Source organism: Ruegeria sp. N4 (genome assembly GCF_056531425.1).
This window is the reverse complement of sequence record NZ_JBQFLT010000005.1, coordinates 225,163-275,842: the sequence shown is the minus strand read 5'-3', so window position 1 is coordinate 275,842 and position 50,680 is coordinate 225,163. Positions and strand designations below refer to the sequence as shown.

General features: G+C 58.3%; 55 protein-coding genes and 2 tRNA genes (1 of these 57 cut by a window edge). 26 read left to right on the top strand and 31 right to left on the bottom strand.

Annotation, left to right across the window (positions count from 1 at the left end; genetic code table 11):
* Positions 1-238: 238 nt before the first annotated feature.
* The gene (locus ACR0LW_RS10775; RefSeq protein ID WP_170454046.1) at positions 239-613 is read right to left on the bottom strand and encodes a hypothetical protein; all 375 of its coding nucleotides are present in this window, start codon (positions 611-613) and stop codon (positions 239-241) included.
* Positions 614-659: 46 nt separating this feature from the next.
* Between ACR0LW_RS10775 and ACR0LW_RS10770 the strand changes: the two genes are divergently transcribed.
* On the top strand, positions 660-1,460 hold the full coding sequence (locus tag ACR0LW_RS10770; protein WP_480882638.1) for an alpha/beta fold hydrolase: 801 nt from the start codon (positions 660-662) through the stop codon (positions 1,458-1,460).
* 35 nt (positions 1,461-1,495) lie between these two features.
* On the opposite strand, the gene ACR0LW_RS10765 is transcribed toward ACR0LW_RS10770, so the two are convergent.
* The 3 genes from ACR0LW_RS10765 to ACR0LW_RS10755 all read right to left on the bottom strand — a co-directional run bounded on the left by ACR0LW_RS10765 (position 1,496) and on the right by ACR0LW_RS10755 (position 4,874).
* On the bottom strand, positions 1,496-1,873 hold the full coding sequence (locus ACR0LW_RS10765; protein ID WP_170737011.1) for a rhodanese-like domain-containing protein: 378 nt from the start codon (positions 1,871-1,873) through the stop codon (positions 1,496-1,498).
* 133 nt (positions 1,874-2,006) lie between these two features.
* A tRNA-Leu gene (locus ACR0LW_RS10760) sits at positions 2,007-2,092 on the bottom strand.
* Between the two features lie 139 nt (positions 2,093-2,231).
* Positions 2,232-4,874 carry an AsmA family protein gene (locus tag ACR0LW_RS10755; RefSeq protein ID WP_480882631.1) on the bottom strand — a complete coding sequence of 881 codons (2,643 nt, stop codon included), beginning with the start codon at positions 4,872-4,874 and terminating at the stop codon, positions 2,232-2,234.
* 350 nt (positions 4,875-5,224) lie between these two features.
* Between ACR0LW_RS10755 and ACR0LW_RS10750 the strand changes: the two genes are divergently transcribed.
* The 4 genes from ACR0LW_RS10750 to ACR0LW_RS10735 all read left to right on the top strand — a co-directional run bounded on the left by ACR0LW_RS10750 (position 5,225) and on the right by ACR0LW_RS10735 (position 8,872).
* The gene (locus ACR0LW_RS10750; RefSeq protein WP_170454052.1) at positions 5,225-5,539 is read left to right on the top strand and encodes a potassium channel family protein; all 315 of its coding nucleotides are present in this window, start codon (positions 5,225-5,227) and stop codon (positions 5,537-5,539) included.
* A 186-nt stretch (positions 5,540-5,725) separates the two neighbouring features.
* The gene (locus tag ACR0LW_RS10745; protein ID WP_480882630.1) at positions 5,726-6,805 is read left to right on the top strand and encodes an AI-2E family transporter; all 1,080 of its coding nucleotides are present in this window, start codon (positions 5,726-5,728) and stop codon (positions 6,803-6,805) included.
* Positions 6,802-7,866, top strand: a complete 1,065-nt coding sequence (locus ACR0LW_RS10740; RefSeq protein WP_480882629.1) for an HlyD family secretion protein — start codon at positions 6,802-6,804, stop codon at positions 7,864-7,866. The genes ACR0LW_RS10745 and ACR0LW_RS10740 overlap by 4 nt, the downstream gene beginning before the upstream one ends.
* Positions 7,856-8,872, top strand: a complete 1,017-nt coding sequence (locus ACR0LW_RS10735; RefSeq protein WP_480882628.1) for a DUF2955 domain-containing protein — start codon at positions 7,856-7,858, stop codon at positions 8,870-8,872. Before ACR0LW_RS10740 ends, ACR0LW_RS10735 begins: the two co-directional genes overlap by 11 nt.
* 110 nt (positions 8,873-8,982) lie before the next feature.
* On the opposite strand, the gene ACR0LW_RS10730 is transcribed toward ACR0LW_RS10735, so the two are convergent.
* Both ACR0LW_RS10730 and ACR0LW_RS10725 read right to left on the bottom strand, forming a co-directional pair.
* Positions 8,983-10,467 carry a BCCT family transporter gene (locus ACR0LW_RS10730; RefSeq protein WP_480882627.1) on the bottom strand — a complete coding sequence of 495 codons (1,485 nt, stop codon included), beginning with the start codon at positions 10,465-10,467 and terminating at the stop codon, positions 8,983-8,985.
* Between the two features lie 295 nt (positions 10,468-10,762).
* Positions 10,763-10,838, bottom strand: a tRNA-Thr gene (locus tag ACR0LW_RS10725).
* A gap of 176 nt (positions 10,839-11,014) precedes the next feature.
* Between ACR0LW_RS10725 and ACR0LW_RS10720 the strand changes: the two genes are divergently transcribed.
* Positions 11,015-11,890: a hypothetical protein gene (locus ACR0LW_RS10720; RefSeq protein ID WP_480882626.1), complete on the top strand. Its 876-nt coding sequence runs from the start codon at positions 11,015-11,017 to the stop codon at positions 11,888-11,890.
* Positions 11,891-11,896: 6 nt separating this feature from the next.
* Here ACR0LW_RS10720 and ACR0LW_RS10715 read toward each other — a convergent pair whose 3' ends face one another.
* Positions 11,897-12,163 carry a DUF2312 domain-containing protein gene (locus tag ACR0LW_RS10715; protein ID WP_170454064.1) on the bottom strand — a complete coding sequence of 89 codons (267 nt, stop codon included), beginning with the start codon at positions 12,161-12,163 and terminating at the stop codon, positions 11,897-11,899.
* A gap of 154 nt (positions 12,164-12,317) precedes the next feature.
* Between ACR0LW_RS10715 and ACR0LW_RS10710 the strand changes: the two genes are divergently transcribed.
* Positions 12,318-12,536, top strand: a complete 219-nt coding sequence (locus ACR0LW_RS10710; RefSeq protein WP_170454066.1) for a hypothetical protein — start codon at positions 12,318-12,320, stop codon at positions 12,534-12,536.
* A gap of 10 nt (positions 12,537-12,546) precedes the next feature.
* On the opposite strand, the gene ACR0LW_RS10705 is transcribed toward ACR0LW_RS10710, so the two are convergent.
* The gene (locus tag ACR0LW_RS10705; protein ID WP_170454068.1) at positions 12,547-12,762 is read right to left on the bottom strand and encodes a hypothetical protein; all 216 of its coding nucleotides are present in this window, start codon (positions 12,760-12,762) and stop codon (positions 12,547-12,549) included.
* A 244-nt stretch (positions 12,763-13,006) separates the two neighbouring features.
* Here ACR0LW_RS10705 and ACR0LW_RS10700 point away from each other — a divergent pair, with 244 nt between their 5' ends.
* From ACR0LW_RS10700 to ACR0LW_RS10685, 4 genes are read left to right on the top strand one after another with little or no spacing between them, the layout of a single operon-like run.
* Complete coding sequence (locus ACR0LW_RS10700) at positions 13,007-13,870, top strand: MBL fold metallo-hydrolase (protein WP_480882624.1); 864 nt, start codon at positions 13,007-13,009, stop codon at positions 13,868-13,870.
* An 18-nt stretch (positions 13,871-13,888) separates the two neighbouring features.
* Positions 13,889-14,317 (top strand): YeeE/YedE thiosulfate transporter family protein, encoded by a 429-nt coding sequence (locus ACR0LW_RS10695; RefSeq protein ID WP_170633019.1) that lies wholly within the window; start codon positions 13,889-13,891, stop codon positions 14,315-14,317.
* Positions 14,317-14,748, top strand: a complete 432-nt coding sequence (locus ACR0LW_RS10690; protein WP_480582186.1) for a DUF6691 family protein — start codon at positions 14,317-14,319, stop codon at positions 14,746-14,748. The genes ACR0LW_RS10695 and ACR0LW_RS10690 overlap by 1 nt, the downstream gene beginning before the upstream one ends.
* Before the next feature lie 9 nt (positions 14,749-14,757).
* A complete protein-coding gene (locus tag ACR0LW_RS10685) occupies positions 14,758-15,189 on the top strand; it encodes a protein tyrosine phosphatase family protein (protein ID WP_480580410.1) in 432 nt (143 codons plus the stop codon).
* A 16-nt stretch (positions 15,190-15,205) separates the two neighbouring features.
* On the opposite strand, the gene ACR0LW_RS10680 is transcribed toward ACR0LW_RS10685, so the two are convergent.
* The 5 genes from ACR0LW_RS10680 to ACR0LW_RS10660 all read right to left on the bottom strand — a co-directional run bounded on the left by ACR0LW_RS10680 (position 15,206) and on the right by ACR0LW_RS10660 (position 21,101).
* Complete coding sequence (locus ACR0LW_RS10680) at positions 15,206-16,291, bottom strand: FliM/FliN family flagellar motor C-terminal domain-containing protein (RefSeq protein ID WP_480882623.1); 1,086 nt, start codon at positions 16,289-16,291, stop codon at positions 15,206-15,208.
* Positions 16,292-16,369: 78 nt separating this feature from the next.
* Positions 16,370-19,048, bottom strand: a complete 2,679-nt coding sequence (locus ACR0LW_RS10675; RefSeq protein WP_170520704.1) for a sensor histidine kinase — start codon at positions 19,046-19,048, stop codon at positions 16,370-16,372.
* Positions 19,048-19,356: a hypothetical protein gene (locus tag ACR0LW_RS10670; RefSeq protein ID WP_480882622.1), complete on the bottom strand. Its 309-nt coding sequence runs from the start codon at positions 19,354-19,356 to the stop codon at positions 19,048-19,050. The genes ACR0LW_RS10675 and ACR0LW_RS10670 overlap by 1 nt, the downstream gene beginning before the upstream one ends.
* Complete coding sequence (locus tag ACR0LW_RS10665) at positions 19,353-19,733, bottom strand: response regulator (RefSeq protein WP_170454082.1); 381 nt, start codon at positions 19,731-19,733, stop codon at positions 19,353-19,355. Before ACR0LW_RS10665 ends, ACR0LW_RS10670 begins: the two co-directional genes overlap by 4 nt.
* Positions 19,734-19,811: 78 nt before the next feature.
* Positions 19,812-21,101, bottom strand: a complete 1,290-nt coding sequence (locus ACR0LW_RS10660) for a helix-turn-helix domain-containing protein (protein ID WP_480580400.1) — start codon at positions 21,099-21,101, stop codon at positions 19,812-19,814.
* A gap of 193 nt (positions 21,102-21,294) precedes the next feature.
* Here ACR0LW_RS10660 and ACR0LW_RS10655 point away from each other — a divergent pair, with 193 nt between their 5' ends.
* The 4 genes from ACR0LW_RS10655 to aat all read left to right on the top strand — a co-directional run bounded on the left by ACR0LW_RS10655 (position 21,295) and on the right by aat (position 24,519).
* On the top strand, positions 21,295-21,831 hold the full coding sequence (locus ACR0LW_RS10655; RefSeq protein WP_170454086.1) for a LuxR C-terminal-related transcriptional regulator: 537 nt from the start codon (positions 21,295-21,297) through the stop codon (positions 21,829-21,831).
* A 150-nt stretch (positions 21,832-21,981) separates the two neighbouring features.
* Complete coding sequence (gene accB, locus ACR0LW_RS10650; RefSeq protein ID WP_480882621.1) at positions 21,982-22,479, top strand: acetyl-CoA carboxylase biotin carboxyl carrier protein; 498 nt, start codon at positions 21,982-21,984, stop codon at positions 22,477-22,479.
* 9 nt (positions 22,480-22,488) lie between these two features.
* Positions 22,489-23,838: an acetyl-CoA carboxylase biotin carboxylase subunit gene (accC, locus tag ACR0LW_RS10645; RefSeq protein ID WP_480882620.1), complete on the top strand. Its 1,350-nt coding sequence runs from the start codon at positions 22,489-22,491 to the stop codon at positions 23,836-23,838.
* Between the two features lie 48 nt (positions 23,839-23,886).
* Positions 23,887-24,519 (top strand): leucyl/phenylalanyl-tRNA--protein transferase, encoded by a 633-nt coding sequence (gene aat, locus ACR0LW_RS10640; RefSeq protein WP_480882619.1) that lies wholly within the window; start codon positions 23,887-23,889, stop codon positions 24,517-24,519.
* Here the strand turns inward: aat and ACR0LW_RS10635 are convergent.
* From ACR0LW_RS10635 to ACR0LW_RS10610, 6 genes are all read right to left on the bottom strand, one after another.
* Positions 24,474-24,842, bottom strand: coding sequence for a DUF2155 domain-containing protein (locus ACR0LW_RS10635; protein WP_480882618.1), 369 nt, complete (start codon positions 24,840-24,842; stop codon positions 24,474-24,476). The genes aat and ACR0LW_RS10635 overlap by 46 nt on opposite strands.
* Entirely contained in the window at positions 24,839-25,291 is a 453-nt protein-coding gene (mlaD, locus tag ACR0LW_RS10630) for an outer membrane lipid asymmetry maintenance protein MlaD (protein ID WP_170454095.1), read from the bottom strand. Before mlaD ends, ACR0LW_RS10635 begins: the two co-directional genes overlap by 4 nt.
* 12 nt (positions 25,292-25,303) lie before the next feature.
* A complete protein-coding gene (locus ACR0LW_RS10625; protein ID WP_170454097.1) occupies positions 25,304-25,687 on the bottom strand; it encodes an NADH:ubiquinone oxidoreductase subunit NDUFA12 in 384 nt (127 codons plus the stop codon).
* 78 nt (positions 25,688-25,765) lie between these two features.
* Positions 25,766-26,128, bottom strand: coding sequence for a RidA family protein (locus ACR0LW_RS10620; RefSeq protein WP_170454567.1), 363 nt, complete (start codon positions 26,126-26,128; stop codon positions 25,766-25,768).
* 186 nt (positions 26,129-26,314) lie between these two features.
* A complete protein-coding gene (gene clpX, locus ACR0LW_RS10615; RefSeq protein ID WP_170454099.1) occupies positions 26,315-27,583 on the bottom strand; it encodes an ATP-dependent Clp protease ATP-binding subunit ClpX in 1,269 nt (422 codons plus the stop codon).
* Positions 27,584-27,718: 135 nt separating this feature from the next.
* Positions 27,719-28,351 carry an ATP-dependent Clp protease proteolytic subunit gene (locus tag ACR0LW_RS10610; protein ID WP_170454101.1) on the bottom strand — a complete coding sequence of 211 codons (633 nt, stop codon included), beginning with the start codon at positions 28,349-28,351 and terminating at the stop codon, positions 27,719-27,721.
* Between the two features lie 348 nt (positions 28,352-28,699).
* Here ACR0LW_RS10610 and ACR0LW_RS10605 point away from each other — a divergent pair, with 348 nt between their 5' ends.
* Together ACR0LW_RS10605 and ACR0LW_RS10600 are read left to right on the top strand one after the other, a co-directional pair.
* Positions 28,700-29,041: a metalloregulator ArsR/SmtB family transcription factor gene (locus ACR0LW_RS10605; protein WP_170623662.1), complete on the top strand. Its 342-nt coding sequence runs from the start codon at positions 28,700-28,702 to the stop codon at positions 29,039-29,041.
* Between the two features lie 61 nt (positions 29,042-29,102).
* Positions 29,103-29,240 (top strand): entericidin A/B family lipoprotein, encoded by a 138-nt coding sequence (locus tag ACR0LW_RS10600; protein ID WP_170454105.1) that lies wholly within the window; start codon positions 29,103-29,105, stop codon positions 29,238-29,240.
* Between the two features lie 908 nt (positions 29,241-30,148).
* Here ACR0LW_RS10600 and ACR0LW_RS10595 read toward each other — a convergent pair.
* The 4 genes from ACR0LW_RS10595 to lepA form a co-directional block, all read right to left on the bottom strand.
* Positions 30,149-30,598, bottom strand: coding sequence for a hypothetical protein (locus tag ACR0LW_RS10595; RefSeq protein WP_480882617.1), 450 nt, complete (start codon positions 30,596-30,598; stop codon positions 30,149-30,151).
* A 129-nt stretch (positions 30,599-30,727) separates the two neighbouring features.
* Positions 30,728-31,048 carry a hypothetical protein gene (locus ACR0LW_RS10590; protein WP_480882616.1) on the bottom strand — a complete coding sequence of 107 codons (321 nt, stop codon included), beginning with the start codon at positions 31,046-31,048 and terminating at the stop codon, positions 30,728-30,730.
* A 463-nt stretch (positions 31,049-31,511) separates the two neighbouring features.
* Positions 31,512-32,771 carry a hypothetical protein gene (locus tag ACR0LW_RS10585; RefSeq protein ID WP_480882615.1) on the bottom strand — a complete coding sequence of 420 codons (1,260 nt, stop codon included), beginning with the start codon at positions 32,769-32,771 and terminating at the stop codon, positions 31,512-31,514.
* 3 nt (positions 32,772-32,774) lie between these two features.
* Entirely contained in the window at positions 32,775-34,574 is a 1,800-nt protein-coding gene (lepA, locus tag ACR0LW_RS10580) for a translation elongation factor 4 (RefSeq protein ID WP_480882614.1), read from the bottom strand.
* Between the two features lie 87 nt (positions 34,575-34,661).
* Here lepA and ACR0LW_RS10575 point away from each other — a divergent pair, with 87 nt between their 5' ends.
* The 3 genes from ACR0LW_RS10575 (at position 34,662) to ACR0LW_RS10565 (ending at position 37,282) form a co-directional block, all read left to right on the top strand.
* A complete protein-coding gene (locus tag ACR0LW_RS10575; RefSeq protein WP_480580378.1) occupies positions 34,662-35,792 on the top strand; it encodes a hypothetical protein in 1,131 nt (376 codons plus the stop codon).
* 163 nt (positions 35,793-35,955) lie between these two features.
* Positions 35,956-36,264, top strand: coding sequence for a hypothetical protein (locus tag ACR0LW_RS10570; RefSeq protein ID WP_170632997.1), 309 nt, complete (start codon positions 35,956-35,958; stop codon positions 36,262-36,264).
* Between the two features lie 64 nt (positions 36,265-36,328).
* Positions 36,329-37,282: a LysR family transcriptional regulator gene (locus ACR0LW_RS10565; protein WP_480882613.1), complete on the top strand. Its 954-nt coding sequence runs from the start codon at positions 36,329-36,331 to the stop codon at positions 37,280-37,282.
* Here ACR0LW_RS10565 and ACR0LW_RS10560 read toward each other — a convergent pair.
* Positions 37,279-37,722, bottom strand: coding sequence for a low molecular weight protein-tyrosine-phosphatase (locus tag ACR0LW_RS10560; protein ID WP_480882612.1), 444 nt, complete (start codon positions 37,720-37,722; stop codon positions 37,279-37,281). The two genes, ACR0LW_RS10565 and ACR0LW_RS10560, sit on opposite strands and share 4 nt — an antisense overlap.
* Positions 37,723-37,750: 28 nt before the next feature.
* Here ACR0LW_RS10560 and ACR0LW_RS10555 point away from each other — a divergent pair, with 28 nt between their 5' ends.
* Together ACR0LW_RS10555 and ACR0LW_RS10550 are read left to right on the top strand one after the other, a co-directional pair.
* On the top strand, positions 37,751-38,443 hold the full coding sequence (locus ACR0LW_RS10555; RefSeq protein ID WP_480626780.1) for an NAD-dependent deacylase: 693 nt from the start codon (positions 37,751-37,753) through the stop codon (positions 38,441-38,443).
* Between the two features lie 45 nt (positions 38,444-38,488).
* Positions 38,489-39,097, top strand: a complete 609-nt coding sequence (locus tag ACR0LW_RS10550) for a DUF308 domain-containing protein (protein WP_170454127.1) — start codon at positions 38,489-38,491, stop codon at positions 39,095-39,097.
* A gap of 102 nt (positions 39,098-39,199) precedes the next feature.
* Here ACR0LW_RS10550 and ACR0LW_RS10545 read toward each other — a convergent pair whose 3' ends face one another.
* From ACR0LW_RS10545 to meaB, 5 genes are all read right to left on the bottom strand, one after another.
* Positions 39,200-39,691 (bottom strand): copper chaperone PCu(A)C, encoded by a 492-nt coding sequence (locus tag ACR0LW_RS10545; protein ID WP_170454129.1) that lies wholly within the window; start codon positions 39,689-39,691, stop codon positions 39,200-39,202.
* Between the two features lie 43 nt (positions 39,692-39,734).
* Positions 39,735-40,085 (bottom strand): hypothetical protein, encoded by a 351-nt coding sequence (locus ACR0LW_RS10540; protein WP_480882611.1) that lies wholly within the window; start codon positions 40,083-40,085, stop codon positions 39,735-39,737.
* Positions 40,086-40,491: 406 nt separating this feature from the next.
* Positions 40,492-40,779 (bottom strand): 50S ribosomal protein L28, encoded by a 288-nt coding sequence (gene rpmB, locus ACR0LW_RS10535; RefSeq protein WP_170454133.1) that lies wholly within the window; start codon positions 40,777-40,779, stop codon positions 40,492-40,494.
* Positions 40,780-40,970: 191 nt separating this feature from the next.
* Positions 40,971-42,104, bottom strand: coding sequence for a Hint domain-containing protein (locus tag ACR0LW_RS10530; RefSeq protein WP_480882610.1), 1,134 nt, complete (start codon positions 42,102-42,104; stop codon positions 40,971-40,973).
* A 155-nt stretch (positions 42,105-42,259) separates the two neighbouring features.
* Positions 42,260-43,237, bottom strand: coding sequence for a methylmalonyl Co-A mutase-associated GTPase MeaB (gene meaB, locus ACR0LW_RS10525; RefSeq protein ID WP_170454137.1), 978 nt, complete (start codon positions 43,235-43,237; stop codon positions 42,260-42,262).
* A 123-nt stretch (positions 43,238-43,360) separates the two neighbouring features.
* Between meaB and hrpB the strand changes: the two genes are divergently transcribed.
* From hrpB to ACR0LW_RS10510, 3 genes are all read left to right on the top strand, one after another.
* Positions 43,361-45,823 carry an ATP-dependent helicase HrpB gene (gene hrpB, locus ACR0LW_RS10520; RefSeq protein ID WP_480882609.1) on the top strand — a complete coding sequence of 821 codons (2,463 nt, stop codon included), beginning with the start codon at positions 43,361-43,363 and terminating at the stop codon, positions 45,821-45,823.
* 155 nt (positions 45,824-45,978) lie between these two features.
* Complete coding sequence (locus ACR0LW_RS10515) at positions 45,979-46,455, top strand: NUDIX hydrolase (protein WP_170454141.1); 477 nt, start codon at positions 45,979-45,981, stop codon at positions 46,453-46,455.
* 72 nt (positions 46,456-46,527) lie between these two features.
* Positions 46,528-48,006 carry an inorganic phosphate transporter gene (locus ACR0LW_RS10510; protein WP_480580357.1) on the top strand — a complete coding sequence of 493 codons (1,479 nt, stop codon included), beginning with the start codon at positions 46,528-46,530 and terminating at the stop codon, positions 48,004-48,006.
* 11 nt (positions 48,007-48,017) lie between these two features.
* On the opposite strand, the gene ACR0LW_RS10505 is transcribed toward ACR0LW_RS10510, so the two are convergent.
* Together ACR0LW_RS10505 and ACR0LW_RS10500 are read right to left on the bottom strand one after the other, a co-directional pair.
* Entirely contained in the window at positions 48,018-48,992 is a 975-nt protein-coding gene (locus tag ACR0LW_RS10505) for a 2-dehydropantoate 2-reductase (protein ID WP_480882608.1), read from the bottom strand.
* 68 nt (positions 48,993-49,060) lie between these two features.
* On the bottom strand, positions 49,061-50,029 hold the full coding sequence (locus ACR0LW_RS10500; protein WP_170736953.1) for a pirin family protein: 969 nt from the start codon (positions 50,027-50,029) through the stop codon (positions 49,061-49,063).
* A gap of 285 nt (positions 50,030-50,314) precedes the next feature.
* Between ACR0LW_RS10500 and ACR0LW_RS10495 the strand changes: the two genes are divergently transcribed.
* On the top strand, positions 50,315-50,680 hold the 5' portion of the coding sequence (locus ACR0LW_RS10495) for a peptidase associated/transthyretin-like domain-containing protein (RefSeq protein WP_170623688.1). 123 nt of this gene lie beyond the right edge of the window; 366 of the gene's 489 nt are visible here — the first part of the coding sequence; it begins with the start codon at positions 50,315-50,317; its stop codon lies beyond the right edge, outside the window.

Below are 50,680 nucleotides of genomic sequence, written 5' to 3'. Positions count from 1 at the left end.
CCGCCAATGGCGAAGACGGCAACGGCGCCGTCGAGGCAAAGGTCAAGGCCGAGGTCGCTGACCTTTGTGCACGCTTCCCGATCTATCCGAATTTGTAATCGGATCGGCTTGGAAAAAGAAAACGGCGCCCAGAACGGGCGCCGTTTTTTTTCAGTAGACGTTCCCGCCCCTTTTGGCATGCATCAAACATGCGAAGAAAAGGCTAGGGCAAGCGCCGCGCAAAGGACAAAACCTGCGATCAGATCAAGCCGCGCCACAGAAGAAACACCAGAACCAACACGGTCAAAGCCAGCAAGTTGAAGGCCAGACCCCCCAACATGCCGAGGAACCAACCCCAGCGCCGATCCGCCAGATTGATCGCCGTCAGGTGCGACTGAACCTCGTCCGAGGCTTTCGTCAAGGCAGGCGTATCCAGAACGCGGCGCAGTTTGGGGTGCGCCGCCATCTGTTCGGCCCTGGCCAGAATCATCGCCTGTTTGAACACCCGGCGCGGCAAACGGTGTCGGGCGCGGCGGATCGAAGCCTCAAGCGTTTTGTCCCGCACACCCAGCTTGGCCCGCAGCAATGCGACGGTTTCCGTGATCCGGTCCTGAATGTCGGTGTCTTGCGCCATGGCCCCTCCTGACGCGCGACACTAGCCTTTGATGCTGTACGCGACAATGGGGCTGGCTGTTTTGGAGCAAGGGCGGTATCACGCGGCTATGCTGAACACGATCATTCACGGCGAACCCACTGCGCTGCCGCCCCTTATTATCGCTCATGGCTTGTATGGATCGGCCCGGAATTGGGGCGTGATTGCGCGAAGGCTGTCGGATGAACGGCAGGTGATCGCGGTGGATATGCGAAACCATGCGCACAGCTTTTGGGACCCCCGGCACGACTATCCTGCATTGGCCGAGGATATCGCGCAGGTGATCGAAAATGTCGGTGGCCCGGTCGATGTGCTGGGGCATTCCATGGGTGGCAAAGCGGCGATGACACTGGCCTTGCGGCGCGGCGCACTGGTGCGCAAGCTTGTGGTCGCCGATATCGCCCCGGTCGCCTATGGGCACAGCCAGATTCAATTCATCGAAGCTATGCGGGCAGTCGATTTTTCAACGATCACCCGCCGGTCAGACGCAGAACAGCAGCTGGCGGATCAAGGCGTTGAAAAAGCACTGCAGAGCTTTTTCACCCAATCGCTGGATGTCGCTGGGAAACGGTGGCTGTTGAACTTGGATGTGCTGGCCGATCAGATGCCAAACATCATGAGCTTTCCAGAGCTGGATGGCGCATGGGATGGCCCGGCCCTGTTTTTGTCAGGTGGCGCGTCTGACTACGTCCTGCCGGAACACCGCGACAAAATCCGGGCGCTACTCCCCGGTGCGCGCTTTGCCAAAATTCCGGGTGCCGGACACTGGCTGCATGCCGAAAAACCGCGCGAGTTCGAAGCCGCCGTCCGGGCGTTTCTGAACGCCTGAATCAATCGCCGTCTGTTGATCGGGCAGGCCACGCTTCAGGTGTCTTCGACCTCGCCGCCGCCATTCACCCAGTCGGCGAAACCGCCTAGATTGAACACCTGTTCATAGCCCATATCTTTCAACAGCTTGCCCGCCAAAGCGGCGCGGCCGCCAGAGGCGCAATAGATCACAACAGGCCGGTCTTTGCGCATGTTTGGATCATGAGACTCCAGGCTCTCATCTGCCCGGAATTCGAGCATTCCACGGGGTATATGCACCGCCCCTTTTGCCCGACCGGTTTTCTGCACCTCAGCAGTGCCGCGAATATCTAACAGTAACGCGCCGTGTTCGATCAGCTCGCGCGCCTTGACCATATCAACCCGTGGGACGACAGCGTTGGCCGCCGCCATCATGTCTTTCACTGTAACCGGCATATGCACCTCGTGATTTCTTGCCTTCTGCAAAAGGCTAACATGCGAAAATTGGAAGGTGTAGCCTCAAGATCGCTTGGGTTGCGCCGAAAACAGATGTCGGAACTTGTTGCCAAAGCTCTGATCGAAACAAGATTGGTACCCGCGGCCGGACTCGAACCGGCACGGCGTTTCCGCCTGGAGATTTTAAGTCTCCTGTGTCTACCATTCCACCACGCGGGCATGTCGTGATCAGGGGCGAACCCCGTCCGCCTTCATTACAGGCGCGAATAAATGAAAACAATGCGGTAAGCTCAGGCAATGTGGTAAAATCGCGAGATTTCGAACACGCCCGCGCCCAACTGATTTTTCCACCGCACTGCTACTGCAATTGCAGGATATCCGGAATGCAAAGCTTCCGCTGCGCCGGCATTTGATCCGCACCGTCGGAACGCTTGAGCCGCTTTGGCCCGTCCTTGACCTTGACCTTCGGCTTGGCCAGCGGGCCTTTTAACGTGACCGGCCACGGGCTGCGCGAAAGCGGCTCGCCTATCTTGCGCGGTTGCAGGTTCAGGTCCAGGGCCTTGTCGGCCATGTTGACACCGCCAAAGACGACGACCTGAACCTGATCCGTTTCCAACGTGGTTTGTTTGGTCGAAATGTTGCCGTTGGAAATGCTGAGGGGTGCGCGAAGACATACGATTGGCGCGACCTTTTGCTTTTCTTTGGAGAATACCCAGGGCAGAACGCCCAGCCCTGCCAGATCCAACAACTGCGTTTCGATTGACCCGTCGCGCATGGAAACCGTCGCACTGCCGCTCATCGTGCTGGCAAAGTGTTTGGCGGACTCGGTTCCTCCGGTCACCGAAAAATCTGCATAGATCGTGCCGCTTGCGCCCTTTTTGAAGTTCAGGGTGTGAAGGATGTCGTCTAACTGCCAACCGCCCGCCTTGCCGGTCAGGGTCAGCAGATGCGCCTCATCCGAAAGATCCATCTGCCCACTTACGTCGAACTGGGCCCCGCCATATTCAAATGCCAGCGGACCGGCGCGAAGCTCGTTTTCGTCGAGCGTCAGTTCGCTTTGCAAGCTGCTAACGCCTTTGGCACCTTCGATATGCCGAAGGTCGATATCAACATCGATATCAATACCCGACAGAAGAATGGAACGTCCGATGGGTTTCAGCGTCACATCTCTCAATGCGCCGGGTCCATCGGCTTCGGCGCTGGCGTCTTCGACATCCTGCGCTGCGCTGCCAAGCTTTCTCAATTGCGCGGCGGCCTGAACGATATCACGCAGTTGATCGATCTTAATCAGGTCACTTTCAATCGCGCCCCGCAGCACAGGATCGCTTGTCGCGTCATCAAGATCGGCCTTCACGAGCAATACGGACTCGGCAAGTTCGACGCTGGCGTTTGCATTCCAATCGGTGCCTTCGCTCACCAAATCGATCCCAAAGCGCGCGCGCCCGGTTTCAACGGGGTCCAGCGACAATGCAGCCATCAGGTCTGCACCGGACGGAACATCAACATCGATTGCCAGATCCAGGTTTTCGAACTTGAGGACATTCTTAACCGTACCGTGCACCTCAAGGGACCAGACATCCGTTTCGCTCGTCTTGCCATCAAGGTTGATCAGTGAAAGTTGATTAATGTCCCCGTTCAAATGAAAGTCGCCCGAAAACCGGCCAAGCTGATCGTCTGGCCCCATGAGTTCGGGCGAGATCAAGCTGCTGGCGGGAATATCCATCAGACCTTCGGCTGATACGCCTTGCAATTGCAGCGCATCGTCAACAGATCCGTTCAAAATGACAAACGGATCAGCCGGGTTTCCGATCCGCAGATTGATGTTTCCGACCCGCAAAGCACCGTCCGGCGTTCTGGAAAGTTCCGAAAACTTGACCGGCGGCGGCCCTTCACCTGCGGTGTCCAGCGTGAACCCATTGGTTTTAATGACCATTTGCCGCTGAGGCACCTGCCCCGGCACGCTGTCCATAACCATATCAACCGCAATAAGCTTGAGGTCATAGCGAGATGCCGCAGGGGCCGGTTCCGCATCTTCGGGATAAAGCCGAATACGGGTCGTCAGCGACACATCTGCGGGGTTCCCCAACTCTCCGATTTGGCCCGTCAGCGAAAGGCTTTGCCCGCCATCCAATTCAGCCCATACGTTCAGATCATCAATCCGGGCTATGCCATCAGCCGATTTGAAGGTTGCCGCCACTTTGCCCGACCCTTCCAGCACGCGGTTAAGTTTCAGCACGTCCAGTAGCTGTCCAAGTTCTGCAATCTCTACGGTCGTCTTGACCTGCAACCCGTTCTGTTGGGGGATCTGTTCTGCCGCAATCGATATCTGTTCGAACTGCATCGCCATCTGAAACGGGTCTTCCGCTGGGAATGACCCATTCAGATCAAACGGCTCGCCATTTAGCGAACCGGTCCCAACGGCAGACGCGGTGTTCGTTCCCTCATCACGCGCCAGCACCAGATCCCTAAGCTGAAGATCCAGATCAAGTCCGTTCAGGCCGTTCTGGTACAGAATAGTGACGTCGGTCAGGTCAACTCGGCGATCCGCCAGAATTCCGCCGACAGAGGGATTCTTAGACTTCGCAGGCTTTTTGGTTTCCACCGTAGAAAGTGACTGCCAGTTCGCATTTCCGTCTTTGTCGGCGATCAGGTTCAAGTGAACACCCGATATGGCAAGGTTGCTGAGCGACAGCTTGCTGTTCCAAAGATCGCGGGCAGAGATCTCGAACTCAATCGCGTCGATAGCCGCCAAATTCACGTCAGTCCCGGACGAACCGGGAAGCACCAGCCCCGCCGCCGAGACCTGCAGTTGCCGACCAAGACCCAAACGCACCTCGTCCTCGATCAAGACGTCCTGACCAAGTTTTTTGGAAATCAGGTTTTCAACGAAACCGGTCCTAAGCGAAGAAAACAGCGCCGAGGATAGGAACAGCCAAGCCGCCAAAACAGCAACAAACGCGATCGCGCAGCAAATCAAAACGCCTTTGAAAATCAAACGCACGTTCTACTCCTTTGGTTTCGATGCACTGTGTGGCCGGGCCAATTCCACGTGCGACACTTGAATACGCGGCTCTGCTGATGTTCCGAGCACTGGGAGCACCTGAGGGATAAGTTGCCAATTTCCAGTGACTTAATCAAACAGGAATCAACTTCGGTCCGCATGAACAGCTGCGCTGCCGTGATGCCGGGCAGCCCAGTACCAAAAACGGGAACACCCGCCCTTTCGGGATTTTTTGAAAACGAACAATCATTTTATGCGTGATCTTTCTGACGGTTCTGACGGCACCCGTCCCGGTTTCTCATATCATCAAATTAATGATATATACGATTTACAATATATATGAGGGACCAATGAACTCACTGAAAAGAATTACACGGGGCATAGGTGTCGCGTTTCGGGACGGCCGGGTCAAAAGCCTGCTTGCTTTCACGCTTGGAATGATCCTCTGGGCATCCGTTTTCTACCACTATGTTGAAGGCTGGAGCTGGCTGGATTCCATCTACTTTTCTGTCGTGACAATCTCGACCGTAGGGTTTGGTGATTTTTCCCCTCAGACTGCGGCAGGGAAGATCTTTACGATGGCCTACATCATCGTAGGTCTGGGCATCTTTGTGGCTGCGGCGACGACAATCGCAAACACAATCCTGTCTCAGGACGACGAATAGTCACCCAAAAAAACACGAAAGGATACAAGCGCAGCAAGGTCGCCTGTAGGTTGGACTTTATTGATTAGGCTGATCGCCGTCCAAGGCGGCGCAAGGGCCCAAACTACGACCAAAGCACGGAATTCACAAAAGATATTCATATTGAGTTTTTTGAGTGTATTGTTGACAAATGAACGGAGGGATGGAATGGAAAAGACACAGGACGCCAAGATCGTCGATCTCGCAATACGTTTGCTCTTTCTCGGGTTATTCCTTTACAGCGCATTGGTAATGATCGCCCCGCTGGCAAGTGTGGTGATCTGGGCCACGATCCTTTGTGTGGCGCTTTACCCGGTATTCGATTGGCTACAGTCCAAGCTGGGCGGGCGAAAGTCGCTTGCCGCAACGATCCTGGTTTTGCTTGGCCTTGTGCTGACCTTGGGGCCGATTGCCACTGCGGTGTCGGGGGCTGCTGAACTTGGGTCCGAGTTTGCCGAACAGGCTGACAGCGGTGAATTGGAAATTCCACCTGCCCCGGACAGCATCAAGGACTTGCCCCTGATCGGAGAAAGAATTGCCGAAGTCTGGGGGTTGTTTGAACGAAATCTGGATGGTGCGCTTGCAAAATACGGGGCGCAGATTCTTGAGATCACAAAATCGCTGTTTGGAAAGGTTCTGGGCATCGGAATCGGGTTGTTGGGTCTTGCCCTTTCGGTGTTGATCATGGGGGGCTTGTTCAGCCCCGGACCGACATTGGTGCAAGGTCTTCAGCGCTTTGCCAACCGGGTGTTCGCGCCGCGAGGCGGCGAATTCGTGACGCTGGCGGGGGCGACGATCCGGAATGTGACCAAGGGTGTCATTGGTGTTGCTGCCATTCAGGCCGTGGTTGTCTGGATTTTGCTGGCCCTGTTCGGGATTTCATCTGCTGCGACGCTGGCTTTCATCTGCCTGATCCTCTCGATCATTCAGATCGGGCCGGGATTGGTTCTGTTGCCGGTCATTATCTACGCGTGGAGTTCGATGTCAGGTGGTGCGGCCCTGGCATTCACCATTCTGGCCATTCCCACAACGATAATGGACAGCTTCCTGCGGCCGGTCTTCATCTCAAAAGGTCTCGAAACGCCAATGCTGGTGATCCTGATCGGTGTTCTCGGCGGTATGATGGCCTATGGATTGATTGGCATTTTCATGGGACCGGTTCTGTTTGCCGTTTTCTACGAACTGTTCAAGGTTTGGATCGATGCCTCGCCGGAAGGCAATGACGCCGTGGACGGAGCGGCGCAATGAGGAAGACAATATGGACGACCCTGTCCGCCATTTTGGTTCTTCTCGTCTGGTATCTGGTTGCTGATCGAAAAACGCCATTTACAGGAAATGCCAGAGTCAAGGCGGTGGCAACCCAGATCGTCCCGCAAGTCACCGGAACGGTGATCGAGGTTTTGGTCGAAAATGGTCAGGTCGTCTCGGCCGGTGATGTACTGGTTCGGATCGACCCCAGACCATACGAAATTGACCGCGACAAAGCCGAAGCGGACCTGGAAGCCGCAACACAAGAGGTTGGCGCTTCGTCGGCAGAGGTCAGCGCCGCTCAGGCCAAACTGGCACGGGCGCAAAGTGATCTGGACACCATGCGCATCCAGACAGAACGCGTTTTTGCGCTTGAAAAGAAAGGGCTGATTGCCGTTTCGAAAGCAGATGATGCGCGGGGGCAACTGGCCGAATCCGAGGCGAATTTTGAAAACGCCAAAGCTGATCTGGAGAAAGCCAAGCAGAGGCTCGGCGACGAGGGCATTGAAAACCCGAAGATTCAGCGCGCGTTGGCCGCGTTGGCGGATGCAGAGCTTAACCTTGAATGGACGGAACTGCGCGCCCCGGCGACAGGCGTGATCTCAAATCTGCTGATCGCACCCGGAACTTATGCCCGATCCGGGCAGGACCTGCTGACTTTCCTGGATGCGACGGATGTCTGGATCGAGGCGTATTTTACCGAAAACAACCTGGGTCGGGCGTCGGTTGGATCGCCTGTAGATGTGGTGCTGGACATGCATCCCGGCAAAATTGTTCCCGGCGTCATCGAAAGCTTTAGCGCAGCCGTTTCCCTAAGCGGCGGCGACACACCCGGTCAACTGGCCAGCCCCCCAAGCACCAAGGGGTTTCTTCGCGAACCCGAGCGCTTCCCGGTCCGTATCGTGCTGCCGGGTTACGAGGCCGGAAGCACCGAGGATGACCTGCGCTTTCAGCTCAACGGGCAAGCCGACGTGATCATGTACCTTAGCGACAGTTCTCTGCTGAACGCGGTGGGCCGCGCCTACATTCGCGCGGTTTCGATCCTGTCCTATGCGTACTGAGGATCGGCGCGCAGTACACAGACTTGCGCTGGGTGTAACTGGCGTCTTCGCGCTGGGGCTGTTTCTGGGGTGGCCTCTGGCCGTTGTCGGGGCCGTGTTCACGGCCCTGTTTCTTCAGGCCCCAGCCGCTTTGCCACTGGCGGCCTTCGCGAAGCTGTTTGTCTTCTCGATTGGGTTGATGTTCATTTCCTTCCTTTTGTCATCGACCTTCGCACCCTATCCGGTGGTTTTCCTCATCCTGGTGGCCATCGGGATTATCCTGTCGTTCATTTGGTCGGTATCCGGCGCGGGTGTTCTGCCCGGAGTCATCGCCCTGATGGGGGCATTGATGATCCCCAACCTTGCGCTGCAATCGCAGGATCTGGCCTTGGTGCTCGTATTCTGGATACCACTGAACCTGCTGTTTGCAGGGTTCGTTTCGACATTGATGTTTGTGCTGATACCAGCCGCACCCCAGACAGCGGCCGAGAAAAAAGCAGCATCCCCAACTGACTTTGACCCGCACCGCCGGATTGTCAGAATGTCGCTTGTCACGGTTCCATTTGCCTTGGCGTTCTTTGTGTCCGGCGCATCGGCTTTGCTGGTTCTATTCTTTGTGGCACTTCTCAGCCAGCAGCTGGCGGCGATGCCTGCCGCGGGCAAAACCGTGGCCAAGGCAATGCTGACGGCAAACCTGCTGGGTGCGGCAGTGTCGATCCTTTGCTACGAAATCAACGTCATCGCCCCGATTATTCTGACGCCAATTCTGCTGTGCTTTTTCTTCTGCATAACGCTTGGAGCACTCGGAAAATCTCAGGCTACGCTCGCCGCCGCGGCAGGCTCGGCGTTGACAACGGTGCTGATCGTCTATGGTGGATCAATCTCTCCGTTTTCGGATGAGGCCGACGTCAAAAGCATCACCCGCGTTTTGCAAGTCGCCAGTGCTGCGATTTTTGTGATCGTTGCCTATGTCGTGGTGGATGAGTTCTGGCCGGAAAAGAAACGACAGATGTCGACAAGCACCTGACGGGGTGTTGCCTGCCGTCCTTAATCAAACGCGATAAAGCGCCAGCCAGATCAGAAAGCCGATATACACAAAAACGGTAACGTTCAGAACCGTATCGACAATTGGGCCGGTCATTTCGAAACCTCCTTTGACAGAGACTTGAGAAGGCAAATCACCAGAATCGGTACGATAAAAACAAATGCGATGGCTGAAAGCGCGATGATCGACCGGACCAGAGAAACGTCGTTCACAAAGATCATGGCCAGACCAAGGGCTCCAAGCACCGCGCCCCAGATTGTGCGAATGCCGGGCGACGGGTTTTCGTCCCCGCCTGTTCCAATCATTGCAAGCGTAAAGCCCGCGCTGACAACGCTGGTCACAACAAACAGGAACGCCGCTGCAATTGTCGCCAACTGCGTCACATATTGCAGGGGAAACTGTTGAAGCAACGCAAAGGTCGTCGCATCAAGGCTTTGGTCGTTGACCTCCAACAGCTGTCCGTTTCCTTGCAGCATGTCGAAAATGCCGATCCCACCAAAAACACCGAACCAAAAGATTGAAAACAACGTTGGTGCAATAATGACACCGGTCAAAAACTCTCGGATCGTTCGCCCGCGTGAAATTCTGGCAATGAAGATGCCCACAAACGGGGACCATGCCAGCCACCAGATCATGTAATTCAGTGTCCAGTCCTGGAACCAGGTCGATATGGTTTGGTCGAAAAACTCGGTTGTCGAAAACCCGGCGGGAAGGACGTTGAAAACATACCGCCCAAACCCTGAAACGATCGTGTTCATTGCAAAAGACGTGGGCCCGACAACCAACAGAAAGACCAACAGGATGATCGCGATACTCATCGCCAGATTTGACAGTTTGGACATCCCCTCGCCCAGATCCCGTCTGAGCGGGATGAGGAAGGCAACGCACATGACGACAAATATGAGCGCTGTCAGGTAAAACGAGTTGGGTATTCCAAGAACTCCGGCCAACCCCGTCTGGATTTGAAACACGCCCATGGCCAAGGAACCCGCCAAGCCGACTGCGATGGCAACAACCGACAAGAAATCGAACACCCAAGCCAATGCACGAGTCCAGGCCCTGTCTCCGTACACATCCAACACTGGCGCGCTCAGCAACAAAGAGCGTTCTCGTCGAAAGGCGAAATAGGCAATGATCAACCCAACGACCCCGTATATCGCCCAGGCGTGAAAACCCCAGTTCAGATAGGTGACAAAGATAGCCTGACTTGCCGCTTGCGGATCAGGGCTGAACGCGCGAATGACCGAGAAATGCGTCAGCGGCTCGGATGCGCCAAAAAACAGCAACCCAACCCCCATACCCGCCGCAAAAAGCATCGCAACCCACGCGGGCGTAGAAAACTCGGGCTCGGATCCTTCAGGGCCAATTCTGATCGAGCCGAACCTGGAGAACGCAAGATAGATCGCCAGCAACAAAAGCGCGCTGGCTTCAAGCATGATAAACCAGCCTCGGCTTTCGAACTGCACCGCCACGATGCTGGCCGAGACGGACCCCAGCCCTTGAGGGTCAATAATCCCCCATATGGCAATCCCGCTGCTCACCAGCAGCGCGGAAACAAGTAGAGCGTTGATTTTCATCGCTTAACACACTGAATGACTGCGTCTATGGTAGCACCGTACTCACAAACCATCTGTGCTCAAAGCTGCAAAACGTGGACGGCGTTGCGAGGCGACCGACCTTAATCAAGCGGGTTAGTGGCACAGATTTCCAAAAACACGTGCGGCAGACCTGACTGCGGTGTCAATCGTACGGATGAAGCGGCTTGTTGTTCACACTACAATCACTTTTGAATATCAAAATTGCCTGCAATTTACCCCAATCTTAGGGATGGCAGCCCATTGAAATTAGGTAAATTGTTCTGAGGCTTGATAGTGGTGCCCCCACACGGACTCGAACCGCGGACCTACTGATTACAAATCAGTTGCTCTACCAGCTGAGCTATAGGGGCACTGGCTGCCGATTACTGCCTTCGGAACAGGACTGCAAGTCGGAATTTCAGCATTCGGTTGGGGATTGCCGAAATTTCTGCGATTGTGTGAAACTCAACCTATCGAAGCGGCGGACTTCGCTCTATGTGATGCAGGTCGAGGAACGCTTGGCAAAACCTTTGGGCGCAAGGAAAATATGCAGGTAGTCATTCACGCTGGGGTCGCCTTCACGGATGAAGGGCAATTGCTGGACTCGCTGGTCGCCAACAAAGGCGTCATCACGCAGACCGGGGCCTTTCCGCTGGGGCCGCGCAAGTGTCGGCATTTTGAGAGGATTATGTCGGATTCGATCCTGAATAACCTGCCTCTCGCCGACACCCGGGATCAATTGCGGGCGCTTCTGCCCGATACCTCGGGTTTCGGGCGTTTGATCGTGTCCAGCGAGAAATTCTTTGGTCCGATCAAGACTGCCTTGCAACATGGCCAGATGTACCCGTTTGCCGGACGGCGCATTGCATACTCGCAAGAGGTTCTGGAAGGGGCAGAGGTCGAGGTTTTTGCCGGGCTGATGAACCCGGGCTCGTTCATTCCGAAGATTCTGACTGCAATGGACCCTGAACGCGCGCGGTCAATTCTGGATACCACGGACCTGAGCTGCCTGAGCTGGGTCAGCATGATCGAAGACCTGAGCGACCTGGCGCCCAACGTGAAGATCACGCTGTGGGAAAACGAGGACACACCCCTGATCTGGGGCGACATCGTGCGTGCCATGGCCGGTTTGGGGAATGACGTTGCGATAAAGGGCGAGCATACGCTGCTGGCCTCTTTGTTGACCGAGCAAGGCAAACACCAGCTTCTGCCGCTGATCCAACAGGAACAATCGGGGGCCAGGCTTGCCTCGCGCGATGAGTTGATCGCCTTGTTCGAAGACTATGCGCAGCCCGACCAGATCGAAGAGGAACTGGATCTGCCGGGCTGGAACGCAGATATCGTCAGCGCGTTTTCAGAACTTTACGCGCAGGATATGGCGAAAATCCGAACCCTGCCAAACGTTCGGGTTCTGGACGTCTAGGCCGGGTTACATCCCCAGCGCTTCCTTATACATCTCCAGAACCGCTTCTTCTTCGGCGATGTCGTCTTTGTCGCGCTTGCGCAGCGCGATCACTTTGCGCATGACCTTGGTGTCATAGCCACGGGCCTTGGCCTCGGCCATCACCTCCTTCTGCTGTTCGGCGATGTCCTTCTTTTCGGCATCCAGACGCTCGAACCGTTCGATAAACTGGCGCAATTCGCCAGCGGTTACGCGGTAATTTGCGGTGGCCTGATCTTCGGTCATATCTTCCATCGACGTCTTTCCCTAAGGCTTGAATTGGATGCAGTTACCTCGCGGATACATCGGGTCCGCGCAGGCCGCAAGCACCCAATCCGTCACCGGGCTTGTCTGTGCCGATGCGATCCAGTAAGCGCAGGTTCAATTCGCAGCAACTTTTTGGGGCGCCATGTTTGAAGTCATCACCTGGGGCGGGGCCGCCCTGTCACTGGCCGGGCTTGCCGGACTGGTCTGGTGCATTCTGCGCGTGATGAAGGCGCGCAAGGCCGGATTGTCGGATGATGAATTGCGTGCCGTGGTTCAGGGCGTTCTGCCATGGAACCTGGGGTCCCTGTTTCTGTCCGTGATTGGCTTGATGCTGGTCATCCTCGGGATCTCCTTCGGATGACCGCCCGGCGCTAGATCGGCATATTGTCGAACCGCGCTTCCATTGCATCTTCGCACAAAGCGGAATCCAACCGACGCAGGCGGGATGGAACATGCATGCCCTGTCGGCGCATATGATCGACAATCTTGCTGACACTTGGTTGCAGAGCCAGACGCGTATCCAGGCACGCGTTTTCCAGCTTTTGTTCAAGCTTCTCGACTTCGGAATAGATGGATTTCGGTTCCATATCGCTCCTCCCCAGTGATGCCAGTATCTCCGATATAGGTAACGGGATTAAGACCGGAACAGATTACTCTGATACTGTGCGGAAACCCGCCGGAGAGTCCGTCAATTTCGGCAATCCGGCGCGGTACGGCTAAAGTTTAAGCCAAATTAATCAAACCTGCCTTGACGGACATCAAAAACCAAATCGGATATTGCAACACATTCCATCGTCAATATATGAAGTATGGACAGGAGCGGAGGACCCCATGACCCCAAATGTGAAAGCGTTTTTTGACGATCAGACCTTCACGGTGTCTTATGTGGTGAACGAACCCGATGGAGCGGCATGTGCCATCATCGACAGTGTTCTGGATTTTGACCACGCCTCCGGTCGTACCACGACCAAATCGGCGGATGAGGTTGTCGATTACATCCGGTCCCAGGGGCTCAGGACCGAATGGATCCTGGAAAGCCATGTGCATGCCGACCATCTGTCGGCGGCCCCCTACTTGCAGGATAAGCTTGGCGGAAAGATCGGAATTGGCGACCAGATCGTGACCGTGCAGGACACGTTCGGCAAAGTTTTCAACGAAGGGACCGAATTTCAACGGGATGGCAGCCAGTTTGACGCCCTGTTTGCGGAAGGCGACAGCTTTCACATCGGGCAGATGCGTGGGGACGTTCTGCACACGCCGGGTCATACGCCCGCCTGTTTGACCTATGTGATCGGGGATGCGGCTTTTGTCGGGGATACGCTGTTCATGCCCGATTTCGGCACCGCGCGATGCGATTTTCCGGGCGGTTCTTCATCTACGCTATATGCGTCAATCCAGAAGATCCTGTCCTTGCCCGATGACACTCGCGTTTACGTCGGACACGATTACAAAGCCCCCGGGCGCGATGAATATGCCTGGGAAACCACGGTGGGTGAGCAGAAGGCGCTGAACATCCACATTGGCCAGGGGCGCAGCATCGAAGAGTTTGTCGAAATGCGGGATGCGCGCGACGCGACTTTGGCAATGCCGCGCCTGATCCTGCCGTCTTTGCAGGTCAACATGCGCGCGGGTCAGATGCCGCCGACAGATGAACAGGGCGATGTGATGCTGAAGCTACCGATCAATAAGCTTTAACAAAGGGATCAATCGAACATGACGACGGCTTGGGTGATGGGCTTGATCGGCGGTGTGCTGATTGGCCTTGGCGGCGCGGTATACCTGTTGGGCAATGGGCGCATCATGGGGGCCAGCGGCATTTTGGGTGGACTGGTCGATGGTAGTGCGCGCAACGAAGCGGTCGAGCGTTTGGCTTTCCTCGCCGGGGTGATCGGGATGCCCTTGCTGCTGCGGCCATGGATCGCACCGGGGGCCGAAACGCATTTGACCGGCAATCTGGTGCTGGTGATTGCAGCGGGGCTGTTGGTGGGTGTCGGTACGCGCATTGCCAACGGCTGCACCTCGGGGCATGGCGTGTGTGGCATTTCCCGGTTTTCAATGCGTGGGATCGTGGCCACGTTGATTTATATCGCAGCAGGCGGGCTGACCGTGCTGGGCCTGCGGCATATTCTGGGGATCGCATGATGCGGGTATTGATCGCAGCACTTGCCGGGTCCCTGTTTGGCATTGGTCTTCTGATCTCTGGCATGACCGATACGACTAAAGTGCAAGGCTGGCTGGACGTTTTCGGGGATTGGGACCCGACCCTTGCCTTTGTGATGGGTGGTGCGATCCTGCCAATGATCCTTGCATGGCGTCTGACGACCGGACGGCATCCCATAGCCGGCGGCGAGTTTCCGGCCCCGACGCGCGCCGAGTTTGACCGGCGGTTAATTGTGGGCTCGATCTTGTTCGGGATGGGATGGGGCATGGTGGGACTGTGCCCCGGTCCGGCGCTGGCCTCGCTCAGCTTTGGCGGCAGCGGCGGGGTGGTGTTTCTGCTGGCCATGATCACGGGAATGTTCCTCGCCCCTCACGTGGGGCCACAGCTAGACAGGGCTGCAAACGCGGCCTAAGGAATTGGCATGGAGATTCGACCTATTACCCCCCGCTACGCCGTCTCACCCCAGATCACGGTCGAGGATGTACCGGCCATCGCCGAAGCCGGTTTCGTCAAGGTGATCTGCAACCGTCCGAATGCCGAAGTTCCGGCTGACATGCAGTCGGATGCAATCGGCGAAGCCGTGCGTGCAGCGGGTCTGGAATATGAAGTTCTGGAACTGACCCATCAGACCATGACACCTGAAAACGTGTCGCGTCAGCGCGACATGGCCGAGACCTGCAGCGGACCGGTGCTGGCTTATTGCGCGTCCGGTACACGCTGCTCGGTCGTCTGGGCGCTTGGGCAGTGCGACCGGATGAGCACGGATGAGATTCTCTCCGCGACAACCAACGCGGGCTATCAGCTGGAAAACCTGCGCCCAGCCCTGGATCAAATTCGCAACAACGCAGAGTGATGTTGCGGCCCTTCGGTCACATCGGATCTACGCCATCATCCGGGCCGGTCAGGCCCGCCAGTTGCGAGATTTCCGCGACCATCTGATCTGAATCCGCAAATGACAGATCGGTGTCCAGCGGGTCGGGAATTTCGGCGACATTGGGGTATGGGGTGACATCCACTGCGTCAGCGTCCCGGTTCGGCGTTCCGGCGCGGCTTGCGATGAAGTCTTGTGCTTCAATATCGGACAGGGCGGGCAAAGCTGCGTGTTCATTGATGCGAACGGCCCGCAGACCGCCACTTTGCCCAAGTCGCCCCACTGCAGCCCGCGTGCGATCGATCGCCAGAACCTCGGTGCGATCAAGACGGGCCCGTTCCAAGGGTAAAACGTCGCCAATCCCCAGCGCTGACAAATCGGACAGCGGCACATTCATACGGCACAGCACGGCGTTCAACTCGGCCCGCACAACGCCCGAGGATTGCTCAAGGCGTGCCCCCGCATCCGGTTGCGCTCCGGCATCCTCTTCGACGTCGCAGGGGCGTTGGGGCAACAGGATTGCGATATGGCCCTGCCGGACCCCTCCGGCCAGATCGATTGTCAGTTCGAAACCGCAATAGACCTCTTCCACCAGTGTCAGGCAAAGCGACCGCAAATCCCCGGCGCGGGCCATGTACTCGTAACCGGTCAGGTCGACCTCTTCCTCTGCCATCTCTGCCAGTTCTGCAGCCTTGACCAAAGCCTCTTCCACCAAAGGTGCGACCATTGCCGCATCGGTGTTGGTGAAGGCGCGCGCCTCGGGCGGTGTGGGGGTGAGCTGTCCAATCGTCTGGGTCTGCACAATTGCCGACACAGTGTTCGGGTCCAGACAAGCTGCGGCAACCCCGTCAGGACCCCGGAAGAACAACAGCAACCAATCGTCGCCCACATCCGCAACCAGATCGGTAGCGGGCTGGTTGGACTGTTTGGCCCCGATAACTGCCAAGGGCAGGTTCAGCCGATCCGCTGCGGCCCGCGCAAAACCCAGACGCAAGGCCCGCAGAATCGAGCGGGGCCGGTTCTTCAAATCCTCTCGTCCCACCGAAAGCTTGCGCGCCAATGCCGCGTTCACAGTCTGTGCCATGCCCAAAGTTCACCAATTTGTCGTGTCCCTGACCATTGGTGTAACCCGCCGAGTGTTACGAAGTTCTTTAGACGGTCCTTATTGCGCCGCCTGCTGATAGGCCAGCGGCAGGCTGACACGGAACGCGGCCCCGCCCTGCCCCGGCAGATAGGTGATCTCGCCCCCCAGTCGCTGCATGATCTCGCGGCAGATTGCCAGACCCAGCCCTGCGCCCCCGGCCTTGTCGGCGCCGACACGGGCGAATTTCTCGAACACCAGCGATTGCGCCTCGGCGGGGATGCCGCCGCCGTTGTCGATGAAATCAATCACCAGGCGCCCACCGACATCATGGGCCGAGATGGTCAGAACAGGCTCGTCCGCATCGCAGTATTTTTGCGCGTTCGAGATCAGGTTGATAAACACCTGCCCCAGCCGGTCCAGATCCGTATGCAGTGCAAAGCGTTCGGACGCCCGGCTGCGACGCACGGTCAGGTCCTTGTTCGATCCAGCCAACGCACTGGACACAGCGCGATCCAGGATCGAGCGCAAAGTCCCCTCGCCCATGTTCAGATTGACCTGCCCGTTTTCCAGAACGCTCAGATCCAGCAGGTCGTCCAACAACCGGGTGAGCCGCAGCGCTTCGTCATGAATGATCGCCGCATAGCGCGTTTGCTCTTCGGCGCTCAGCCCCTCGGTGTCGCGCATGATCTCGGAAAACGCCCGGATCGACGTCATCGGCGTACGCAATTCATGGCTGACCTGGCTGAGGAAGCTGTCCTTCTGTTCAGACACCAGCGTCAGCTTTGTGTTCGCTTCACGCAGTTGACGGGCGGTACGGCTCAGCTCGGCCGACTTCATTTCCAACTGGCTGGAATATTCAAGCAACTGAGCGGATTCGTCGGCCACAGCCAGCAGATCCTCGACCGACACCGACGCGCCACCGACGATCTGGCCAATCATCGCATGGGCCGTCGCCGCCCCGACGGAACCGCTGAGCTCGCGCTCAAGCCGGTTCAGAAAGCCCGGCGTCGGTTCGGGCATGTGCGAACGGGCCCCTTGTTGTTCTGCTTCGGCCAGAAAGAACTCCTGCGCGGGACCTGTGCCCAGAATCCGCTGGGTCATGATCATCAGGTCTTCGCTTTGCGCCACCGATCCGGTCCACCCGCGCGGGGCGACGGAATGGTCAAAGACGTTGACGAACTGCGCGCCTTGCAGGCGTTCCAACGGGCTGGGAAAGCTGAGCAGCGAGGCAACGCAGAAGGCGATTGTGTTCAGGGACATGGACCACATCACGGTGTGGACCATCGGGTCCATTCCTTCGATGCCGAACATCGCCTGCGGGCGCAGCCAGCTGATCCCGAACGGCCCGTTGTCCAACACCGACTGCGGCATCCAAGCCCCGCCCATCCCGGGCAGAAGCAGCGTGTAAATCCACAGCACAAACCCGACCGACAGCCCGACCAAAGCGCCCGTCCGCGTCGCCCCCCGCCAGAACAGACCACCGACCAGAGCGGGCAGAATTTGTGAGATACCGGCGAAGGCGATCAACCCGATCGAGGCCAGCGCCGCGCCACCCCCGGACAGGCTGTAGTAGAAATACCCCAGCGCCATGATCACCGCGATGGATACGCGCCGCGCCATCAAAACGATGTTGCGCACATCGCCTGAAACCGAGCCCGCGCTTTCATGGGTATTCAGCCAGATCGGCATGACCACATGGTTCGACACCATCGTCGACAAGGCCATGGCCGTCACGATCACCATCGATGTGGCCGAGGAAAACCCGCCGATAAAGGACAACATGGCCAGCCAGTCATTGCCCTGAGACAGCGGCACCGTCAGAACAAACAAATCCGGGTTTGATCCGGGCGGCAACAGGTCCAGCCCGACGACAGCGATGGGCACGACAAACAAGCTCATCAACAGCAGATACAGCGGAAAGGCCCAGGCGGCGGTTCTCAGGTGGCCTTCGTCGTCGTTTTCCACGACCATGACCTGAAACATCCGTGGCAGGCAGACGAAGGCGGCGGCAGACAGAAAGATGAAGGTGGTCCAGCGCCCGGCATCCACATGCCACTGGCCAATCTCGGACGCATCAATCTTGTCCATCATCGGACCGATGCCGCCAGCAATGCCCCAGACAACGAAGACGCCAACCGCAATCAGGGCAAACAGCTTGACCACGGATTCAACCGCAATCGCCATGACCACGCCATGGTGGCGCTCATTCGCATCCAGATTTCGGGTGCCAAACAGAATGGCAAAGACGGCCAGCCCGGCGGCAACCCAGAACACGTTCGACCCGCCACGATAGAGGCCCGAGGGATCAGCCTCGACAAAGATCGAAAAGGACAGCGTGATCGACTGAAGCTGCAGGGCGATATAGGGCGTGCCGCCCAGAACGGCCAGAATGGTGACGCAGACCGCCAGCGTATTGGATTTGCCGTAGCGCGACGACAAAAGGTCCGCGATGGATGTCACCCGCTGGCTGCGCCCGACGCGGACCAGTTTACGCAATCCCCACCACCAGCTGACCATCACCAGCGTCGGGCCCAGATAGATCGTCACATATTCCAACCCGGATCGGGCTGCGTTGCCGACCGCACCATAAAACGTCCAGGCGGTGCAGTAGATCGACAGAGAAAGTGTGTAGATCAGAGGTGAGCGTAGCCACTTCCCCTTCCCTGCCGCAGCCATTCTGTCGGCGGCAAAGGCAACGCCGAACAACAGCACCACATAGCCCAAACTGACCAGAATCAGGATGTTGAGCGTCGCCATCACTCGGCGTCCGCGTCAAAGTCGCCGCGCATGCCCAGACGACGGGCGGTCAGGCCAAAGATCAGGCCAACGGCGATCAGAAACCCCCAGCAGATGAAGATGTAGAACATCGCCGAGGACAACGGCACCGCCTGATCCCCAGACGCCCGGTCAGGCCACAGCAACGGGATCGCCAGCAACGCGGCCCCCATGAAAGGCAACAACCGCGCCGCGTCGGTCAGCCTGCGGCGGCGATAGCTTTGGCGTCCCAGAAACAGCGAGGGGCGCGTGCCTTTTGGCTTGGGTTCTGTCTCTTCCGGGGGGCTCATAATCGGGATGCCTGCGCGTGCAGATCCCGCACCGCAGTCAGCACCTCTGCATTGGAAAAGGGTTTGGTCATGAAGCGGCTGACACCCGCATTCTCGGCCATTTCCCGATCCCTGGATTGTCCGCGCGCGGTCAGCATCAGGATCGGCAGGCTTTGCATGTCGTCCAGGTCTCGCAAGTCGCGCAGAATATCCATGCCACTTTTCCCGGGCAGCATGACGTCCAGAATCACAAGGTCCGGGTTCGCTGCCCGGATCACCTGAACGGCGTCTGCCCCATCGGCATGTGTTTCAACCTGCCACCCTTCGCGGGTCAGCAGAAATCGGATTGCCTCAGCTATGTTCGGCTCATCCTCGATCAACAGAACCTTGCGGCTCATATTTGCAGTTCCTCCCCATGGCAACTGGCGCACAAAGCCTGCTGCCACCGCCAGATTAAGCGCTCAGTCAGGATACTGTCAAAAGCCTTCGTTTAGAATCGAAGGCTCGCGCCGGGATGCACAGTCTTTGCTGGGGCACACCCGACAGTTTGCCCCAACCCGGGTCGAGGCGACACCCTGTACCCCATCCCCGACCGGGCGCACCAACATCGCCGAGCGATAAGCAGGGTCCTGATCGTATCCGGGCGTTGAATGAAGCCAGGCATAGGCGTGGCATTCAAATTCAGCCGAACTGCGCCCAAGCTGCGCGATCTGCTTTCGAACCGGTACCAAGGGACGGCTTAACGCGGTGAACAGCGGCCATAACGGGCAGGCCTCTCCATGTCGCGGCAGAACAAAACCGGGAAGCGGCTTGAAGAACAGGATGCTGCCGGATGCGTCGCACAGAACCAACCCGGCCGGGCGGTGCAGTACACTTTCCGGCAGAAAGGCCAACCGCCGCAGAACCGTTGCAACATCGACCGAGAACAGGCGGGCCAGTTCGATTGGGTCCGGCTCTTTCTCCTCCATCAGCTTTTTAAGCTGGGCAAGCGGCATCGCCCTTGCGTCCTGTGCGCACAGGTCCAGAACCTCGCGCGCCACGGTGCGCGCGGCGGTTGTGTTCAGCCCGTCCAGATTGACATCGGCGGACCCGCCCTCCTCGAGTTCGGGGAAACTGTAACCGCGTGCAGCAAAATGGCTTTCGACCTCCTCCAAGGGTACGCCCCGCGGGTCCGTGGCCGAGTCGCTTTCGTCCAGATAGGTCACCAGCGCCTTGGAGCTGTCGGCCAACCGCTCGGCATCCTGATGAAGGTTCTTGTGAAACCGCTCCTGCCACTCGGCATCAATGTCCTGCGTGTCCGCCAGAATGCCCGCCGTCGAGCGAATCGCGGCTGCCGTCGACAGAACCTCGTGCATCGCGGCCGCCAGATGCGGGTCGTGGGTCAGGCGGTCTGACAGGGTTTCCACCGTGCGCTCTAACGAGATCACCCGCTGATGCATTTGCGCCAGGACACCCGCCCAGCCCGGAAAGCGCCCGGCGAATTCCTCAAGCCCGTCAACCTCAGCCTCTTGCCCGACCGCATCAACCGCCGCCTCTCGCAAGGCCGAGATCAGCGTAGCCTCGATCCCCTGCGTCAGCAGCGATGGCTCAACCGCCAGTGCCCCGGCAATATCGACCAGCAATTTGCCCCCGATCCGGCGGCGATTGTGCTCGATCAGGTTCAGGTAGGACGCAGAAATTCCGACACGACGCGCCAGTTCAGCCTGCCGCAGCCCGGCAATCTGGCGCCGTTCACGTATGCGGCTTCCGGTAAGAGTGTCGCGCATAGCTCCACCTCCTGAGCGCTGCGAATGATCCAGTTGTTTTCAGATTATTCTATTTTTTGCATTCAGTTAAGTCGTACTTTTCACTATGGATTTACAGCTTTGACACCGACGGCAAAAAGCACGATGGCGCAGAATATCCGGCGACTGCGCAAGGCCCCTTCTAATCCGCCTCAATTCCCGGCACGATAAGACCATGAGCGACCCCGCATTCGAATACGCCCCCATCGGTCTGGTTGAACTGGAAAACCGGATCATCCGGCGGTGCAATCTGCAATTCGCACGCACCTTCGGGGGCGAGGAAGTCGATTATCGCAACATGCCGCTTTTGCATCTGTACCCTTCGGTCGCTGATTGGGAACGGATCGGGGAACGCAGCCTGCAGGTGATGCGCAGCACCGGCTATTACACCGACGAACGGGTGATGCGGCGGCGCGATGGCGATCTGTTCTGGTGCCGGGCGCGTGGCCGGTCGCTGACACCAGACGACCCGTTTCGCCACGGCATCTGGAGCTTCTCCGATATTTCCGAAGAACGTCCCCTTGTCGAGTTGACCGTGCGCGAACGCGAGGTCGCAATCCTGTCCTGCCGGGGTCTTTCGGCAAAAGAAATCGGCATGGAACTGGGGCTGAGCTACCGCACGATCGAGGCCTATCGCGCCCGCCTGCTTGAAAAATTCGGGGCGCGTAAACTGCCGGAACTGGTGGCGAAACTGTCAGGCATGCCCCTGTGACGCGAAACTGCCTGTGCAGCAGGGGCAAAAGGTTCGTTTTCTCCTGTCAGACTGCGCTTTTCATGACCGGTCGCTTGGCTTATAACGCTGCGTAATCATACCAAAGCCCGCGCGAACAGACGGGCCAAAGGGGAACCGTCGAGGACACTCATGACAGATACCAAACACGAAGCGGATGTGGCGTTCATCAAGGCACTGGCCGAATTGCTGCGCGAAAACGACCTGACCGAACTGGAAGTCATGCGCGAATATGGCGACGACGACAGCCTGAATGTCCGCGTCAGCCGTGCAGCTCAGGCGGTTGCCGCCCCGGTGCAGGTTGCCGTTCCTGCGGCTGCACCTGCCGCACCCGTTGCCGCAGCAGCCCCGGCCGCCGCCGAAGCCCCCGCCGCACAGGAAGATCCGGCCAGCCACCCCGGCGCTGTGACGTCACCCATGGTCGGCACGGTCTATATGCAGCCCGAACCTGGTGCGCCTGCCTTTATCTCGGTCGGTGCGTCCGTGTCCGAAGGCGACACGCTGCTGATCGTCGAGGCGATGAAAACCATGAACCACATTCACGCGCCCAAATCGGGCACCATCAAGCGTGTTCTGGTCGGCGATGGCGATGCTGTGGAATTCGGCACCCCTCTGGTCATCATCGAGTAAGGCGGGCCCATGTTCGACAAGATCCTGATTGCCAACCGAGGCGAGATCGCCCTGCGCGTCATCCGCGCCGCGCGCGAGATGGGGATTAAGACGGTCGCCGTGCACTCCACCGCCGACAGCGACGCGATGCATGTGCGCATGGCAGACGAATCGGTGTGCATCGGTCTTCCGCCCAGCCCGCAAAGCTATCTGTCGGTGCCTGCGATCATCTCGGCCTGTGAGATTACCGGCGCGCAGGCGATCCATCCCGGCTATGGCTTCCTGTCCGAGAATGCCGAGTTCGTGCAGATCGTCGAAGACCACGGCATCACCTTCATCGGCCCCACCGCTGAACATATCCGCGTCATGGGCGACAAGATCACCGCCAAGGACACGATGAAGGAACTGGGTGTGCCTTGTGTTCCTGGCTCGGACGGTGGCGTTCCCACGCTGGAAGACGCCAAACGCATCGGTGAGGAATTCGGCTATCCCGTCATCATCAAGGCCACCGCCGGTGGCGGCGGCCGCGGCATGAAAGTCGCGATGAACGCTGCCGAGATGGAAAGCGCCTTCATGACCGCCCGGGCCGAAGGCAAAGCCGCCTTTGGCAATGACGAGGTCTATATCGAGAAATACCTGACCACGCCGCGCCATATCGAGATTCAGGTCTTCGGCGACGGCAAAGGCAACGCCGTCCATCTGGGCGAGCGTGACTGTTCCCTGCAACGCCGCCACCAGAAGGTGTTCGAAGAGGCCCCCGGCCCCTGCATCACCCCCGAAGAACGCGCCAGGATCGGTAAGATCTGCGCCGACGCGGTGGCCAAGATCAACTATATCGGCGCAGGCACCATCGAGTTCCTGTACGAAAATGGCGAGTTCTATTTCATCGAGATGAACACCCGCCTGCAGGTGGAACACCCGGTGACCGAGGGCATCTTTGGCGTCGATCTGGTGCGCGAGCAAATCCTTGTCGCGGCAGGTGAGCCGATGTCCTTCGGTCAGGACGATCTGGAAATCAATGGCCACGCCATCGAGGTTCGGATCAACGCCGAAAAGCTGCCCAACTTCTCGCCCTGCCCCGGCAAGATCACCGCGTATCACGCGCCGGGTGGTTTGGGCGTACGGATGGATTCGGCGCTGTATGATGGCTATTCGATCCCGCCGTACTATGACTCGCTGATCGCCAAGCTGATCGTTCAGGGCCGCGACCGGGCCGAGGCTCTGGCCCGTCTGGACCGCGCTTTGGGAGAGTTGATCGTAGACGGCATCGACACCACCGTGCCGCTGTTTCACGCGCTGTTGCAGGAACCCGACCTGCATAGCGGCGACTATAACATCCACTGGCTGGAGCACTGGCTTGCGGAGAATATGGGCGAATAAAGTCGCAAGGCCGGATGGGTCCACCCTTCCGGCCTTCGGGCATATCCGATGAGCCTGACCCCCGAACTTCTGCTGCATGGATATTCCATCGGCATTTTCCCGATGGCCGAACATCGGGATGACCCGGACCTGTTCTGGGTCGACCCGAAACTGCGGGGCGTGTTCCCGCTGGACGGTTTTCACATCTCACGCAGTCTGGCCCGGCGTATCCGTAATTGCGGTTTCGACGTCAGTATCAACCGGGATTTTGCCGGAGTCGTCGACGGCTGCGCCGACAGGGCCGACACCTGGATCAACGCCGAACTGCGAGATCTCTATAGCCAGCTGCATCAGGCCGGCCATGCGCATTCGCTTGAAATCTGGGACCATGACCAATTGGTCGGGGGCGTTTACGGGGTTGTTCTGGGCGCAGCTTTCTTTGGGGAAAGCATGTTTTCGCGCCGCACCGATGCCTCAAAAATCGCCCTGGCCTATTTGGTCGATCGGCTTCGCCAAACCGGGTTTCAACTGTTCGATACCCAGTTTCTGACGGCCCACCTTGCCTCACTCGGGGCAATCGAAATACCGCGCGGCCGCTACAGGAAAGCACTGGAAGAGGCTATCAGAGCCAGCGCGGATTTTTCGGCCCCGATAACTCAGTCGGCCGGGGGTGTGATACAGCGGATCACCCAGACGTCGTAGCGCGCGTGATCCAATGCGTTCAGCGCGGGCGACGTGGCGATCATCCAACCATCAAACAGCTGATCGGCTTTGCCGGTTTCCCAGATCGTCAGATAGGCAAAGGCATCACCCGTCGGGTTGTCCGCCGGAAAGCGGCAATCGCCAAGTGCGACGTCCAGACCAAACACCGGCTGAGTCTCGCCGCTTTGCATTTCGACATCGACCGTCTGACCGCTGACCTTGTCCAGGCCGCGCAGCATCGCCCCGGGCCCGGATTCAACCTTCTGCTGTGCCGCCGCGCCCGTCGCGCAGAGCAGCAGAGCGGTCAGCGCCAGCCCCCTCATTCGCCGCCGTCTCCGGCAACGAATTTGACCAGCAACGAGATCAGGCTGACCGCGCCCTGTGTGTCCTCGATCTCGTCCCCTGGCTCAAAAAAGAACGGAGAGCCGCCAGGCATCACCTCGACAAAGTTGCCACCCAGCAACCCCTCGGACGAAATCACAATGGCGCTGTCATCGGGCACCAGAATGCCGTCAGAAATCGTGAAGGTCGTATCCGCACGGTACGTGTCCGCGTTTAGCTCAACCCCGGTTACGGTGCCGATCTTGACGCCAGCCAGACGGACATCGGTGCCAACACCAACCCCTTCGAGCGAGCGGAAGGACGCGCCCAGCTCGTAACCAGTGCCGCCTTGCGACAGGCCGGTCGATTGGCTGGCATAAACGCCAAATGCAACGGCAACGGCCAATACGGCGCCACCGACAAAAACTTCGGTCCAATTATGGGTCGACATTGCTCGCCTCTGTTATTCGGGGCTCCAGGCCTCGTAGTCTTTGCGCTCGACCGGATCAGGCCTGCGCAACGATCCTGCCGGAGTGTATGCCAATGCAGTGCCCGTCAGGTTTTCCTGATGCGGTTTTTCCCACGATTTGTGGGGCAGCGGCTTGTCGGTCGGCGGCTCATCCCAAGTCCGGTGCAACCAACCGTGCCAGTCCGGATCAACCCGGCTGGCCTCTGCCTCACCGTTGAAGATCACCCAGCGTTTGCTGTCATCCGCATTGCGGTAAAACACGTTGCCTTCATTGTCTTCACCAACTTTGACACCCTTGCGCGCTGTATAAAGTTTCGTGTTCAGGGTCGCCCCGTTCCACCAAGTCACAGCCTGCAAAAGAGTGTTCAGAAGTCCCATAGGTGATCTCCGGCGTGTTCGTCAGGCAAGATATGACCGAAAGGCGGGCAAAGGTCCAGTACCACCCGCGTGACTGCGTCACTCGGGCAAGAATGCCGTCACTTCGATTTCAATACGGTATTTCGGATCGATCAGACCACACTCGATCATCGTCGCCGCCGGAGGGTTTGCGCCAAAGGTTTCGGCCAGAATGGGCCAGCAAGGTTCAAATTCATGACGATCCGGCAACATGTAGGTGACGCGAACAACGTCTGAGAATTCCGCTCCGGCCTCTGCCAGTGCTTTTTCTATGATGGACAACGCAGACCGGCATTGTGAGACAACGTCATCTCCCTGCCCGACGGTCCCGGCAACATGTACCCAACCACCTGCAACCACGGCGCGGCAATACCCGGCCTTGGCTTCGAATTCGCCACCTGAAGAAATACGTTTCACTGCGATCCACCGTACCGAGAACTTAAAAGGACTCCACCACGCAAACCGGATTCATTGCGAGGCTCTGCCTCGCGCTCCGAGATATTTTTAGCCAGATGAAGAAAGGATCCGCACTTCTTCTGTTTCAAAATACCTCGGGGGAATCGTGGCTTGCCACGATGGGGGCAGAGCCCCCTTGAACCGTCGCTTGGGTTAACCTGCGGATGCAGATTCCGGTGCTGCATCTGCGTAAATGATCAGGGGCTGCGCGTCCGAACTGACCGCCTCTTCATTGACGACAACTTCGGTCACGTTCTTCATGCCCGGCAGCTCGAACATCGTATCCAGAAGAATATCCTCAAGGATCGACCGCAGTCCCCGCGCGCCCGTTTTGCGTTCGATCGCTTTCTTGGCAATCGCCTTCAGCGCATCGTCCGTAAAGCCAAGCTCGGCATCTTCCAGTTCGAACAGGCGCTGGTACTGCTTGACCAGAGCGTTCTTGGGCTTGGTCAGGATGGTGACCAGAGCATCTTCGTCCAGATCTTCCAGCGTCGCCAATACCGGCAGACGGCCAACAAATTCCGGGATCAGACCAAATTTCAGCAGATCTTCAGGCTCGAGATCCTTGAAAATCTCACCCACGCCTCGGTCATCATTGTCACGCACATCGGCACCAAAGCCCATGGCCGAACCCTTGCCACGTTGCGCAATGATCTTGTCGAGCCCCGCAAAGGCCCCGCCACAGATGAACAGGATGTTTGTGGTGTCCACCTGCAGGAACTCCTGCTGCGGGTGCTTGCGCCCCCCTTGCGGCGGAACGCTGGCCACGGTGCCTTCCATCAGCTTCAACAGCGCCTGTTGAACACCTTCGCCGGAGACGTCGCGCGTGATCGAGGGGTTCTCGGACTTGCGGGTAATCTTGTCGACCTCGTCGATATAGACGATACCGCGCTGCGCGCGCTCGACATTGTATTCGCTGGCCTGGAGCAGTTTCAGGATGATGTTCTCGACATCTTCACCCACGTAACCGGCTTCGGTCAGCGTGGTTGCGTCCGCCATGGTAAACGGTACATCCAGAATACGCGCCAGAGTCTGTGCCAGAAGCGTCTTACCGCAGCCCGTCGGGCCGATCAGCAGGATATTGGACTTGGCGAGTTCAATATCGCTGCCCGCTTTCTGGGCGTGGTTCAGACGTTTGTAGTGGTTGTGCACCGCCACGGACAGCACGCGCTTGGCGGTGGCCTGACCGATCACGTAATCGTCCAAAACCTCGCAGATATCCTTGGGCGTCGGCACACCATCGGATGACTTCAGCCCGCTGGCTTTGGTCTCTTCGCGGATGATATCCATGCACAGCTCGACACATTCATCACAGATGAAAACGGTCGGTCCTGCGATCAGCTTGCGCACCTCATGCTGGCTTTTCCCACAAAAGCTACAGTAGAGCGTGTTTTTGCCGTCACCGCCTGAATTCGTCGCCATGATCTACCTTTCGGGCTTCGTCCCTGCGCCCCTGTCTGCCGGGGCGCCCTTGCGCATGTTCGTGCAGCTTAGGCCAGCACTGTGGCGGCTACAATCTCAAAATGACCCCTGCGCGATGGGCGCGGGGTCCGTCTCTTAGGCCTCTTCCGTGTCCATCTTGGCACGGTTTTCAACGATCTCGTCGATGTGGCCCCATTCTTTCGCCTCTTCCGGGCTCATGAAATTGTCACGATCCAGCGCCTTTTCAACCGCCTTTTTGGTTTGGCCGGTATGACGCACGTAAATGTCATACAGACGATCCTTCAGCTTTTGCGTCTCGGCCGCGTGGATCATGATATCGCTGGCCTGGCCCTGATAACCACCGCTGGGCTGATGCACCATGATCCGGCTGTTGGGCAGCGAGAACCGCATCCCCTTCTCACCACCGGCCAGCAGAACCGACCCCATCGAGGCCGCCTGACCGATCACCAGCGTCGAACATTTCGGCTTGATGTACTGCATTGTGTCGTAAATCGACAAACCGCTGGTCACCACACCACCCGGCGAATTGATGTAGATCGAGATTTCCTTGTTGGGGTTTTCCGCCTCAAGATGCAGCAGCTGGGCCACGACCAGATGGCTCATCCCGTCATGGATCGGACCGTTGATAAAGATGATCCGCTCCTTCAGCAGACGCGAGAAGATGTCATATGCGCGCTCGCCGCGGCTGGTCTGTTCGACCACCATGGGGACAAGCGTATTCATGTAGGTGTCTACTGGATCGAACATTCGTAACCTGCCTGATTTGCTATGGTTAGGGAGACTATCCCAACAAGTATTACCCGAGTCTTAGTGTCGCCACTGGGGGGCTGCAAGGGGGGCCGCAAACATCGGCCCCCGATTGTGGAATTGTTGGTGGGTTGCGACGGTCGACATGCCTGAAACCGACCTGTTCCGCGAATGCCCCTGGATCATAAAGGACAAGGGTTACGATAAATTCCCCTTACATTCATCACGACATTTTGATTCATGCATATAGGAAAATACGTCCAAACTACGTAACGGAGTGTTTCGCGAGCAAAGCACTTATGGAATGAAAACAACGCCCGCTCATCGGGCCTGCAAGGAATAGAAGTGATGGCCCTTCCCCAGCTATCTTCGGACATGACTCGAGATGATTTAGACCGAATGGTCGACAATGCGACCCGCGCCTCAAACTTTCTGAAGGCGATCAGCCACGAAGGTCGGTTGATGATCCTGTGTCATCTTGTGTCCGGCGAAAAATCTGTAACCGAACTGGAAGAGTTGCTGTCCGCCCGTCAGGCCGCCGTCTCGCAACAATTGTCCCGGCTGCGGCTGGAAGGTCTGGTCTTGCCGCGACGTGAGGGCAAAGCCATTTACTATCGGCTTGCGGATGATCGCCCCCGCAAGATGCTGGAAACCGTCTACGAACTGTTTTGTCAGGACGACGCAGCCTAACGCTGGCCCGCCGGTGGAAAAGGTGCTACCGAACACAGGATCGAGCACTAAGGAGACAAGCATGATCCGCGCAATTCTGATTGGCCTGAGCCTGTTTGCACTGACCGCCTGCGAAACCGCCAAAGGCGCTGGTAAAGACATTGAAAAGGCCGGAGACGCGATCCAGAACGCCGCGACCGACGTTCAGGAAAGCATCTGACACGCCCAGCATATTGCGGGGTCGCGTGGAATTGCATCAACATATTGTTGAAAACCTGATCCGAAGGCGCTAATCTGACAAGCACAGGTGCATAGACGCGGCATTGCATTTCTGACGTTAAGACGGGGTTCTTTCGTTCGCGCGAAAGAACCCCGTTGCCATTTTCGGGGGTCGTAAGTGGTAGCCTGTATGGAACCCTGTTCTGGAATAGGAAAAGGCGTCAGGTGCGCAGACGCGGTCTTTGCATGCATCCTTTCGGACACTCCTGACGCCTTACCGGTCCGACTTGCCCCGAGGGGTGCGTCGATCCAGTTGCCTCAGCCCCTTGCGAAACTGTGGCTGCCGCTTTGAACCCGAAGGCCTCCGCAGCGCGCCTGAACCGTTTCAAACGCTGACCTCTCACCACTGGGCGGACACCCAACACTGACCGATCACCGCTTGGCAAACCTTTGCAAACTAAGCCAAATCCTAAGACTTGCTCAACTTGCTCCGGCCACCTTGGCCCTTGCGCCCCGCCGCCCTATCCGAAGAAGTGCTGCGGTAATAAGACTGTTACATTGCGCCCTTTATCCGGCAAGAAAATAGCACTGCAGCATGGAAATTAGACGGGGATAACCTGTTGATATCTGGCTGGAGGGCGATGTGGATAAATCGAGAAGTTTTGCAACCGCGCAGGCTTGGTGCCGGAAAAGTCGAAACACCGGGCACAGGTCCAAAAATCACCCGATGCTGCACGTGCAAACTTGAAAACAGACGGTCACGCAGCCGAATCCACTCCCAAACCGCCCCGAATCGAACGACTCGGGGCTGTTGATCTGAGAAGCGTTCCGACCTGACCTTAGCTACCTATTACAGGCCGCCGGAATGGACGGCAGGTACCCCCTACATGCGATCAGGCCGGAAACGCTTCAGTTCACCTGTCGTTCCAGAACGGTGCTGTAGGTCGTTCCGGTCCGCAGGCTACGGAAATCCGCATAGATCCTGCCATCCTCATAGCGCGCATCGATCAGCGCGTTCACTCCGACGGCTGGCTCGGCCGAGCTTTCGACGATCCCGATCTTGCCCGAGCCGTCCTGACTGATCGAACCGGTCGCCTCATAAAGCGTCCAGTCATCCATCGCATTGCGCCGCCACATGCTGGGGCCCCAGAACACGTTGTCCTGCTGCGTCTGGATCTCCAGCACCCATTCCGACTGGTTGAACCGAGGCGCATCGCCTGTGGCCGCGTTTGACGGCGACACCGTCGTCTGGCTGGCCGACCAGGTGCCGCGCAGATCGGGCGTTGTGTCGGCAGCCGCGCTGCCAAGGGCGAGGGTCGAGGCCAAAGCAGCCGCTCCGGCAGTCATATATCTGGTCATGGTCTCTCCTCCGTAAAATCGTGGCCGTCACTGGCCTTGTCGAACAGATTGGGAGGGGGAGAGGCGGTTACAACTTACCTAAAGGAAACTTAACGGCAGGCTCAGCTTGGCGTTAGATGACGCGCGCCCTCAGGCCCAGGCCAACGCGGTGCCGAGGATGACAAGGCTGATGCCAAACACCTCACGATACGAGAAATTCTCGCCGAACAGGAAATATGAGGCGACGGCGATCAGGATGACCTCAGCCCCCAGAATGCCGGTGTAGATGATACCCAACCGCTCCTCGCGCAGCGCGGCGAGTTCCAGCGTCGCGCCCGCCAATAACGTGGCGACGATCAACAGGCCGAGGCCGACACCGGGGATTTTCCACCAGAACTTCATCGCGATCATGGCGACGGAATAGAGGCCAGCCGATCCAAGCGCGATGAGGGGGATTATAGTTGTCGACATTGGAGCCTCCTGCCGAGAGTTTCCGATGAGTCAACAGTATCAGATTGTAGAGTTGATAGATGTGAATTGGGTCACAATGAAGATTGCCCCCTCACCCTCGTAGGGCGGGCTTCAGCCCGCCAATGGAACCGCCAGAGACCCGACAGCCGGTTAGGTCACAGCAAATGGCGGGCTGAAGCCCGCCCTACCGCTGCAAGCGAGACTTCCTGATCAGATGCAATCCGATTGGGATGCCCGTGTAACACACCCAAAAGAAGAACAAGACACTGCGGAACCAAGCGTGCTCTCAGGGGGAAAGGTCGCAATCCAGTTTAAGAAATGATCCAATAGGACATAAGAAAATAAAGTCAACGAGATGGTCCTGACAGGCCAGCGTTCCAAAATTCGTCGAAAACTCATCATCGTTGCACCAAACTAGTTTCGCTACCCGGCATCAGAATTTCGATTTAATCGACAGAACTTCTTAATCGAAATGAGGCCTCGCAATGTCTTTGTTTTCCTCCACATCTCCATCGTCGCTTTTCTTTAAAACATACCTGATAGCAATTCTCAGTTTAGGGTGGCAAAAACGAAATCTGTTTGTACTTTCGTCTCGTTTTAGAATTGGGCCCTCATCTTGGCAGAGGCCTTTCAGGATTTGATCAATCCCTAGCTGAGAGACGTTTGTGTTGTGAGGGAACTCTTCTCTTACGAACAAGTCTATTTCTGAAACTGAGAACTCGTCCCTTGCTTTCTTCGCTATGCAGTAAAGGACTTGGTTTCGTCTTTGTACCCTAGTGTCTTTTTTGTTCAATCGAGCGCGGACAATAGGAGCGTACCCAGCCAAAGCTGAAGAACCCCAGTCGATAATTGCACGGGACGCATCAACCCAATCTGCAACCCAGTCATTCGATTCCGCCTCGAAAGCAACATTGAAACCAATTTCGTGTAGTTGTTGGGCATTCCTACCTGAATAGTACATGCACCCGTGAATTACATCCGTCTCGTCGTCTCCAAAATCGATTGACAACAAGTCAAGAAACCCAGTCCTAAGCACTTCCTCAGCCTCAAAAGGAGAGAGCCTCTTAACTTCAGGCAATTCATGAACGCGATTGGCAATCGTTTCGATGTAATTGCTTCCGCTCAAGATATTCCTTATGTCTGAGACAACTCCAACAAAAAGAAATCTAACACCTGAAGCTGCAAACCTAGGGTTGTCAAGTCGCAAGATATAACTTGCTAGTGCACTCAATATGTCTTTTTCATCCGCAACAGATTCCAAGTTGTCAAATACAATAAACTTGCTTCCGCCGCTCATCTTACTAATCTCATCAATCAGCTTTTCGAAAGGCGGCTTGTCAGCGAATGTATACTGAGTTTCGTTTTCTTTTTTTACTTCTAGACCAGCTTTCACGCCGCCTGAAGACTTGTTCTTTTTCGCTTCTGGAGCCCACCCATACGGCTGGCTCAAAGCGGCTCTAAATGCATGGTCTATACCGTCAGTTTTCGCGATCGACAAATCAACGATTACATATGGGCACTTTTTCTCTTTCAGGACTTTCTGATAGAGCCAAGTTTTGCCGTTCCCACTGTCCCCGAATACCGCAATGTGTTGTGTGCCTCGGATCGCGCGGTCAAATCGCCTTTCCAAGTCTCTTCGCTCAACATAGATTTTCTCATTCAGAGGCTTACGGGGTGTAAAAACCGTTTCCAGCTTCGGTCGAGTAAATCTTAGCAGGGACATATTCTAACTATCCATCTTAAGAGCGCTAATAAATGCCTCCTGCGGGATATCAACCTTCCCGAACTGACGCATCTTTTTCTTACCGGCCTTCTGCTTGTCCAGCAGTTTGCGCTTCCGCGTCGCATCCCCGCCGTAGCACTTAGCGGTCACGTCCTTGCGCAGGGCCGAGAGGGTCTCGCGGGCGATGACCTTGCCGCCGATGGCGGCCTGGATCGGGATTTTGAACATGTGGCGCGGGATCAAGTCTTTCAGCTTTTCGCACATCGCCCGGCCCCGCATCTCGGCCCGGTCGCGGTGAACCATGGTCGACAGCGCGTCAACCGGTTCGTCATTCACCAGAACCGACATCTTGACCAGATTATCCTCGGTATAGCCGGTCATCTGGTAGTCAAAGCTGGCGTAACCTTTTGTTACGGATTTCAGGCGATCATAGAAATCAAACACCACTTCGTTGAGGGGAAGGTCATAGACAACCATCGCGCGTGAGCCCGCATAGGTCAGGTCCAGTTGAATGCCGCGGCGGTCCTGACACAGTTTCAGCACGTCGCCCAGATATTCGTCCGGAACAAGAATGGTCGCCTTGATGCGCGGCTCCTCAAGGTGGTCCACCTTGGACAAGTCCGGCATGTCGGCGGGGTTGTGCAGCTCGATCATCTCACCGTCTTTCATGTAGACGTGATAGATCACCGACGGCGCGGTTGTGATGAGTTCGATATTATATTCGCGTTCGATGCGGTCGCGGATGACCTCAAGGTGCAGAAGGCCAAGGAAACCGCAGCGGAAGCCAAAGCCCAGCGCGGCCGAGGTTTCCATTTCGTACGAGAACGAGGCGTCGTTCAGCGCCAGTTTCTCAATCGCGTCGCGCAGATCTTCGAACTCGGCGCTGTCCACGGGGAAGAGGCCGCAGAACACCACCGGCTGCGCAGGTTTGAAGCCGTCCAGCGCTACTTCGGTGCCATTGCGATCATTGGTGATCGTGTCGCCGACGCGGGTGTCGCGGACCTGTTTGATGGATGCCGTCAGAAACCCGATCTCACCGGGGCCCAGCGAGTCAACCATCTCCATCTCTGGCCGGAACACGCCGACGCGGTCGACGTGATGCAGGGTGCCGTTCGACATGAACTTGACCCGCATGCCCTTTTTAAGCGTCCCGTCCATGATGCGGACCAGAACGATGACGCCGAGATAGGCGTCGTACCACGAATCCACCAGCATCGCTTTGAGCGGCGCGTCCAGATTACCCTGCGGCGCGGGCAGTTGCTGCACGATGGCCTCAAGCGTTTCGTGGATGCCCTGCCCCGTCTTGGCGGAAACCTGAATCGCGTCGGCCGCGTCGATGCCGATCACATCCTCGATCTGCTCGGCCACGCGGTCACAATCGGACGCGGGCAGGTCGATCTTGTTCAACACCGGCACGATCTCATGATCGGCATCGATGGCCTGATAGACATTCGCCAGCGTCTGCGCCTCGACCCCTTGGGTCGAGTCCACAACCAGCAGCGAGCCTTCGACCGCGCGCATGGACCGGCTGACCTCATAGGCAAAGTCCACATGGCCGGGGGTGTCGATCAGGTTCAGCACATATGCCTCGCCATTATCGGCGGTATAGTCGATGCGGACCGTGTTGGCCTTGATCGTAATGCCACGCTCGCGCTCGATATCCATGCTGTCGAGCAGCTGTTCCTTCATGTCGCGATCCTTGACCGTTCCGGTCTCTTGAATGAGCCGGTCAGCAAGGGTGGATTTGCCATGGTCGATATGCGCGACGATGGAGAAATTGCGGATATGAGCGAGGTCTGTCATGGGGTGGGGATATGTAGAGGAATCGTGGGTTGGTCAAGGTGGCACGTTTAGTGTCTGGGAACGCCAATCCTCTGCGATGAGATAGCGATGGTCGAAGTGGAAGATTTGGAGCAGCTCAGATTGGCACTTGAGCGCCACTCAATAGACAAGTGCATCGAAGTTGCACTTCGAGCGGCCTTTAGGAATTTCACCCCTCCAAACCTGAGCGGCAACATCGATGCGAGTGAGAAGAATGTTTTTCCGTACGGGCGACTATTGCTGCAGGCAGTTGTCCATTCTCGGTTTCATTGTATCGAGTCCAAAAACGCATTGAATCAAACCATAGCTCACCTAATCGCACGTGAACGTTTCATAGGGCAGTCATCAGCATATCTCGCAGCCATTGCCACGCTTAACCGTGACAGTACTAGTGCAATAGAGACTATCGAAAGCGTAGCAGTATCATTTGCGTCAGAGGCTGATCAGGAGCAATTCCTGTTTGGCCAAACTCCTAGAGATTTCTCAACTCGGCATGCTTATGATGCTGCATTTGCATTACTGTTAAACACAAGCCTTGCCGACTCGCGTATCCCAAAGGGAGATGCATTCGATCGACCACTTTGGAATGACACTGTCGATTTCAAAGTGCCTTTGGATCAGCGCATCAACTACAGCGAGTATTTTCATGGGCAGAGGTTCGCATTCTGGCGTGAGTGGCATCACGGGTTTTTAGTTGGAAAGCCGCTAGACTGGCAGCTTCAAAGAAGGATCGCATTAATCAGCGAAGATATCTGGAGCTCCGGGCTAGATGCCGTCGCCCTTGAAATCGAACAAATTCGGGCTCGCTGGGATGTTGAAACAGCCCTCAAAGGCTTAGACGACGACCCTTATTCCAGAACCTCTGCGCGCCACGGTATCGGAGGGAACAACCCGCCTGAGAGCATTCAAGATGAGCTTTTGGTTGGTTCGATTTCGTTGATCTGGGAAGCAGAGAAAGAACTCTCGACCGCCTTAGAAGATGAAAATCCTACTCGCGAGTGGATCGAGGCGATCCTAGCTAAGTTCAAATCTGGGTTGGCAAGCTTTATCAGGTGGTGTGCAGGCAAAGGCGATCTTGCGGTCGACACATTGATCAAGTGGGGTATTCCTGCGACCGGAGCGGGATATGCTGCCAAGTATCCCGAAAAAATCGAGGGGCTGATCGAAGCAATTGAACGGTGGCTGCCGTATCTATCGTAAGCGGCGCCGGGCCGAAGCCCGGCCTACGGGTGGGGTGTTTCCGACTCGTGTATTCGCTTTTCCCAACAACCCAATTGATCCGCTCCCCTGTTTGATTCATACTCCGCCGCAGACCGAGAGGGGCACAAGACCCCTCCGGGCAGGCAAAAAACGAGGCTCGAGTATGAAACAGTTCCTCTTAATCGCATTTTGTGCGACGTCGCTGACGGCATTTGCGCCGACTGTGGACGCGTCCCAGATCAAACGGGCATGTCTGGCGTCAGATCGTCAGGCGGCGACGCGGGATCGGTGCAGTTGCATTCAACGCGTGGCGGATCAGGCGTTGACGCGCAGCGATCAGAAAACCGTCTCGAAATGGTTCGAAGACCCCCATCAGGCGCAGGAATTGAAGATGTCGCGCACGGCGCGCGATGATGCGTTGTGGGATCGGTATCAGAACTTCGGCCAAATGGCGCAGGCAATCTGTAGCTAAGCGCTTCCTCTTCTTGACCTGACGCCCGCTGCCCCTCAGAAAAGGCGCAGCGAAAGGACGTTGCATGGTAATGAAAGGGTTGACCCTGCGCGGTCTCGAAGTGTTCGAGGCGTTGGCGCGGACGGGATCGGTGGCGCAAGCGGCCGAGATCACGGGGCTCAGCCAGCCCTCGGTCAGCCAGCAATTGCGCAATCTGGAAAAGGCGTTAGGCACCGATCTGGTGGATCACGGGCGGCGGCCCATGCGTCTGACGCAGGCCGGGCGCAGCTTTCTGTCGCGGGCCGAAGCGGTTCTGGCCGAGCTGCAAATGGCGCAAAGCGAGTTGACCGTGATGGATTTGGGGCATCTGACCACTCTGTCCATTGGCCTGATCGACGATTTCGACAATGACCTGACGCCACGGCTGGCCACCTTGCTGGCCGACAGCCTGACCCGGTCGAAATTCAAGCTGATCACCCTGCCCAGTCTGGACCTGTTTGCCGAGTTGGACGCGCAGCGACTGCATCTGGCGGTCTCGGCCCATAGCGGCGAATTGCTGGAAGGTGTGGTCGAATACCCCCTGGTTCAGGATCCGTTCATTCTGGTGGCCCCTAACGGCGCAGGCTCAGCGGATGCTGCCGTTCAGGAGCTGCCATTCCTGCGCTATGCGCGCGAGCAACTGATCAGCCGCCAGATCGAAAGCCATGTGGCCCGACAGCAGATGGAGTTCGAGGAACGGTTCGAGATCGGCTCGCATCTGGCGCTGATGGCCATGGTCGCGCGGGGGTTGGGCTGGGCGATCACGACACCGCTGGGCTATATGCGCGCAACGCGGTTCCATGATGATCTGCAGGCCCACCCCTGCCCGTTTGGCGCGTTTTCCCGAACAATCTCGCTGTTCACGCGGACAGACTGGTCCGATCAGGTTCCGCAAGAGGTCGCCGGGATGATGCGGCGTCTGATGCAAAGCCAGATCATCGATCCCGCCATGGCGAAACTGCCGTGGTTGAGCGGTCAGTTGAAGGTGATGGACGGCTAATCGCCCAAATGGTCCACAAGGCCGTCAACCGCGACCTCGATCAAATCCAAAACCCCGTCGAAATCCCGCGTGTAGTAAGGGTCAGGCACGTGATCCGCCCCTGTCTGCGGTGCAAAATCTGTCAGCAGCCGCACAGGGGTCTCATTGCCTAATGGACGCAGGGCTTCGATATCGGCGATGTTGTTCGCGTCCATCCCTACGATCAGATCGAACCGGTCAAAATCTTCAGCCACGAACTGGCGCGCGCGCAGATCGCTCAGATCGATGTTGCGCGTGCGGGCAGTCTCTTGCATCGGGCCGTACGGCGGGCTGCCGATATGCCAGCCCGAGGTTCCGGCACTGTCGGACATGTATTGAGGGGCACGGGCGCGAAACACGCCTTCGGCCGCAGGGGACCGGCAGATATTGCCCAGACAGACAAAGAGGATACGGTGTGTCATAACTCATCTCTTAACGCGCCGAGGACATATGGAAAAGATCGTCATTCTGACCGGGGCCGGTATTTCCGCCGAAAGCGGGCTCAGCACGTTTCGCGACGAAGATGGGCTGTGGGCGCAGCACCGGATTGAAGATGTCGCAACGCCAGAGGCCTTTGCCCGCAATCCGGCCCTGGTTCAAGGGTTCTACAACGCTCGCCGCGTCCAGGCCGCGCAGGTGCAGCCCAATGCAGCCCATCACGCTCTGGCCCGGCTACAGCGGGACTGGCCCGGCGAGGTCGTGATCGTGACGCAGAACGTCGACAGCCTGCACGAGGCCGGAGGGGCCGAGGGCGTCATCCACATGCACGGCCTTTTGGCTGGCGCGCTGTGCGCCTCTTGCGGACATCGCTGGACCGCGCCGCCCGAGATGGCCGTGGCCGAGCCCTGCCCGGCCTGCAACGCCCCTGCCGCGCGGCCCGATGTGGTCTGGTTCGGTGAGATGCCCTATCACATGGATGACATCTTCGGCCATCTGGCGACAGCCTCGATCTTTGCCGCAATCGGAACATCCGGCCAAGTCTATCCCGCCGCTGCTTTTGCGAGCGAGGCACAGGCATTCGGGGCGCAAACGATCGAGATCAATCTTGAACCCACAGACAACAGCTTTGATGACAGGCTGGTCGGCAAGGCAACCGAAACTGTGCCGTTATGGGTTGATCGGCTGTTACAGGCCAAGACATAACAAACCATCTATAAGCGGACCACATAACCAAAGCGAGACCATGTCATGACAGACCAAGATCCCCGAACCGGTGAAATCATGGACGAAGGCAGCATGGCGGGCCGCGACATGCTGAGCGCGCAATTGGCCAGCCTGTGGTGGACCTTTCTGCTGCGCGGGGTGCTGGCCGGGGCTGTGGGCATCGCCGCCCTGTTCTGGCCCTCGGGCAGTATCGCCTTGTTGCTGAGGCTGGTGGGGGCGTTGCTGATCCTGGATGGCGCGTTGACATTGTTCGGTGTTGGGCGTCGGGGGCTGCTGGGCGGGGCCGCCATTGGCGGTGTTCTGATCGGTCTGATCCTGATGATCTGGCCCGAAGGCACCGTCAAACTGGCGTTTTTCCTGTTGGGGGCTTGGGCGCTTATCATCGGCATCGGTTCATTGGCGGCAGCCGGTCAGATGCACGAACGCGACCCACAGCGCGGCTCGATGCGCGGGTCGGGGTTTGCTGCACTGATTGTCGGGTTGGTGTTGATGATCTGGCCCGCCATTGCGCTCGTGGCGCTGGGATGGGCCATCGCGTTCTCGGCCCTGGCTATTTCAGCCGTCATGGTCTGGCTGGCGATACGTTTTCGCAATGCCAAAAGTCGCGTGGGACTAAAGACGGTGAACCGCTGAACACATACTCACCGACACCGGCCAAAAACGACAACAGGCCGGGCATCGCCCGGCCTGTCGCATGGATGACGGCCGCAGAGCGGCCCGAAGACAGGCGAAGTCTTAGTTCGACTCCGATCCGTGCTCGTGCTTATGTTCGTGGCCGTGCTTATCCTGCCGCTCCAGATCGACCGGAACCTCGATCACAATCTCGCCCGCTTGTTCGAAAACCAGCGTGACCGGAACCGTCGCGCCCTGTTCGAACGGCTCTTTCAGACCCATGAACATGACGTGGTCACCACCACGTTTCAGCATGTGCGTTTCACCCGCCGGGATGACAAAGCCCTCCTCGACATGGATCATCTGGGCGACCCCGTCATCGTTGATCTTGTGCGTATGCAGTTCGACCCGGGCCGATACATCCGAAGTGACACTGACCAGACGATCATCCGTGTCGCCGGTGTTCTTGATCATCATGAACGCCGCCCCCGCCTTGGCGGCCTTGCCTGCAGACCGGGCGTAGGCGTCGTCGACAACAATTGTGCCCTCGGCAAGGGCAGGACCAGCCAGAATGGCGGTTGCAAGGGCAGCAAACAGAGTGGTTTTGAGGGACATCTTACGTCTCCTTTTTCTCGCGATTTGAGTTTTTTGGAAAAAGTCAGACGATCGAAGGAGGCGCGCGCGCCGGTGTTTGCGGAACAGGCGGTGCAATCAGGCTTTCTGCGACCCGCAAAAGGGGCGGCATTTCGGGCAACGGGGCTTGGGGCAATGACGGTTGCGCAATCGCAACCGCCCCCAGCAGCGTCAGCGCATAGTCGGGACAATAGTGCGGGGGGGCCGTCGGTTGCCCGTTCTCGTCCATGTAAACGACAACCGGCCCGTTTCCGGTGCACAGCACCATCTGACCCACAGCCTTGTCCACGCCGCGCGAGACGGCGACACCCTGCCCGGTCAGAACCACAAACAGGGAAAGCACAATGGGGAACAGGCTATGAACAGCAGATCTCATCCTGATCCGCATATAATTCACAGAACGAAAACGCTTCAAGCGCCAAAGGGTCGCGCTTGAAGCGGATTTTAGTAGTCCAGCCCGGGCCGTTTGACGGTGCCCTTGGTCAGGCTGGTGTGGGAATGATTCACCCGGCGCTGCATACGGGTACAAGCCAAGTATGCCTTTTTGAAAACACTGGTAAGCAACAGAAAAATATAGAAACTTTTAAATGACATCGGACGGCCCCCGCCAGAAGAATACATCAACGGTACGTCGCGCCCGCCTGACTGTATGTGAACTAGTTCACGGTTTGGTGATTTTATTTCCAAATCGTCAACAATAGCGCCACGCCAGAGCACCCCTAACACAGAAAAACCCCGCACCAGACTGGTACGGGGTCAAGAATGCTTGGCAGTGGAAGCAATCAGGCCGAGGCTTGTGCCTTGGCGATTTCCTTCTTCACTTTCAGCGCGTTCGCCGACAGATCTTCGTCCTTGGCTTTGGCCAGGAACGCGTCCAGACCACCGCGGTGGTCAACCGAACGCAGAGCAGCAGCCGAGATGCGCAGCTTGACGCCACGGCCCAGAGCTTCGGACTGCAGGGTGACGTCGTTCAGGTTCGGCAGGAAACGACGCTTGGTTTTGTTGTTGGCGTGGCTGACATTGTTGCCAGTCATCGGGCCTTTTCCGGTCAGTTCGCAACGGCGCGACATGGTTTCTTCCTTTGTTTCTGGAGGCCGGGCAAAATGCCTGCGGCCAAATCACAAGGGGCGCAACCCGAAGTCGCGCCCGAAAACTGGTTGGATGCGTGTAGTGGGAATCGCAGGAAGGGTCAAGACAGCCAGCACGAATTCTTTGCACTATGTCAGCAGGCATTGCCCGGCCCCCGGAACCTGTATCGGGATCAAGGGCGTTGCAACAGGGGTTTGTTGTTTTTCAGATGCCGTGCCACCAGTTTCATCTGGTGCCGCCCCTTGGGCACAAAGCGGGCCAGATCCGACTGGTGGTTTATGTCCGCCAGTTCCGGGAATATCCCGAAAATCTCGGCCCGTGCGTCGCGGCTGAGGGATTTCAGCGCCTCGGGGCCGGTGAAAAGGCTTTCGGTCGGTGCGCCTTCGGCTTCGATGATTTCATGCCGGTCGAAGAGAAGGTGAAAATACTCAACCTCCTGCACCTCTTGGTCCACGAAAATACCAGGCAGCGCGGTCAGTTTGATCGCGGGGATCAAAACCTCGGCCGCGCCAAACATCCGTTGGGCGATCTTGGACTGCACCAGCATCCTGTGTTGCCGCGACACCAGAAGGTCCCGGTCCGGCACCCCTTCCCCCAAGGCACCGGCCAATATCCGAACCGGACGCAGCTTGGGGTCACGCTCCATCGCCGCCAGGTCGAACCGCCTTTTGCCCGCCCAGCGGATAGCCTGCAGCCCATTGCCAATGGTAAGAACCATGTCACCGGTCGTCAGGGTTTGAATGGGGCGGTTCCCCTTATCCGTCCGGATCAGGGTATCGCGAGTGAAACAGGGAAACCCGGCCCCGTTTTCGAACGCCGTATAGGTGACCGTCGTGCCCGATGGCAGCGTGAACGATCCGCTGGACAGGGAATAACTGGTCCCCGCCACAACCGTGATCGTCCCGAATGTGCTGTCATTGATCACCGTACCTTCGGGCAGGTTCAGCGTATCGGTGCCCCCGCCGCCATCAATCGAACCCGAGATGGTTGAACTTTGAAAGTCCAACGTGTCGTTGCCATTGCCCAGATTGATGTTCGAGATGTCCGATCCGCGCACAACGACGGTATCAGCCCCGCCTCCGCCGCCCACGGTTCCCACGGTACTGCCGGTGACCGTGATGTCGTCATCGCCGCCCCCGCCGCCTACGATGCCAACAACCGTGCTGTTGGTGACCGTTATCTCGTCATCACCGCGTCGGCCGCGAACGTTGTCAATCGGCGTTCCCTGCGGCGTGCCGTTCAACGTCCCGTTGTCATCGGTAACGTCGATTATGTCATTGCCATTGGTGCCGCGAATATTGGGCATGGTCGGCAGTTCCCGTCTGTCAGCTTAGCACCAGACAAAACCGCCGGGGCCAAGACCGAATGAAATCAATGTAAAAAGCAACGTATCAACACATTGCGTTCAGACTACACCGACAACCGGTCCCTAGCCAAGCGTTGCGCGCAAGGGCGGCCGGGTCAGTCCGCCGCCAGGGCGGTCAGCATCTGCCGCGCCGCAACCGAGGGGCTGAGCGTGCCTGCGCCGACCTCAGTGCTCAGCCGGTCCATTTCGGCGCGGGCCGAGGGCGTGTCCAGCCGGGCCAGCAGTGCATGCCGAACCTCCTGATCGAACCAGTACCGCGCTTGTGTTGCCCGGCTTGCGGCCCAATACCCCTTGTCGCGCCGCCATTGGCTAAGGGCCTGCATCTCGTCCCACGCCTGATCCAGCCCATGTTCTTCAACCGCAGAAACGGTCATGGCCTTGGGAAACCCCTCGGGGTCCTGAGGTCGTTTTCGCAGCAGCCGCAGGGCCCCTGCATAATCGGCACAGGTGCGCGTTGCCGTGGCCTTCAGATCGCCATCCGCCTTGTTGACCAGAATGATATCCGCCATTTCCATGATGCCGCGCTTGACGCCCTGCAATTCGTCCCCGCCAGCCGGGGCCAGCAGCAACAGGAACAGATCAGACAGTTCGGAGACCACCGTCTCGGACTGACCGACGCCGACGGTTTCGATCAGCACAACGTCATTCCCTGCGGCCTCGCACAGCGCAATGGCTTCGCGGGTGCGACGCGCGACGCCGCCCAGATGACTTTGACTGGGTGAGGGGCGGATGAACGCGTTTGGCTCGCGGCTCAGGCGTTCCATCCGGGTCTTATCGCCCAGAATCGAGCCACCCGACCGGGCCGAACTGGGATCAACCGCCAGAACCGCGACCCGCAGACCCTGACTGATCAGCATCATGCCGAAGCTTTCGATAAACGTGGATTTGCCAACACCCGGCGTGCCTGACAGACCAATCCGCAGCGATTGGCGGCCAGATTTGGCGAGGTAGGCCAAAAGCTCGGACGCCTGTGCCCGGTGATCGGCCCGGATGCTTTCGACCAGAGTAATCGCACGCGCCAAAGCACGGCGTTCGCCCTGCAATATCCTCTCACCCAGTTCAGCAATATCCATGCGTGCGACCCTTTTGGAATTTTGCCCTAAATGAAGGGTCAGAACCCTGTTTGTCCAGAGCACTTATGCGTGGTTCCCGCCAGGCCTTCTGGACCTTGCGCCAAGCTTTGGCGATAAGGCGACATGACCCGACTGCCTATCGATGACGCCCTGCCCGAACTGCTCTCGGCCCTGACCGACCATCGCCGTGCGGTGTTGCAGGCTCCGCCGGGCGCGGGGAAATCCACGCGCGTGCCGCTGGCCATGCTGCAGGCCGGACTGTGCGACGGCAGGATCGTGATGCTGGAACCCCGCCGGCTGGCCGCGCGGGCTGCCGCAGAACGGATGGCTGAAACGCTGGGCGAGCGTGCGGGCCAAACCGTCGGTTACCGCGTGCGCGGTGACGCCAAGGTCTCAAAACAGACCCGGATCGAGGTCGTTACCGAAGGCATTCTGACCCGGATGCTGCAATCCGACCCGGACCTGCCCGGGGTCGGAGCCGTGATCTTCGATGAGTTCCACGAACGCTCGTTGAATGCCGATCTGGGTCTGGCGCTGTGTCTTGAGGTTGCAGGGGCGCTGCGTGACGATCTTATACTGGTGGCCATGTCCGCAACACTGGATGCCGAGCCCGTCGGGCAGTTGATGGACGCCCCGCTGGTCACATCCGAAGGGCGCAGCTATCCGGTCGAAACTCGGTGGCTGGATCGGCCTTTGGGCACCCAAGCCCGCCGTTTGGATGCGCTGTGCGATCTGGTTGAAACCGCAGTGCACGAGACTCGCTCAATAGGCGGCGGCGTGCTGGTCTTTTTACCCGGCGAGGGGGAAATCCGGCGGGCCGAGGCAACGCTGGCGCGACGCTTGCCGAAGGACTGTGTTCTAAGACCCCTGTTCGGTGCCCTGCCCTTTGCCGCCCAGCGCGCGGCAATTGCTCCGGTTGAAAACGGGCGCAAAATCGTACTGGCCACCTCAATCGCGGAAACATCGCTGACGATTCCCGATATTCGCGTTGTCGTGGACATGGGACAGGCGCGCCGGGCACGGTTCGATCCGGGCTCGGGCATGTCGCGTCTGGTAACCGAGCGGGTCACGCGGGCCGAGGCAACCCAACGCATGGGTCGCGCCGGGCGTGTGACCGAGGGCGTCTGCTACCGGCTGTGGTCCAAGGGGGAAGAGGGCGCGCTGGCCGCCTACCCGCCTGCCGAAATCGAGTCGGCGGACCTGACCGGGTTGGCGTTGGAGCTGTCCCTTTGGGGTGCGGACCCTGGCGATCTGGCCTTTCTGACGCCGCCGCCCGAAGGCGCGTTGACCGAGGCCAGAGTCCTGCTTGGTATGTTGAATGCCATCGACGGCAAAGGGCGGATCACCGATCACGGGCGACATCTGGCGGCGCTGCCTTTGCATCCGCGTCTGGGCCATATGCTGGTAAGCGCCGGGGCTCAGGCCGCGCCGCTTGCTGCCTTGCTGGCCGAGCGGGACCCGCTGCGTGGCGCTCCGGTCGATTTGGCGTTGCGGCTGGATGCAATGAAAGACCTGCGCGCGTTTCAAAGGGGGAAGCCCTGGCAGGTGAACGTGAGTGCGCTGGACCGGATCAAGGCCGAGGCAAAACGCCTGCGGGCCGTTGCCCCACCCCAGACCGACACCCAAAGCCCTGCCGCGATGGCAGCGCTGGCCTATCCCGACCGGATCGGACAGCGGCGCAAAGGCGATGCGCCGCGATATGTGTTGTCAGGTGGCAAAGGGGTTATTCTGGAAAACGACGACACACTGGCCGCAGCCCCCTATCTAGTTGTGCTCGACACCGACGGAAACCCGCGCGAGGCACGGGTTCGGATGGCAGTTCAGATCTCGGAACGTGAGATTCGCGATCAATTCGGCGATCAGATCCGTTGGATCGACAGTTGCGTCTGGTCCAAACGGGATCGTCGCGTTGTCGCCAGACGGCAGGAGCAATTCGGCGCGATCACGCTTGGGGATCGTATCTGGAAGGACGTGCCTGAAGACGCGGTGGCTGGGGCCATGCTAGACGGCGTGCGCGATCTGGGGCTGCACCTGGACGGAGCCGCCGCCCGCCTTGCCGCACGGGTGGAACTGGTGCGCGTGGACGGGGTCGATTTGCCCGATTTCTCGATTGAGGGCTTGATGAATACGCTTGAGGATTGGCTGCTGCCGATGCTAACCGGCGTCCGCTCAGCCGAAGACTGGAAACGGTTTGACCTGTTGCCCGCCCTGCGCGCCCGTCTGGACTGGGCGCAAACGCAGGAACTGGATCGGCGCGCGCCGGGTTCGTTTGTCACGCCTTTGGGTCGCAAAGTTCCCATTGATTACAGCGGCGCGGCCCCCGAAATTGCCGTGCGCCTTCAGGAATTGTTCGGAGTTACCCAGCATCCGGTTGTCGGGGGCACCCCCTTGAAGATCACCCTTCTGTCCCCGGCACAGCGGCCCATTCAGATCACCCGCGACCTGCCCGGTTTCTGGTCCGGATCCTACGCGGACGTGCGCAAGGACATGCGCGCGCAATACCCGAAACACCCCTGGCCCGAAGACCCAACGCAGGCCGATCCGACCCTGCGCGCCAAACGCAGGCAAGGCCAGTCGAAAGGCTGAACCAGCCCGATGCACGGCTATACCCCACAAAAAGTCACATATTTCCGCCAAAACAGGCTAAAATTCACCGAAATTTTACGATTTCATTGAAATTACCTTACGTAATTGTTACCTCAGCCGCTCTGAAAGACCGGGGCTTATTTTAGACTGTGCCAATGACACACTGGTTTCGAAACATCTGGGAAGAGGTCGCAAGACCCCTGTTCCTGCGCCCGCGTCGGGTGCAGTTCGCAGCCATGTGTACACGTCAGACCGAAACCGGGATGGAAATTTTGCTGATCACCAGCCGCGACACCGGTCGCTGGGTCATCCCCAAAGGCTGGCCCATCGATGGGCTGGACGGGGCGGAAACGGCTGCGCAGGAAGCGTGGGAAGAGGCTGGTGTCCGGTCCGAGGCGGTCCGGAAAGAGCCGGTCGGTCACTACACCTATGACAAGATCCTCAAAGACGGGTCTGCACAACCGGTTCTGACCACGGTCTACCATGTCACCGTCGCAGAATTGTCCGAGGATTTCCCCGAAGCCGATCAGCGCACCCGCAACTGGGTCTCGCCCGAAACGGCGGCTACGTTGGTTGCCGAGCCGGAATTGCAGTCATTGCTGGCGAAATGTAACGAGATTGCAAAAATTTGATGACAGACACGTTGCCCTGCTGTCCGTAAACCGATAGCGGCCTGTGATCGCATAGATGATCTGATCGAGCCCATGTCGAATACACAATCCAAAGCCCGCTGGCAGTCGCTGGACACTGACCTCCACCGTATTTCGCGCGTCGAGACCGCGAACTCTCATGTCGCGCGCCCGCTGCTGGGGCCCGGTCTGGCATTGGCCTTCATGGCATTGGCCGGACTGACGGCTGCGGTCTTTTTCGGGCGCTTCGACGGGGGCCTGATCGTGGTCGCTGCGGCAGCATTCGGCGCGTATATGGCGATCAATATCGGCGCAAACGACGTGGCCAACAACATGGGTCCCGCGGTCGGGGCCAACGCGCTGACCATGGGCGGAGCAATTGCCATCGCCGCTATCGCCGAAAGCGCTGGCGCGCTGCTGGCGGGGGGCGATGTGGTCTCGACCATATCCAAGGGCATCATCGACCCGATGTCGGTGCAGAACAGCAACGTATTTATCTGGGCCATGATGGCCGCGCTGATCTCATCTGCGATGTGGGTCAATCTGGCCACATGGGTCGGTGCGCCGGTTTCGACCACCCATTCGGTTGTGGGCGGGGTGATGGGCGCCGGCATTGCAGCCGCAGGGATGAGCGCCGTCAACTGGAGCACCATGAGCGCGATTGCCGCAAGCTGGGTGATCTCTCCGGTTCTGGGCGGGTTGATCGCGGCCGCCTTTCTGGCGCTGATCAAAGCCAAAATCCAATATCAGGACGACAAGATCGCCGCCGCCCGCCGCTGGGTACCCATCCTTGTGGCGCTGATGGCCGGTGCGTTTGCCACCTATCTGGCCGTCAAGGGCCTGAAACGGATCGTCAAGATCGAACCGGAAACCGCCTTGCTGATCGGCTTGGCCACTGGTGCGCTGGCGTGGTCGGTCACCGTGCCATGGGTCAAACGAAAATCCGAAGGGCTTGAGAACCGCACGCGGTCGCTTAAAACCCTGTTCGGCCTGCCGCTGGTGATCTCTGCCACGTTTCTGAGCTTCGCGCACGGGGCAAATGACGTGGCCAACGCTGTTGGCCCCTTGGCCGCGATCGTACACGCGGCAGAGTTCGGTGATTTCGCCGCCAAGGTCTCTATCCCGATCTGGGTCATGGTCATCGGCGCGTTCGGGATCTCATTTGGTCTGTTCCTGTTCGGCCCGAAACTGATCCGGATGGTTGGCAGCCAAATCACCAAGCTGAACCCGATGCGCGCCTTTTGCGTGGCCCTCTCTGCCGCGATCACGGTTATCGTTGCAAGCTGGCTGGGCTTACCGGTCAGTTCGACCCACATCGCGGTGGGTGCCGTGTTCGGTGTTGGGTTCTACCGCGAATGGCACTCGGACCGACGCTGGAAACAGTCGAACCTGCAACGCCCCAGCGAAAAGCGACTGGCGCGCGAAGAACACCAAAGGCGCAAGCTGGTGCGGCGGTCGCATTTCATGACCATTGTTGCCGCGTGGGTCGTCACCGTACCGGCAGCGGCGACCATGTCTGCGTTGATCTTCTGGGTCTTGACAGCCTTCGCGTGAGGCCAGAGCCGTCAGGGCCGGATTTGATCCGGTGTCAGCCGGATCGAAGGCTGTTGCAGGATCAGGTCTGAAACGCGCGTGCAAATCGGTGTCGGCACCCCGGTTTTCTGACCCAGACGCATGATCTCACCCTGCAGCGAGTCGATTTCCGTCGGCCGACCCTCCATCAGGTCATAGGCCATCGAGGTTCGCGCCGCCGGATCGATGGTCAGCATTTTGGACGCGATGCGGGTGAACAGAGGCGTCGGCAGGCGCAGAATGTGCGGCGTCATCCCGGCAGGCAGCGGGGTGGTCGAGGCAACCGGTTGGCCCGCCGCTTTCAGAGCGGTCAAAGCCTCAGCCATCTGGTCGGCCATCAGGCGCCGCCAGTTGCGATCCGTCAATTGATCCACCAGCGTCAGACCTGACAGCGCATTCAGGGCGTTGTTGAGGTTGATCACCAGTTTGCCCCACTGAACTGCCTCGATCCGGTCGCTTTCCGAGACAGGCAGGTCCGGGCTGCTCAGCCGTGTGGCCAAACCGCCGGGGCCGACTTCGATAACAATGTCGCCCGAGGTCGCCCGGTGATAGGTCCCTGGACCGGTCGGCACCACGTTGAAGGGCACCATCCCAGCGCGAACATCATAACCGAGCAGGATGTCTTTCAAGACCCGAGCGTTCTCCATCCCGTTTTGCCAGGACAGGACGGGGATGTTTTGTGCAGTGTTCGACGCAATCAACTCGGCCATTTGGGACGTGGCCCCGGATTTCACGGTCACGATGACAAGCTCGGCCTCGCCCAGACAGGCGGGGTCTTCACTCAACACAAGGGCCTCAGCCGACACTGTGCGGCGCAGCCCGGTGAAATCGGTGACTGTCAGACCATCTTTCCGGACCGGGTCCAATACGCGCGCGCGCCCCAGCAAGGTGACCTCATGCCCCGAGGCGGCAAGCAAAGCCCCGCAATAGCACCCGATGCTACCAGCGCCTGCGACGACAATTTTCATGGCGATCCCTCCGTTCAGGGAAGGATCACAGCGTTACGGGGGCAGAACAACCCTGCCGCCGTATGACGTCACGTTCGACGCGCGAGCCGAGGCTTGGTGCGTTCCAGATCCTCGGAAATCGAAATGAATTCCTGATCGTCACCGGGCGGCAGGTGAAAGGCGCCGTTGGCCCAATCAGCCGTCTTCCATTCCCGCGTCGCAGTTTCGATCTTTTCCTTCGAAGAAGAGACGAAATTCCACCAGATATAGCGATCTTCATTCAATGTCGCGCCACCCAGAAGCATCAGCCGCGCGCCCAAAGGCCCTGCCTTGACGGACAGCTTGTCACCGGGGCGAAAGACCATCATGCGCCCGGCCTCGAACGCATCGCCCGCGATCTCAACCGAACCTTCGGTGACATAGACGCCGCGGTCCTCGTGGTCGTCGGGCAGAGGGAAGGACGCGCCGGGATCAAGCTGGACATCCAGATAGAAGGTCTCGGACATCATGGTCACCGGGCTTGTTTCGCCGTAGGCCGAGCCAAGGATCAGCCGCGCGGTGACGCCGGTATCTTGAATATAAGGCAGCGCACCCTGTTTGTGATGTTCGAAATCCGGGGCCATATCCTCATGCTGTTCCGGCAGCGCGATCCAGGTCTGAATGCCAAACAGGCTGTTTCTTTTGCCGCGCGTTTCGTCGCTTGTGCGCTCGGAATGCGTCACCCCGCGCCCGGCGACCATCCAGTTAACCTCGCCGGGGTAGATCATCTGATGGGTGCCAAGGCTGTCGCGGTGTTCGAACTCGCCCTTATACAGGTAGGTGACAGTGCCCAGACCGATATGCGGATGCGGCCGCACGTCGATGCCGCCTTCGGTGATGAATTCCGCCGGGCCCATCTGGTCGAAGAAGATAAACGGGCCTACAAGCTGTCGCTGAACCGATGGCAGGGCGCGACGCACCTCGAACCCGCCCAGATCGCGCGCGCGCGGGATGATCAGAGTATCCAGCGCCGGGTTTTCGGACACGCATTCGGGATTGTGGGTCGGATTCCAACTCATTTTTCTTCTCCCTCAAAAAGCGGCCACTGCACCGCATTGTGTTCATGGGTGCGAATATATACCGCAAAACAAGTAGGGAAAGCGCACGAGCGCACAGTGTGCGTGCAAACCGATGCCGAAGCGGCCGCCTCGGCCCAACCACTCACGCAGGCGTGAGGGGAATCCTGCCGAATACTAAAGGGTAGAAACTCGGAATCCGGCTTGGGTGTGCTATCTTTAGCCATCGATTGCGCCTGAATGGTTGGATCACACAAGGTCGCCGCAGGATCGATAGGAGCGTTATTCATGACCCGTATACTGATGACTCGTCGAACCCTTATCGCAACGGGTGCAGCAGCTGCGGTCGGCGTTGTAGCCCTACGCCCAAACCCCGCGCGCGCAGCAGGTCTTGCCCCCACGCCATCGATGCGAGGCGGGTCGAACAATTACCGCCCCGGCGCGCCGATCGTCGAACGGATTGGCGGCGGCGGCTTCTGGATGACCGGAACCGTGCGGCGCGCTGGTGACGGGGCACCCCTGGCCGGTCAGCGCATCCAGATCTGGGCACATACCACCGAAGGGCACGAGCGCGATCCGCACAGCCATGGGGCAACCCTGACCGACGCCAATGGTGAATTCCGGCTGGAAATGCCGCAGATCGTGCCAGCCTTT

Coding starts and splice junctions, on each gene's coding strand:
- ACR0LW_RS10775 (WP_170454046.1), bottom strand. CDS start 613: ATGGCGCAAGACACCGACATTCAGGACCGGATCACGGAAACCGTCGCA.
- ACR0LW_RS10770 (WP_480882638.1), top strand. CDS start 660: ATGGGGCTGGCTGTTTTGGAGCAAGGGCGGTATCACGCGGCTATGCTG.
- ACR0LW_RS10765 (WP_170737011.1), bottom strand. CDS start 1,873: ATGCCGGTTACAGTGAAAGACATGATGGCGGCGGCCAACGCTGTCGTC.
- ACR0LW_RS10750 (WP_170454052.1), top strand. CDS start 5,225: ATGAACTCACTGAAAAGAATTACACGGGGCATAGGTGTCGCGTTTCGG.
- ACR0LW_RS10745 (WP_480882630.1), top strand. CDS start 5,726: ATGGAAAAGACACAGGACGCCAAGATCGTCGATCTCGCAATACGTTTG.
- ACR0LW_RS10740 (WP_480882629.1), top strand. CDS start 6,802: ATGAGGAAGACAATATGGACGACCCTGTCCGCCATTTTGGTTCTTCTC.
- ACR0LW_RS10735 (WP_480882628.1), top strand. CDS start 7,856: ATGCGTACTGAGGATCGGCGCGCAGTACACAGACTTGCGCTGGGTGTA.
- ACR0LW_RS10730 (WP_480882627.1), bottom strand. CDS start 10,467: ATGAAAATCAACGCTCTACTTGTTTCCGCGCTGCTGGTGAGCAGCGGG.
- ACR0LW_RS10720 (WP_480882626.1), top strand. CDS start 11,015: ATGCAGGTAGTCATTCACGCTGGGGTCGCCTTCACGGATGAAGGGCAA.
- ACR0LW_RS10715 (WP_170454064.1), bottom strand. CDS start 12,163: ATGGAAGATATGACCGAAGATCAGGCCACCGCAAATTACCGCGTAACC.
- ACR0LW_RS10710 (WP_170454066.1), top strand. CDS start 12,318: ATGTTTGAAGTCATCACCTGGGGCGGGGCCGCCCTGTCACTGGCCGGG.
- ACR0LW_RS10705 (WP_170454068.1), bottom strand. CDS start 12,762: ATGGAACCGAAATCCATCTATTCCGAAGTCGAGAAGCTTGAACAAAAG.
- ACR0LW_RS10700 (WP_480882624.1), top strand. CDS start 13,007: ATGACCCCAAATGTGAAAGCGTTTTTTGACGATCAGACCTTCACGGTG.
- ACR0LW_RS10695 (WP_170633019.1), top strand. CDS start 13,889: ATGACGACGGCTTGGGTGATGGGCTTGATCGGCGGTGTGCTGATTGGC.
- ACR0LW_RS10690 (WP_480582186.1), top strand. CDS start 14,317: ATGCGGGTATTGATCGCAGCACTTGCCGGGTCCCTGTTTGGCATTGGT.
- ACR0LW_RS10685 (WP_480580410.1), top strand. CDS start 14,758: ATGGAGATTCGACCTATTACCCCCCGCTACGCCGTCTCACCCCAGATC.
- ACR0LW_RS10680 (WP_480882623.1), bottom strand. CDS start 16,291: ATGGCACAGACTGTGAACGCGGCATTGGCGCGCAAGCTTTCGGTGGGA.
- ACR0LW_RS10675 (WP_170520704.1), bottom strand. CDS start 19,048: ATGGCGACGCTCAACATCCTGATTCTGGTCAGTTTGGGCTATGTGGTG.
- ACR0LW_RS10670 (WP_480882622.1), bottom strand. CDS start 19,356: ATGAGCCCCCCGGAAGAGACAGAACCCAAGCCAAAAGGCACGCGCCCC.
- ACR0LW_RS10665 (WP_170454082.1), bottom strand. CDS start 19,733: ATGAGCCGCAAGGTTCTGTTGATCGAGGATGAGCCGAACATAGCTGAG.
- ACR0LW_RS10660 (WP_480580400.1), bottom strand. CDS start 21,101: ATGCGCGACACTCTTACCGGAAGCCGCATACGTGAACGGCGCCAGATT.
- ACR0LW_RS10655 (WP_170454086.1), top strand. CDS start 21,295: ATGAGCGACCCCGCATTCGAATACGCCCCCATCGGTCTGGTTGAACTG.
- accB (WP_480882621.1), top strand. CDS start 21,982: ATGACAGATACCAAACACGAAGCGGATGTGGCGTTCATCAAGGCACTG.
- accC (WP_480882620.1), top strand. CDS start 22,489: ATGTTCGACAAGATCCTGATTGCCAACCGAGGCGAGATCGCCCTGCGC.
- aat (WP_480882619.1), top strand. CDS start 23,887: ATGAGCCTGACCCCCGAACTTCTGCTGCATGGATATTCCATCGGCATT.
- ACR0LW_RS10635 (WP_480882618.1), bottom strand. CDS start 24,842: ATGAGGGGGCTGGCGCTGACCGCTCTGCTGCTCTGCGCGACGGGCGCG.
- mlaD (WP_170454095.1), bottom strand. CDS start 25,291: ATGTCGACCCATAATTGGACCGAAGTTTTTGTCGGTGGCGCCGTATTG.
- ACR0LW_RS10625 (WP_170454097.1), bottom strand. CDS start 25,687: ATGGGACTTCTGAACACTCTTTTGCAGGCTGTGACTTGGTGGAACGGG.
- clpX (WP_170454099.1), bottom strand. CDS start 27,583: ATGGCGACGAATTCAGGCGGTGACGGCAAAAACACGCTCTACTGTAGC.
- ACR0LW_RS10610 (WP_170454101.1), bottom strand. CDS start 28,351: ATGTTCGATCCAGTAGACACCTACATGAATACGCTTGTCCCCATGGTG.
- ACR0LW_RS10605 (WP_170623662.1), top strand. CDS start 28,700: ATGGCCCTTCCCCAGCTATCTTCGGACATGACTCGAGATGATTTAGAC.
- ACR0LW_RS10600 (WP_170454105.1), top strand. CDS start 29,103: ATGATCCGCGCAATTCTGATTGGCCTGAGCCTGTTTGCACTGACCGCC.
- ACR0LW_RS10595 (WP_480882617.1), bottom strand. CDS start 30,598: ATGACCAGATATATGACTGCCGGAGCGGCTGCTTTGGCCTCGACCCTC.
- ACR0LW_RS10590 (WP_480882616.1), bottom strand. CDS start 31,048: ATGTCGACAACTATAATCCCCCTCATCGCGCTTGGATCGGCTGGCCTC.
- ACR0LW_RS10585 (WP_480882615.1), bottom strand. CDS start 32,771: ATGTCCCTGCTAAGATTTACTCGACCGAAGCTGGAAACGGTTTTTACA.
- lepA (WP_480882614.1), bottom strand. CDS start 34,574: ATGACAGACCTCGCTCATATCCGCAATTTCTCCATCGTCGCGCATATC.
- ACR0LW_RS10575 (WP_480580378.1), top strand. CDS start 34,662: ATGGTCGAAGTGGAAGATTTGGAGCAGCTCAGATTGGCACTTGAGCGC.
- ACR0LW_RS10570 (WP_170632997.1), top strand. CDS start 35,956: ATGAAACAGTTCCTCTTAATCGCATTTTGTGCGACGTCGCTGACGGCA.
- ACR0LW_RS10565 (WP_480882613.1), top strand. CDS start 36,329: ATGGTAATGAAAGGGTTGACCCTGCGCGGTCTCGAAGTGTTCGAGGCG.
- ACR0LW_RS10560 (WP_480882612.1), bottom strand. CDS start 37,722: ATGACACACCGTATCCTCTTTGTCTGTCTGGGCAATATCTGCCGGTCC.
- ACR0LW_RS10555 (WP_480626780.1), top strand. CDS start 37,751: ATGGAAAAGATCGTCATTCTGACCGGGGCCGGTATTTCCGCCGAAAGC.
- ACR0LW_RS10550 (WP_170454127.1), top strand. CDS start 38,489: ATGACAGACCAAGATCCCCGAACCGGTGAAATCATGGACGAAGGCAGC.
- ACR0LW_RS10545 (WP_170454129.1), bottom strand. CDS start 39,691: ATGTCCCTCAAAACCACTCTGTTTGCTGCCCTTGCAACCGCCATTCTG.
- ACR0LW_RS10540 (WP_480882611.1), bottom strand. CDS start 40,085: ATGAGATCTGCTGTTCATAGCCTGTTCCCCATTGTGCTTTCCCTGTTT.
- rpmB (WP_170454133.1), bottom strand. CDS start 40,779: ATGTCGCGCCGTTGCGAACTGACCGGAAAAGGCCCGATGACTGGCAAC.
- ACR0LW_RS10530 (WP_480882610.1), bottom strand. CDS start 42,104: ATGCCCAATATTCGCGGCACCAATGGCAATGACATAATCGACGTTACC.
- meaB (WP_170454137.1), bottom strand. CDS start 43,237: ATGGATATTGCTGAACTGGGTGAGAGGATATTGCAGGGCGAACGCCGT.
- hrpB (WP_480882609.1), top strand. CDS start 43,361: ATGACCCGACTGCCTATCGATGACGCCCTGCCCGAACTGCTCTCGGCC.
- ACR0LW_RS10515 (WP_170454141.1), top strand. CDS start 45,979: ATGACACACTGGTTTCGAAACATCTGGGAAGAGGTCGCAAGACCCCTG.
- ACR0LW_RS10510 (WP_480580357.1), top strand. CDS start 46,528: ATGTCGAATACACAATCCAAAGCCCGCTGGCAGTCGCTGGACACTGAC.
- ACR0LW_RS10505 (WP_480882608.1), bottom strand. CDS start 48,992: ATGAAAATTGTCGTCGCAGGCGCTGGTAGCATCGGGTGCTATTGCGGG.
- ACR0LW_RS10500 (WP_170736953.1), bottom strand. CDS start 50,029: ATGAGTTGGAATCCGACCCACAATCCCGAATGCGTGTCCGAAAACCCG.